This window comes from Halomonas terrestris, from assembly GCF_049166755.1.
Taxonomy (GTDB): Bacteria; Pseudomonadota; Gammaproteobacteria; order Pseudomonadales; family Halomonadaceae; genus Halomonas.
Genome location: NZ_JBMHFZ010000008.1, coordinates 54,869 through 109,773, shown reverse-complemented (window position 1 = coordinate 109,773; position 54,905 = coordinate 54,869). Strand labels below are relative to the sequence as shown.

The 54,905-nt window shown below is 67.8% G+C and carries 57 protein-coding genes, 1 tRNA gene and 1 riboswitch (2 of these 59 running past the window's edge); of the genes, 23 read left to right on the top strand and 35 right to left on the bottom strand.

Annotation, left to right across the window (positions count from 1 at the left end; translation table 11 throughout):
• From ACOMD9_RS10095 to cobT, 14 genes are all read right to left on the bottom strand, one after another.
• A protein-coding gene (locus tag ACOMD9_RS10095) for a xanthine/uracil/vitamin C permease (RefSeq protein WP_421414346.1) crosses the window boundary here: on the bottom strand, window positions 1-106 show its beginning. The gene continues 1,307 nt to the left of window position 1, outside the view; the window shows 106 of its 1,413 coding nt (coding positions 1-106); the start codon lies at window positions 104-106; its stop codon lies beyond the left edge, outside the window.
• A 350-nt stretch (window positions 107-456) separates the two neighbouring features.
• A complete protein-coding gene (locus tag ACOMD9_RS10090) occupies window positions 457-1,908 on the bottom strand; it encodes a cobyric acid synthase (protein WP_421414453.1) in 1,452 nt (483 codons plus the stop codon).
• Window positions 1,909-1,919: 11 nt separating this feature from the next.
• Window positions 1,920-2,531: a cob(I)yrinic acid a,c-diamide adenosyltransferase gene (cobO, locus tag ACOMD9_RS10085; RefSeq protein WP_421414344.1), complete on the bottom strand. Its 612-nt coding sequence runs from the start codon at window positions 2,529-2,531 to the stop codon at window positions 1,920-1,922.
• A gap of 64 nt (window positions 2,532-2,595) precedes the next feature.
• The gene (locus tag ACOMD9_RS10080; protein WP_421414342.1) at window positions 2,596-3,363 is read right to left on the bottom strand and encodes an ABC transporter ATP-binding protein; all 768 of its coding nucleotides are present in this window, start codon (window positions 3,361-3,363) and stop codon (window positions 2,596-2,598) included.
• Window positions 3,363-4,331 (bottom strand): FecCD family ABC transporter permease, encoded by a 969-nt coding sequence (locus ACOMD9_RS10075; protein ID WP_421414339.1) that lies wholly within the window; start codon window positions 4,329-4,331, stop codon window positions 3,363-3,365. Before ACOMD9_RS10075 ends, ACOMD9_RS10080 begins: the two co-directional genes overlap by 1 nt.
• 9 nt (window positions 4,332-4,340) lie before the next feature.
• On the bottom strand, window positions 4,341-5,276 hold the full coding sequence (locus tag ACOMD9_RS10070) for a cobalamin-binding protein (RefSeq protein WP_421414337.1): 936 nt from the start codon (window positions 5,274-5,276) through the stop codon (window positions 4,341-4,343).
• A complete protein-coding gene (locus ACOMD9_RS10065) occupies window positions 5,257-7,086 on the bottom strand; it encodes a TonB-dependent receptor domain-containing protein (protein ID WP_421414335.1) in 1,830 nt (609 codons plus the stop codon). Before ACOMD9_RS10065 ends, ACOMD9_RS10070 begins: the two co-directional genes overlap by 20 nt.
• A gap of 133 nt (window positions 7,087-7,219) precedes the next feature.
• Window positions 7,220-7,440: riboswitch (cobalamin riboswitch) on the bottom strand.
• A gap of 52 nt (window positions 7,441-7,492) precedes the next feature.
• Window positions 7,493-7,921 carry a bifunctional adenosylcobinamide kinase/adenosylcobinamide-phosphate guanylyltransferase gene (locus tag ACOMD9_RS10060; RefSeq protein WP_421414332.1) on the bottom strand — a complete coding sequence of 143 codons (429 nt, stop codon included), beginning with the start codon at window positions 7,919-7,921 and terminating at the stop codon, window positions 7,493-7,495.
• Window positions 7,873-8,514: a histidine phosphatase family protein gene (locus tag ACOMD9_RS10055; RefSeq protein ID WP_421414330.1), complete on the bottom strand. Its 642-nt coding sequence runs from the start codon at window positions 8,512-8,514 to the stop codon at window positions 7,873-7,875. Before ACOMD9_RS10055 ends, ACOMD9_RS10060 begins: the two co-directional genes overlap by 49 nt.
• Window positions 8,466-9,236, bottom strand: coding sequence for an adenosylcobinamide-GDP ribazoletransferase (gene cobS, locus ACOMD9_RS10050; RefSeq protein ID WP_421414327.1), 771 nt, complete (start codon window positions 9,234-9,236; stop codon window positions 8,466-8,468). Before cobS ends, ACOMD9_RS10055 begins: the two co-directional genes overlap by 49 nt.
• A complete protein-coding gene (locus tag ACOMD9_RS10045) occupies window positions 9,233-9,766 on the bottom strand; it encodes a bifunctional adenosylcobinamide kinase/adenosylcobinamide-phosphate guanylyltransferase (RefSeq protein ID WP_421414325.1) in 534 nt (177 codons plus the stop codon). Before ACOMD9_RS10045 ends, cobS begins: the two co-directional genes overlap by 4 nt.
• Window positions 9,763-11,109, bottom strand: a complete 1,347-nt coding sequence (locus ACOMD9_RS10040; protein WP_421414323.1) for a pyridoxal phosphate-dependent aminotransferase — start codon at window positions 11,107-11,109, stop codon at window positions 9,763-9,765. The genes ACOMD9_RS10045 and ACOMD9_RS10040 overlap by 4 nt, the downstream gene beginning before the upstream one ends.
• Window positions 11,106-12,086, bottom strand: coding sequence for an adenosylcobinamide-phosphate synthase CbiB (gene cbiB / locus ACOMD9_RS10035; protein ID WP_421414320.1), 981 nt, complete (start codon window positions 12,084-12,086; stop codon window positions 11,106-11,108). The genes ACOMD9_RS10040 and cbiB overlap by 4 nt, the downstream gene beginning before the upstream one ends.
• Window positions 12,083-13,123: a nicotinate-nucleotide--dimethylbenzimidazole phosphoribosyltransferase gene (gene cobT, locus ACOMD9_RS10030; protein WP_421414451.1), complete on the bottom strand. Its 1,041-nt coding sequence runs from the start codon at window positions 13,121-13,123 to the stop codon at window positions 12,083-12,085. Before cobT ends, cbiB begins: the two co-directional genes overlap by 4 nt.
• A gap of 148 nt (window positions 13,124-13,271) precedes the next feature.
• On the opposite strand from cobT, the gene ACOMD9_RS10025 reads away from it, so the two are divergent.
• The 3 genes from ACOMD9_RS10025 (at window position 13,272) to ACOMD9_RS10015 (ending at window position 16,229) form a co-directional block, all read left to right on the top strand.
• Entirely contained in the window at window positions 13,272-14,354 is a 1,083-nt protein-coding gene (locus ACOMD9_RS10025; protein WP_421414319.1) for a PA0069 family radical SAM protein, read from the top strand.
• Window positions 14,355-14,507: 153 nt separating this feature from the next.
• Complete coding sequence (locus ACOMD9_RS10020) at window positions 14,508-15,839, top strand: sulfite oxidase (protein ID WP_421414317.1); 1,332 nt, start codon at window positions 14,508-14,510, stop codon at window positions 15,837-15,839.
• A gap of 9 nt (window positions 15,840-15,848) precedes the next feature.
• Window positions 15,849-16,229 (top strand): hypothetical protein, encoded by a 381-nt coding sequence (locus ACOMD9_RS10015; RefSeq protein WP_421414315.1) that lies wholly within the window; start codon window positions 15,849-15,851, stop codon window positions 16,227-16,229.
• Between the two features lie 69 nt (window positions 16,230-16,298).
• Here ACOMD9_RS10015 and ACOMD9_RS10010 read toward each other — a convergent pair whose 3' ends face one another.
• The 8 genes from ACOMD9_RS10010 to ACOMD9_RS09975 all read right to left on the bottom strand — a co-directional run bounded on the left by ACOMD9_RS10010 (window position 16,299) and on the right by ACOMD9_RS09975 (window position 22,967).
• A complete protein-coding gene (locus ACOMD9_RS10010; protein WP_421414313.1) occupies window positions 16,299-17,297 on the bottom strand; it encodes a zinc-dependent alcohol dehydrogenase family protein in 999 nt (332 codons plus the stop codon).
• Window positions 17,298-17,352: 55 nt separating this feature from the next.
• The gene (locus ACOMD9_RS10005) at window positions 17,353-18,153 is read right to left on the bottom strand and encodes a DUF2797 domain-containing protein (RefSeq protein WP_421414449.1); all 801 of its coding nucleotides are present in this window, start codon (window positions 18,151-18,153) and stop codon (window positions 17,353-17,355) included.
• Between the two features lie 49 nt (window positions 18,154-18,202).
• Window positions 18,203-18,487, bottom strand: a complete 285-nt coding sequence (locus ACOMD9_RS10000) for a YeaC family protein (protein WP_421414311.1) — start codon at window positions 18,485-18,487, stop codon at window positions 18,203-18,205.
• Between the two features lie 11 nt (window positions 18,488-18,498).
• The gene (locus ACOMD9_RS09995) at window positions 18,499-19,350 is read right to left on the bottom strand and encodes a rhomboid family intramembrane serine protease (RefSeq protein ID WP_421414309.1); all 852 of its coding nucleotides are present in this window, start codon (window positions 19,348-19,350) and stop codon (window positions 18,499-18,501) included.
• Window positions 19,351-19,528: 178 nt separating this feature from the next.
• Window positions 19,529-20,515 carry a metallophosphoesterase gene (locus ACOMD9_RS09990; protein WP_421414447.1) on the bottom strand — a complete coding sequence of 329 codons (987 nt, stop codon included), beginning with the start codon at window positions 20,513-20,515 and terminating at the stop codon, window positions 19,529-19,531.
• A 19-nt stretch (window positions 20,516-20,534) separates the two neighbouring features.
• Window positions 20,535-21,452, bottom strand: coding sequence for an NAD(+) kinase (locus ACOMD9_RS09985; protein WP_421414307.1), 918 nt, complete (start codon window positions 21,450-21,452; stop codon window positions 20,535-20,537).
• 63 nt (window positions 21,453-21,515) lie between these two features.
• Entirely contained in the window at window positions 21,516-22,385 is an 870-nt protein-coding gene (locus ACOMD9_RS09980) for a carboxylate/amino acid/amine transporter (RefSeq protein WP_421414306.1), read from the bottom strand.
• Between the two features lie 57 nt (window positions 22,386-22,442).
• Entirely contained in the window at window positions 22,443-22,967 is a 525-nt protein-coding gene (locus ACOMD9_RS09975; RefSeq protein WP_421414305.1) for a YqaE/Pmp3 family membrane protein, read from the bottom strand.
• Window positions 22,968-23,295: 328 nt separating this feature from the next.
• On the opposite strand from ACOMD9_RS09975, the gene ACOMD9_RS09970 reads away from it, so the two are divergent.
• From ACOMD9_RS09970 to putP, 6 genes are all read left to right on the top strand, one after another.
• A complete protein-coding gene (locus tag ACOMD9_RS09970) occupies window positions 23,296-23,703 on the top strand; it encodes a CBS domain-containing protein (protein ID WP_421414304.1) in 408 nt (135 codons plus the stop codon).
• A 331-nt stretch (window positions 23,704-24,034) separates the two neighbouring features.
• Window positions 24,035-24,108, top strand: a tRNA-Gly gene (locus tag ACOMD9_RS09965).
• A gap of 71 nt (window positions 24,109-24,179) precedes the next feature.
• Complete coding sequence (locus tag ACOMD9_RS09960; RefSeq protein ID WP_421414302.1) at window positions 24,180-24,554, top strand: hypothetical protein; 375 nt, start codon at window positions 24,180-24,182, stop codon at window positions 24,552-24,554.
• A 120-nt stretch (window positions 24,555-24,674) separates the two neighbouring features.
• Window positions 24,675-25,469, top strand: a complete 795-nt coding sequence (locus ACOMD9_RS09955) for a helix-turn-helix transcriptional regulator (RefSeq protein WP_421414300.1) — start codon at window positions 24,675-24,677, stop codon at window positions 25,467-25,469.
• A gap of 222 nt (window positions 25,470-25,691) precedes the next feature.
• Entirely contained in the window at window positions 25,692-28,883 is a 3,192-nt protein-coding gene (gene putA / locus ACOMD9_RS09950) for a bifunctional proline dehydrogenase/L-glutamate gamma-semialdehyde dehydrogenase PutA (RefSeq protein ID WP_421414298.1), read from the top strand.
• A gap of 43 nt (window positions 28,884-28,926) precedes the next feature.
• A complete protein-coding gene (gene putP / locus ACOMD9_RS09945; RefSeq protein WP_421414297.1) occupies window positions 28,927-30,405 on the top strand; it encodes a sodium/proline symporter PutP in 1,479 nt (492 codons plus the stop codon).
• Between the two features lie 101 nt (window positions 30,406-30,506).
• Here the strand turns inward: putP and ACOMD9_RS09940 are convergent, their stop codons facing one another.
• Complete coding sequence (locus ACOMD9_RS09940; RefSeq protein ID WP_421414295.1) at window positions 30,507-30,800, bottom strand: hypothetical protein; 294 nt, start codon at window positions 30,798-30,800, stop codon at window positions 30,507-30,509.
• Between the two features lie 315 nt (window positions 30,801-31,115).
• Between ACOMD9_RS09940 and ACOMD9_RS09935 the strand changes: the two genes are divergently transcribed.
• Window positions 31,116-31,724, top strand: a complete 609-nt coding sequence (locus ACOMD9_RS09935) for an OmpW/AlkL family protein (protein ID WP_421414293.1) — start codon at window positions 31,116-31,118, stop codon at window positions 31,722-31,724.
• A 194-nt stretch (window positions 31,725-31,918) separates the two neighbouring features.
• Window positions 31,919-32,551 (top strand): OmpW/AlkL family protein, encoded by a 633-nt coding sequence (locus ACOMD9_RS09930; protein WP_421414292.1) that lies wholly within the window; start codon window positions 31,919-31,921, stop codon window positions 32,549-32,551.
• Window positions 32,552-32,617: 66 nt separating this feature from the next.
• Here the strand turns inward: ACOMD9_RS09930 and ACOMD9_RS09925 are convergent, their stop codons facing one another.
• The 3 genes from ACOMD9_RS09925 to ACOMD9_RS09915 all read right to left on the bottom strand — a co-directional run bounded on the left by ACOMD9_RS09925 (window position 32,618) and on the right by ACOMD9_RS09915 (window position 36,734).
• Window positions 32,618-34,591, bottom strand: a complete 1,974-nt coding sequence (locus tag ACOMD9_RS09925) for a tripartite tricarboxylate transporter permease (protein ID WP_421414290.1) — start codon at window positions 34,589-34,591, stop codon at window positions 32,618-32,620.
• Window positions 34,592-34,663: 72 nt separating this feature from the next.
• On the bottom strand, window positions 34,664-35,758 hold the full coding sequence (locus tag ACOMD9_RS09920) for a Bug family tripartite tricarboxylate transporter substrate binding protein (RefSeq protein ID WP_421414288.1): 1,095 nt from the start codon (window positions 35,756-35,758) through the stop codon (window positions 34,664-34,666).
• Window positions 35,759-35,849: 91 nt separating this feature from the next.
• Window positions 35,850-36,734 carry a fumarylacetoacetate hydrolase family protein gene (locus ACOMD9_RS09915; RefSeq protein WP_421414287.1) on the bottom strand — a complete coding sequence of 295 codons (885 nt, stop codon included), beginning with the start codon at window positions 36,732-36,734 and terminating at the stop codon, window positions 35,850-35,852.
• 161 nt (window positions 36,735-36,895) lie between these two features.
• On the opposite strand from ACOMD9_RS09915, the gene ACOMD9_RS09910 reads away from it, so the two are divergent.
• Window positions 36,896-37,603, top strand: a complete 708-nt coding sequence (locus ACOMD9_RS09910; protein ID WP_421414286.1) for a FadR/GntR family transcriptional regulator — start codon at window positions 36,896-36,898, stop codon at window positions 37,601-37,603.
• Here ACOMD9_RS09910 and ACOMD9_RS09905 read toward each other — a convergent pair.
• Together ACOMD9_RS09905 and ACOMD9_RS09900 are read right to left on the bottom strand one after the other, a co-directional pair.
• Window positions 37,600-38,100: a gamma-glutamylcyclotransferase family protein gene (locus ACOMD9_RS09905; protein WP_421414284.1), complete on the bottom strand. Its 501-nt coding sequence runs from the start codon at window positions 38,098-38,100 to the stop codon at window positions 37,600-37,602. The genes ACOMD9_RS09910 and ACOMD9_RS09905 overlap by 4 nt on opposite strands.
• Before the next feature lie 21 nt (window positions 38,101-38,121).
• Window positions 38,122-38,454, bottom strand: coding sequence for a YqcC family protein (locus tag ACOMD9_RS09900; protein ID WP_421414283.1), 333 nt, complete (start codon window positions 38,452-38,454; stop codon window positions 38,122-38,124).
• 280 nt (window positions 38,455-38,734) lie between these two features.
• On the opposite strand from ACOMD9_RS09900, the gene ACOMD9_RS09895 reads away from it, so the two are divergent.
• The 4 genes from ACOMD9_RS09895 to ACOMD9_RS09880 all read left to right on the top strand — a co-directional run bounded on the left by ACOMD9_RS09895 (window position 38,735) and on the right by ACOMD9_RS09880 (window position 41,720).
• The gene (locus ACOMD9_RS09895; RefSeq protein WP_421414282.1) at window positions 38,735-39,760 is read left to right on the top strand and encodes a DUF3549 family protein; all 1,026 of its coding nucleotides are present in this window, start codon (window positions 38,735-38,737) and stop codon (window positions 39,758-39,760) included.
• Window positions 39,761-39,784: 24 nt separating this feature from the next.
• Entirely contained in the window at window positions 39,785-40,222 is a 438-nt protein-coding gene (locus tag ACOMD9_RS09890; protein ID WP_421414280.1) for an ATP-dependent zinc protease family protein, read from the top strand.
• Between the two features lie 32 nt (window positions 40,223-40,254).
• Entirely contained in the window at window positions 40,255-41,163 is a 909-nt protein-coding gene (gene rimK / locus ACOMD9_RS09885) for a 30S ribosomal protein S6--L-glutamate ligase (RefSeq protein ID WP_421414278.1), read from the top strand.
• 110 nt (window positions 41,164-41,273) lie between these two features.
• Window positions 41,274-41,720, top strand: a complete 447-nt coding sequence (locus tag ACOMD9_RS09880; protein WP_421414277.1) for a hypothetical protein — start codon at window positions 41,274-41,276, stop codon at window positions 41,718-41,720.
• A gap of 21 nt (window positions 41,721-41,741) precedes the next feature.
• Here ACOMD9_RS09880 and ACOMD9_RS09875 read toward each other — a convergent pair whose 3' ends face one another.
• The 7 genes from ACOMD9_RS09875 to ACOMD9_RS09845 form a co-directional block, all read right to left on the bottom strand.
• Window positions 41,742-42,455: a SanA/YdcF family protein gene (locus ACOMD9_RS09875; RefSeq protein WP_421414275.1), complete on the bottom strand. Its 714-nt coding sequence runs from the start codon at window positions 42,453-42,455 to the stop codon at window positions 41,742-41,744.
• A gap of 20 nt (window positions 42,456-42,475) precedes the next feature.
• Window positions 42,476-43,048 carry a putative Fe-S cluster assembly protein SufT gene (sufT, locus tag ACOMD9_RS09870; protein ID WP_421414273.1) on the bottom strand — a complete coding sequence of 191 codons (573 nt, stop codon included), beginning with the start codon at window positions 43,046-43,048 and terminating at the stop codon, window positions 42,476-42,478.
• 8 nt (window positions 43,049-43,056) lie between these two features.
• A complete protein-coding gene (locus ACOMD9_RS09865; RefSeq protein ID WP_421414271.1) occupies window positions 43,057-44,316 on the bottom strand; it encodes a SufS family cysteine desulfurase in 1,260 nt (419 codons plus the stop codon).
• A 13-nt stretch (window positions 44,317-44,329) separates the two neighbouring features.
• On the bottom strand, window positions 44,330-45,688 hold the full coding sequence (gene sufD / locus ACOMD9_RS09860; protein ID WP_421414269.1) for a Fe-S cluster assembly protein SufD: 1,359 nt from the start codon (window positions 45,686-45,688) through the stop codon (window positions 44,330-44,332).
• On the bottom strand, window positions 45,685-46,437 hold the full coding sequence (gene sufC, locus ACOMD9_RS09855; protein WP_421414267.1) for a Fe-S cluster assembly ATPase SufC: 753 nt from the start codon (window positions 46,435-46,437) through the stop codon (window positions 45,685-45,687). Before sufC ends, sufD begins: the two co-directional genes overlap by 4 nt.
• A 72-nt stretch (window positions 46,438-46,509) precedes the next feature.
• On the bottom strand, window positions 46,510-47,952 hold the full coding sequence (gene sufB, locus ACOMD9_RS09850) for a Fe-S cluster assembly protein SufB (protein WP_421414265.1): 1,443 nt from the start codon (window positions 47,950-47,952) through the stop codon (window positions 46,510-46,512).
• Between the two features lie 71 nt (window positions 47,953-48,023).
• Entirely contained in the window at window positions 48,024-48,488 is a 465-nt protein-coding gene (locus ACOMD9_RS09845) for an SUF system Fe-S cluster assembly regulator (protein ID WP_421414263.1), read from the bottom strand.
• 466 nt (window positions 48,489-48,954) lie between these two features.
• On the opposite strand from ACOMD9_RS09845, the gene ACOMD9_RS09840 reads away from it, so the two are divergent.
• The 7 genes from ACOMD9_RS09840 to ACOMD9_RS09810 form a co-directional block, all read left to right on the top strand.
• Window positions 48,955-49,620: an ABC transporter permease gene (locus tag ACOMD9_RS09840; RefSeq protein WP_421414262.1), complete on the top strand. Its 666-nt coding sequence runs from the start codon at window positions 48,955-48,957 to the stop codon at window positions 49,618-49,620.
• A 48-nt stretch (window positions 49,621-49,668) separates the two neighbouring features.
• On the top strand, window positions 49,669-50,829 hold the full coding sequence (locus ACOMD9_RS09835) for an ABC transporter ATP-binding protein (protein ID WP_421414260.1): 1,161 nt from the start codon (window positions 49,669-49,671) through the stop codon (window positions 50,827-50,829).
• A 4-nt stretch (window positions 50,830-50,833) separates the two neighbouring features.
• A complete protein-coding gene (locus ACOMD9_RS09830; protein ID WP_421414259.1) occupies window positions 50,834-51,565 on the top strand; it encodes an ABC transporter permease in 732 nt (243 codons plus the stop codon).
• A gap of 83 nt (window positions 51,566-51,648) precedes the next feature.
• Window positions 51,649-52,530 carry a glycine betaine ABC transporter substrate-binding protein gene (locus ACOMD9_RS09825; protein ID WP_421414257.1) on the top strand — a complete coding sequence of 294 codons (882 nt, stop codon included), beginning with the start codon at window positions 51,649-51,651 and terminating at the stop codon, window positions 52,528-52,530.
• 126 nt (window positions 52,531-52,656) lie between these two features.
• The gene (locus ACOMD9_RS09820; RefSeq protein WP_421414254.1) at window positions 52,657-53,499 is read left to right on the top strand and encodes a nitrilase-related carbon-nitrogen hydrolase; all 843 of its coding nucleotides are present in this window, start codon (window positions 52,657-52,659) and stop codon (window positions 53,497-53,499) included.
• Window positions 53,500-53,549: 50 nt separating this feature from the next.
• Window positions 53,550-54,317: a class I SAM-dependent methyltransferase gene (locus ACOMD9_RS09815; RefSeq protein ID WP_421414252.1), complete on the top strand. Its 768-nt coding sequence runs from the start codon at window positions 53,550-53,552 to the stop codon at window positions 54,315-54,317.
• 14 nt (window positions 54,318-54,331) lie between these two features.
• Window positions 54,332-54,905, top strand: partial view of a complex I NDUFA9 subunit family protein gene (locus ACOMD9_RS09810; protein ID WP_421414250.1) — the 5' portion only. 329 nt of this gene lie beyond the right edge of the window; 574 of the gene's 903 nt are visible here — the first part of the coding sequence; the start codon lies at window positions 54,332-54,334; its stop codon lies beyond the right edge, outside the window.

The following is a 54,905-nucleotide window of genomic DNA, read 5'->3' as shown; positions in this document are numbered from 1 at the left end:
CGGTCTCGGGAATTTCCCAGCGGAAGTGGATGAAGGGCAGGCGAAGCTTGAAGGGGCCGAGTGGCCAGTAGGGGTGCTCTTCCCCGTGTTCACGTTTTAGCAGCACGTCGATAACCTCAGCGGTTCTGGTTGTTCATGGCAATCCTCTGTCTGTTGTTGTTGTTGGCTGAAGCCGTTCTTACGCGGGTGCAGCAAAGGCGAACATTCGACCTTGTACCAAGCCATGAGCAGGAGAACGCCACTACCGCTGTCGACAATCCGGCGCATTCTGGTCGACGGCAAGCCCTGCCACCCCCTCCCCGATGCGAGGAATCGCGCAAGTTGTCGACAAGATAGCGCCGGTATCGCCACCAGTTGACGCTCACGTCAACCATGGCCATCCACCATCGAGGGGTGGGTCAGGGACGTGAAGGGTGGGCGACCGCCGACGACGGGCATGCCACTAAAGTTCCAGGCTCAAGGAGAAGTCCGCAGGCCCAGCAGGTGCTCGATGGCCGTCATCTGAAGATGGGCGTCGAGGGTGACTGCCAGCCGGTCGAGTTCGGCGAGCCGGTGGGCGTCGTGGTCCACCGCCCCGCCCTCGGCGACCAGGCCGCAGCGGGCCAGCAGGGCGGCGCACGCCTCGGGACGCTCGAACAGGCCATGCAGATAGGTGCCCATGACCTGGCCGTCGTCGCTCACCGCGCCGTCGTCGCGCTCCTCGAGTGCGACCAGTGGTCGTGCCAGCGCGGCACCCTCACTCACGCCGTTATGGATCTCGTAACCGGCGATGGGCTCTCCCGCCGGGAGCAGCCTGCCGTTGACGTTGCGCAACTGCTTGCCCGCCACCATGCGTGTCTCCAGGGCCAGCAGGCCCAGCCCCGACGTGGAGCCGGCCGGCCCCTCGAGCCCCTCGGGGTCGTGGATCGCCTTGCCCAGCATCTGGAAGCCGCCACAGATGCCCAGCACGTGGCCGCCATAGCGCAGGTGGCGCTGGATGACGGCCTCCCAGCCCTGGGCTCGCAGCCAGGCGAGGTCGGCCCGGCTACTCTTGCTGCCGGGCAGGATGATCAGGTCCGCCGGCGGAATGGGCCGGTTCGGCCCGACGAAGCTGAGCGCCACGCGGGGGTGCAGGCGCAGGGGATCGAAATCGTTGTGGTTGCTGATGCGCGGCAGCGCCGGCACCACCACGCGCAGCGCCGGCTCGCCCTCCTCTCGCCCCTCGCGGCCGATACTGTCCTCGGCGTCGAGCAGCAGGCCGTGCAGGTACGGCAGGGTGCCCAGCACCGGCTTGCCGGTACGCTCGGCGAGCCACTCGAGCCCCGGTTCGAGCAGGCCGATATCGCCGCGAAAGCGGTTGATGACAAGGCCCCGGGTACGCGAGCGCTCGCTCTCGCCGAGCAGCTCCAGGGTGCCCACCAGCTGGGCGAAGACCCCGCCACGGTCGATGTCGCCGACCAGCAGCACCGGGCAGTCGATCATCTCGGCGAAGCCCATGTTGGCGATGTCGTTGGCGCGCAGGTTGATCTCCGCCGGGCTGCCCGCCCCCTCGGCGATGATCACGTCGAAGCGTGACGACAGTGCCTGCCACGCCGCCAGCACGCTCTCTCGCGCGGTGTGCTTGTAGGCGTGATAGTCCAGCGCGTCCATGTGGCCGTGGACCCGCCCGCGCAGGATCACCTGGGCGCCGCGATCGCTCTCCGGCTTGAGCAGCACCGGATTCATGTCGCTGTGGGGCGGGATGCCGCAGGCCAGCGCCTGCAGCGCCGTGGAGCGCCCGATCTCGCCGCCGTCCTCGGTCACCGCGCTGTTGAGCGCCATGTTCTGCGGCTTGAACGGCGCCACCGACACCCCACGGCGCGCGAGCCAGCGACACAGCCCCGCCACCAAGGTGCTCTTTCCGGCATCCGAGGTGGTGCCCTGGATCATCAGGGTGCGACTCAAAGTTCGATGCCCTTCTGGGCCTTCACCCCCTGCTCCTTGAAGGCGTGCTTGACCACACGCATCTCGGTGACGGTGTCGGCCAGCTCGATCAGCTCGCGCGGCGCATGGCGGCCGGTGACCACCACGTGTTGCATCGACGGGCGCGCCTGGAGGTCGTCGAGCACCCGGTCGAGGTCGAGGTACTCGTGGCGCAGGGCGATATTCAGCTCGTCGAGCAGCACCAGGTCGTAGCTGGCGTCGGCCAGCATACGACTCGCCTGCGCCCAGGCCGCCTCGGCGGCCTGGATGTCGCGCTCCCGGTCCTGGGTATCCCAGGTGTAGCCCTCGCCCATCACGTGGTAGTCGACGCCCGCCAGCTGGCGGAAGAAGGCCTCCTCGCCTGTGGCAAACTTGCCCTTGATGAACTGCACCACCCCGACCTTCATGCCATGGCCCAGCGCCCGGGCCAGCATGCCGAAGCCGGAGCTGCTCTTGCCCTTGCCGGGGCCGGTGAGCACCAGCAGCACACCCTGCTCCCTGTCGGCGGCGGCGATACGCTCGTTCATGATCTTCTGCTTGTGGGCCATGCGCTTGGCATGGCGTTCGGGGTCCTTGGCGTTGTCACGCATGGGGTTCCTCCCGTGGCATGTCGGTGGATCGGAGTGCGAGGGCCTCGTCGAGCGTCATCGGGGATCACCTCACGGGCACGAAGACGGGGGCACCGTCGACCTCGGCGGTGGTCAGGCGCTGGCCGTAGAGGCGCTCCAGGGCGCGGGGCTCGAGCATGCTGTCGCGCGGCCCCCAGCATGCCTCGCCGTCGGGATAGAGCAGCAGCAGCTGGTCACACCAGCGTGCCGCCAGGTTGAGGTCGTGCAGGCACATCACCACCGTATTGCCGGCGGCGGCCTGCTCGGCGAGCAGTGCCATCACCGCGGTCTGGTGATGCAGGTCGAGATGGTTGGTCGGCTCGTCGGCGAGCCATATCCGCGGCGCCTGGGTCAGCACCGTGGCGATGGCCAGGCGCTGGCGTTCACCACCGGAGAGGGTGTTCACCAGGCGATCGGCCAGGTGGTCGACATCGAGCCGCTCCAGCGCCGCCTCGGCCAGGCGCAGGTCCTCGCCGCCCTCCATCTGCCAGGGCGACAGCCAGGGGTGGCGACCGATCAGCGCGGTCTCGCGCACCGTGGCGGGGAAGCCGTCCTGGCGCTCCTGGAACACCAGCCCCAGCAGGCGCGCCACCTGCCGACGGCCAAGCGCCGCCAGCGGCCGACCGTCGATCATTACCCGACCGCCGCGGGGTGCGCGCAGCCCGGCCAGGGTATGCAGCAGGGTGGTCTTGCCGGCGCCGTTGGGCCCCAGCACGCCCCATACCTGACCCGGCTCGATACTGAGCGACAGCGCTTCGCCGCTGCGCCGTCCCGGCACGTCGATGACGAGGTCACGGGTTTCGAGGCGGCTCATCAGCGGCTCCGGTAGAGCAGGTAGAGGAAGGTGGGGACGCCGAGCAGCGCGGTGATCACCCCTACCGGCAGCTGCTCCGGGGCGATGACGGTGCGCGCCAGGGTGTCGGCCAGTACCAGCAGTATTCCGCCGGCCAGGGCACAGGCCGGCAGGATCAGGCGCTGGTCGTTGCCCAGCACCAGGCGCAGCATGTGCGGCACCACCAGGCCGACGAAGCCGATGCTGCCGGCGGTGGTGACCGCCATGGCGGTGAGCAGGCTGGCGGCGACATAGATGACCCACTCCAGCGGGCGCACCGCCACGCCCAGGGCCGCGGCCTGCAGCGGCCCGCGAGCCAGCACGTTGAGGCTGCGCCCCAGCGGGATCACCAGCAGGCAGGCCACCCCCAGCAATGCCAGCGGCGGCAGGGGGGTGCGCGCATAGGAGAGATCGCCCATCAGCCAGTAGAGCATGCCGGGCAGGCGGTCGGCGGGGCTGGTCGCCAGCATCAGGGTGATCACCGCGCCCCAGCCGGCGGCCACCACCACCCCGGTGAGCAGCAGGCGGGAGGGTGTCCAGCTGCCGGTGCCGTGGGCCAGGCCGAACACCAGCAGGGTGGAGGCGAGCGCCCCGGCGAAGGCCGAGCCGGAAATCACCATGCCGCCCATCCCCGCCAGCATGGCGGCCAGCGCGCCCACCGAGGCGCCGCCGGAGAGTCCCAGCACATAGGGGTCGGCCAGGGGGTTGCGCAGCAGCACCTGCATCAGCGCCCCCGCCACCGCCAGCAGCCCGCCGGTGGCGAAGGCCGACAGCGAGCGCGGCACCCGCAGGTCGAGGACCAGGGTGCGCGCCAGGGCTTCGCCGTCGCCGCGCAGCACCGCCCACAGCTCGCCCCATGCCAGGTTGACGCTGCCGACACTGACCGACAGCGCCAGCGCCGCCAGCGACGCCGCCAGCAACATGCCCAGGGGCAGGCTCAGCCGACGCATGGGTCTCGACTACCGTCTGCCACGTGCCACCTCCAGCTTCTCGCAGAGTATCCGGCTGCCTTCCAGCAGGCGCGGGGTGGGCCGCTGGATCAGCGACGGCGGCACGAAGAAGAGATTGTCCCGTGCCACGGCGGTCAGGCCCGGATACTGCTCCCAGTGGGTCAGCCAGTGGCGATTCTCCTCGCCCATGCCGCCCGCGATGATCGCCTCCGGGTCGGCGGCCAGTACCGATTCGTCGTCGATACGCGGCACCAGCCGAGAGAGCCCGCCGAAGACATTGACGCCGCCGCACAGCGATACCACCTGGCCGATCAGGTGCTCGTCGTTGATGCTCATCAGCGGCTCGTCCCAGACCTGGTAGAAGACCGATACCGGCTCGGCCTCGGCATGGCGCTCGGCGAGCACCGCCATGCCCTCGCGGAAGCGCGCCGCCTCGAGGTCGCCGGCCGGCTCGCTGCCGGCCAGCCGTGCCAGGCGCTCGATGGCCGTGGCCACGCCGTCGATGCTGCGCGGCTCGATCATGAACACCGGCATGCCCAGCGCCTCGAGGGTCTCGAGCTGCTCGGCCGGATTGCCGGTGACCCAGCCGATCACCAGGTCCGGCGCGAGCGACACCAGGGTTTCCAGATCGATCCGGGTATGGCTGCCCACCGACTGTATTTCCCGCGCCTCGGGCGGATAGTCGCTGTAGGCCACCACCGCCACCACCTTCTCACCCGCCCCGGCGGCCCAGGTCAGCTCGGTGGCTCCCGGCGAGAGCGCGGCGATGCGCTCGGCCGGCGTCGCCAGGCAGACCTCGCGACCGCGGTCGTCGACGGCACAGGGCGAATCGGCGCGCGCCTCGCTCGTGCCCAGCCCCGACAGGGCCAGGCCGAGCGAGGCGAAGAAGACGGCAGCGGAGCCAAGGGCCCCGCTGAGCTGGCCGCTACTGGCCAAAGTGGACACTGACGAAGGCCGCACGGCCGGCGTTGATATAGTCACGCGAGGTCTCGTACTCCTTGTCCAGGGCATTCTCCACGGTCAGACGGGCCGACCACATCGGCGCAAATTCCCAGCCGGCACGCAGATTAACCAGACCGTAGCCGGCCAGACGCTGCTCGTTGGAAGCATCATCATAGCGGTAGCCCTGGGCGATCCAGGAGCCACCCAGGGACCAGTCGCCCAGCTCACGGTCGATGTCCAGGCGCAGACCCTGGGTGGAACGGCGGGGAATACGATTGCCAGTGGCACGGTCTTCCGGGTCGGTATAGGTCAGCGCGGCCTGAAGCATCCAATCGGCCACCTCCGTCCCGGCGGACAGCTCAATGCCCCGAATGCGTGCCTCGGAAACGTTTCTGGGTGTGTCGACCCAACCATCTCCGGTGGTATCGACGTTGATGATCAAGTCATCGATATCGCTCTGGTAGGCCGCCAGATCCCAGAAGAGGGTGCGGTACTGGCCGCGAATGCCCAGTTCATAGGTCGCCGAGGTCTCCGCATTGAGGTCCGGGCTGCCGAAGCCCGGGAAGTAGAGCTCGTTGAAGCTGGGGGCCCGGAAGGCGGTCCCATAGCTTGCCCTGAGCGTATGGTAGGCGTCGAGATCATAGCCCAGCGCCAGCCCACCGGTGACCTCCTCGCCGAAGGCTTCGTTGTCGTCATAGCGCAGAGAGGCCTGAACGGCGAAGGGGGTGAAGTCCAGCAGGCCCTGCGCAAAGACGGCGCGGTTATCGCGAGCTGTCTCGTCGTACTCAGCGGTGCTGCTGACACGGTCCTCGCTGTACTCGGCACCGGCCACCAGTTCATGCACGCCAAAACCAAGGGTGTTTTCCCAGCGCGCCGTTTGGGTCCGGGTATCGAAGACGGAAAAACCGAAGGCGTCGAGGGTATCGCTCTCGTCCCGCGCCTCGCTGAGGGTCAGGCGGCTGCGCACCTGGTCCGTGACCGGCAGCTCGCCATAAATGCCTGCCACCTGCTGGACGAAGTCGGTCTCGGCCGGCGCACCGAAGCTGTCGAACTCGGTATTGCCCCGGGCCCGCAGCGCCAGCAGGCCCACCTCGGCGTCACTGTCGAAGGTGTGGGAGAGCCGCACCAGGCCGGAGGTGTTGTCGTAGCCCTTGTCCTCGCCCCCGCGACGCACCGGCGTGCCATCGGTGTCGAAGCGGCTGCCGGCGACGTAGTAGCGGGTGCCGCCGCTGCCGCCTGCCAGGCTGGCGCTGTAGCGCTGGGTATTGAAGGAGCCGCCGCCCACGGACACCCGCGGCTGGGGCGCATCCTCCTCGCCTTCCGGGGTGAAGAGCTGCACCACGCCGCCCACGGCATCGGCGCCGTAGAGGCTGCCGCGGGGGCCGCGAACGATCTCGGCGCGCTCAAACATGCGCGGGTCAAGGAACTGCCAGGCGGGACCGCCGTCGGTGGCGGAGCGCAGGCGAATGCCGTCGATCATCAGCAGGCTCTGGTTATTCGAAGTGCCGCGAATCGAGACGCTGCTTGTCTTGCCGAAGCTGCCGTTGGAGGTCACGTCCACCCCCGGCTGGCCGCGGAAGAGATCGGTGAAGCTCACCGGATCCTGGCGACGCAGTGTCGCCTCGTCCAGCACGGTGACCGAGGCGAGGCTCTCGTCGGCGGTGCGCGGCGCCAGGGCCGCGGTGACCACCAGGGGGTTGAGGCGTATGACCTCGTCGGTATCGGGCGTGGCGTCCTGGGCCTGGATGGCCAGCGGAAGCGCGACGAGGCCGAAGGCGGCCAGGCCACGGGTGGCGTTGATTCTGGTGTTCATGGAGGTTCCCTTGCTCGCCGTGCCTACCCGCACGGCCTGTATTCTCGGTATGCACCGGGGCGGCAAGGGGGATCGAGGGGGAGGGAAAACGGGGTCGAGGACGTCTGCCCAGCCTCGTGGTCGCCCACCGCAACCCGGCATGATCTCTCGGGCCGGTCTCCGGGCTGACGAGCGGAAGCGGCGTGAAACACCGGCTTCCCGAACGGCCGCCTTCCCGTGCCGGAGCACAGTGGCATCATGGTCGTTCTTGTCTCGATCACCGTTGCGGGGGCAGCGTCGGAATGGCATGAGCGCACCGACTTCCCGTTTCACTGACGACAAGTTGCCGCCAGCACCTGAGAGTGGGCGTAAGCTAGCAACCTCACCCGAAGGCGTCAACGCACATCTGCTGCGGCCATGACCTGGCTCAGCCCAGCCGCTGCACCAGTCCATGGCGCACGTACCAGACCCGCTCGGCCCGGGCCGCGGCATCCTGGCACAGCCAGCCGGCCAGGTCGCGCAGCCGGCGGTCGCCGGGCGCCATGGGCACGATACCGCGGCCCACTTCCGGCAGGATCACTACCACCGGGGTGCCGAAGCGACGCTCGTCGACGCAGAGGGCATCGAGCTCGGCTGCGAGCTGCTGGCGCAGGGTTTCGTCGTCGGCACTCGCCTCGAGGGCGGCCTCCAGCCAGTCGAGCCAGCCGGTCACCACCCGCACCGCGCCGGGAGGCGCCTGGCGACGCCAATCGGCCAGCGGCCGGCCGGGCGCGAGCCGATGCCAGCTCGCCGCGGGAAAGCGCCGGTCTACCGCGTCACGCTTGCCGGCGCAGGCACCGCCGATGAAGAGCTGCATTGCCAGCCTCCCTCGTGATGGGTGAACACGAACTCGCGCCCCTCGGCCTGCCCGACGCTGCCCGCCCAGAAATCGATCGCCTCGAAGCGCCGGCGCAGTTCCCGGATCACCCCGCCGTGGGTCACCGTGAGCACGCGACGGCGAGCACGCCTGTCGACAGCGGCGAAGAGTTCGGACAGCCAGGCATCGAGGCGACTCCGCAGGGCGGCGGTCGACTCACCGCCCGGCGGCGCCTGTTCGCCGGCGCTGTCGATCCAGGCGCGGTAGGCAGGCAGTGCCTGGAGCTCTTCGTAGCACCGGCCCTCGTAATCGCCGAAATCGAGCTCGCGCAGGCGCGCATCGAAGCGCGGCTCGACGCCGACCCGCCGGCCGACCAGCACGTGTGCCAGGGTCTGGCGACAACGCATCAGGTCGCTGGCGTACACGGCATCGAAGTCCTGCCCCGCCAGCGCCTCGCGCAGCCGGTCCAGACCGGGCCGTGCCTCGGGCAGCAGCAACGGAATGTCGCGCTGCCCCTGGTAGCGGCGCTCCCGGTTCCAGGCCGTCAGGCCATGACGAACGACCACCAGCTCCAGGCGATCAGCAGCAGCCATAGTTCTCCTCCCTCGATGGCGGCACCGACGATATCGCCGTTGATGCCCTTGAAGGCGCGCATCATCAGCGCTCCGTATATCAGCAGAAAGCTCGACAGCGCGACCAGCAGGCCGCCGAGCAGCAGCGACCCGTCCGGCAGCCACGGCAACGCCAGGGCCAGGGGTATCAGCGACAGCCAGAGGTCCCGGCGGCGCAGGTGCGCCTTCCAGGCCCAGGCCAGCCCCTCGGCTCGCGCCGCCGGGGCCAGCACCAGCAGCGCTACCGCGCCGAGGCGCCCCAGCGCCGGTATCAGGGCGATCAGCAGCGGGCTGGTCCGCGCCTCCAGCAGCGCCCACAGCAGCACGCCCTTCCAGGCCAGCAGGAAGACCAGCGCCAGGATGGCGAAACTGCCCACCTGCGGATCCTTCATGATCGCCCAGCGTCGTGCCAGGGGGGCATTGCTGCCCAGCGCATCGGCCACGTCCATCAGGCCATCCAGGTGCAGGCCGCCGGAGAGCGCCACCCACAGGCTGAGCAGCAGCAGCGCCAGCAACGGTGTGGGGAGCCGGTCATGCAGCACCACGCTCACCCCGGCCAGCAGCGCGCCGAGCAGCAGCCCCACCAGCGGGTAGCAGCGTACCGCCCAGCGGCTGGTGGCCGCATTCCAGGGACACTCGACCGGTACCGGCAGTCGGGTCAGGAACTGGATCGCCAGCAGCAGTCCGTAGCCCGCACGCTTCATGTCATGTCCTTCCAGTCGATGGGCAGGCCGGCGACCACCTCGACCACCCGGTCGGCCTCGCGGGCCAGTTGCCGGTGCAGCCGCTGCAGGAAGGCGAGATAGCGCCACGCCCCGGGATGACGCGGTGGCAGGTCCTCGTTGATGTCGTTGGAGACCACCACCAGGGCAATATCACGCGCCCGGGCCCTCTCGATCACCCGGGCCAGCAGCGCCTCTCCCTCTGCCTCGCTGCCGCCGCCGGCGAAGAGCCACTGACTCGCCCACAGGGTCAGGCAGTCGAGCAGCACGGTACTCCCGGCCTCGATCCCGGCCAGGGCCTCGTCGATCGCCAGCGGTGCCTCCAGGGTGATCCAGCCGTCGCCTCGCTCGTGACGATGCCGGAGGATGCGTGCCGCCATCTCGTCGTCGGAGGCCCGGGCGGTGGCCAGGTAGCAGCGCTGGCCACCGCGCTCGCGATGCCACTGCCGGGCCAGCCGCTCGGCGAAGGTGCTCTTGCCGGAGCGCGCCCCGCCGCCGACGAAGGCGATCATCCCGGCCTCCCGGCGGCCAGGGCCTGCAGCAGCCTGTCGTTGTCAGCGCGGCCGCGCAGCGCCAGGCGCAGCCAGCCGCCGTCGAGGCCGGGGAAATTGCGGGTGTGCCGGGCCAGGATGCCCGAGCGCAGCAGGTGCTCGAAGAGGGCCTCCGTTGTCGCCAGAGCTATTGCCGTTGGCATTATCGCCTGAATTGAGCCGTCAACAGGTCTTCGAGGAGGCGCCATGACCCCCTTCCCGGGCGCTACATTTGCCCTGCTTCGCTCTCGCATCCTGCTCCGCTTGCAGGACCGGGGTTGGCCATCCATGGCCAACCCGTTCGGCGGAGTCCGCCTCACCCATGGCAAATGCCCCCCTCTTCGACCCGTCCCCGGCTCTTGCGTCATGTGTATCGACGATTGCCCTGCCGTCGCTTCGGGCTCCGACGCCGGCCGTACCAGGAAGAAGTTGGCCCGACTCGGGATCACCTCGAGGCCCGCTGCGGACAGTCCGGCCTGCAGCCTCGGCTGCTCGGCCGCGAACCAGCGCCGGGTACGGTCGAGGAAGCCGTGATCGGCCAGCAACGGCGCCACCAGGCTGGCGGCGAGGTGGTTCACGCTCCAGGGCATCTGCCGCGCTCGGGCGCGCGCCACCGTCCCGGCGCTGCCGAGCAGGTAGCCCAGGCGCAGCCCGGGGATGGCGTAGAGCTTGGTCAGCGAGCGCAGCAGGATCAGGTTCGGCCAGGTCGCCAGCAGCGGTGTCAGGCGCTCGTCGGGCATCACGAAGTCGATGAACGCCTCGTCGACCACCAGGGTACACCCCTGCTCGAGGCCGGCCGCCAGCAAGCGCTCGAGAGCCTCGCGCGGGATCAGGGTGCCGGTGGGGTTGTTGGGCCTGCACAGGAACAGCACGTCGCAGCGTGCCAGGGCCGCTCGTGCGGCCGACTCGTCCAGCTCGAAGCGCTTCCCCTCCAGGCGAAGTGCATCCACCGGAAGTCCCTGGTGTCGACAGGCCCGGGCATACTCGGAGAAGGTCGGCTGAAGGATGGCCGCACGCCCCCCGGCGTGCAGTGCCGCGGCCAGGAAGACCGCCTCGACCCCGCCATTGGTCAGCAGCACCCGGTCGGGGGGGATGCCCTCGGACTCGGCGATGGCCGCGCATGCCTCACGGTAGAGGGGATCGGGGTACTCGACCGCGCCGGGAAGCGCCTCGCCCAGTCGCCGGGGTAGCCAGGCCGGTGGCCCCAGCGGGTTGATATTGGCACTGAAGTCGAGCACCGGATGATCGGGCGGCAGGCCGTAGCGTGCCAGCAGTGGTGCCGCCTGCCCGCCATGGTCCGGCCATGGTGTGTCGCGTCGCGTCATGCCAGCCACTCCCTCGCCAGCAACACCGGCAGCAGCATCGCCAGGAACGCCAGCCAGCCCCCGTGCATCAGGCGAATCGCCGCAGCGATATGGGCCACGCCCAGTGGCTCGCGAGGCTCGCCCAGGGTGGCACGGTGCGAGGCCTCGCCCCGATAGTGGTTGGTGCCGCCCAGCTGCACGCCCAGCAGCCGGGCCACCATCGCCTCGGGCCAGCCGGCGTTGGGGCTGGGATGACGCGGTGCCTCGCGGCAGGTGGCGGCCAGGGCACCACGGGCCGCCATGCCGGGCATGCCCCAGGCCACCAGCCAGATCGCCAGCGCGGTGAAGCGCGCCGGCAACCAGTTGGCCAGGTCGTCGAGCTTCGCCGACGCAAAGCCGAAGTCCGCGTAGCGCGGGTTGCGGTAGCCAACCATCGAGTCGAGGGTATTGACCGCCTTGTAGGCCAGTGCCAGCGGCGCCCCGCCGAGCAGCGCCCAGAACAGCGGCGCGGTGATGCCGTCGACGGTGTTCTCGGCCACGGTCTCCACGGCCCCCCGAGTGATCCCGTCCTCGCCCAGTTCCGCCGTGTCACGCCCGACGATCATCGACAGGGCCCGCCGGGCGCCCGGCAGGTCGCCGCGGCCGAGAGGTTCGGCTACCGCGCGGGCGGCATCGCCGAGGCCCTTGATGGCAAGGGTCGTGGCCAGCAGCCAGAGCTCAGCGACCAGGGCCAGCCAGGGGCTCAGTCGGCCCAGTGCCGCGAGCAGCCCCCAGGCGAGTGCGTAGACGCCGAGCACCACCACGGCCGTCATCAGCGCTCCCTTGAGGCGCCGTGCGCGGGGCGAGCCACCGTTCCAGGACCGTTCGAGCAGGCGGATCACCCGCCCCATGCCCACCACCGGATGGGGCAGGCGGCGAGGGTCACCGAGCAGAAGGTCCACGGCAATGGCCGCCAGCACCAGGCCCAGCAAGGGCAGGCTCAGGGGCGCCTGGCTCATGCCTGCTCGCCGCCGGCCACCCCGGCATCGGTGAAGGTGGCCATCTCCGCCAGCATGCGGCAGGCCGCCTCCAGCAGCGGGAAGGCCAGCGCCGCCCCGGTGCCCTCGCCCAGGCGCAACTCGAGATCGAGCAGCGGCTCGGCGTCGAGCACTGCCAGGGCCACGTCATGCCCCGGCTCCCGGGAGCGATGCCCGAAGATCAGGCCGTCGCGCACCCCCGGCGCGAGCCGGCAGGCCACCAGGGCCGCCAGGGTGGCGATGAAACCATCGACCAGCAGCGGCACCCGTCGCACCGCGGCCTCCAGGCAGGCGCCGGTCATGGCGGCGATCTCCAGGCCGCCGAGGCTCGCCAGCACCCCGAGGGGATCCCCGGGATCGGGGGCCCGGGCGGCGATCGCGTCCTCGATCACCATCCGCTTGTGGGCCAGGCGGGCGTCATCGATGCCGGTGCCGCGTCCCACCAGCCCAGCCACCGGCTCGCCGCTCAGTACCGCCAGCACGGCGCTGCTGGCGGTGGTGTTGGCGATGCCCATCTCGCCGATGATCAGGCAGCGGCAACCGGCGTCGACGGCACGCCCGGCGGCACGCCGGCCGGCCGCGATGGCCGCCTCGGCCTCGCGCCGGCTCATGGCGTCCTGGCGGGCGATATTCGCCGTGCCTGGCCGCACCTTCTCGTCGACGACGCCCTCGCCGGCAATCTCGCTGGCCACCCCGACATCGATCACTTCGAGTCGCGCCCCGAGCTGCCGGGCGAAGACGTTGATTGCCGCCCCACCGGCGACGAAGTTGGCCACCATCTGGGCCGTCACCTCGCGGGGAAAGGCCGAGACGCCCTCGTCGGCGACGCCATGGTCGGCGGCGAAGACCAGCACCCCGGGCGGGGTGACCCGGGGGAAGGCCTCACCGGTCATCACCGCCAGGTCCACCGCGAGTCGCTCCAGGCGGCCCAGGCTGCCGGGTGGCTTGGTGAGGGTGTCGAGGTAGGCGCCGACGCGCTCGCCGAGGCGGCGGTCGGGTGCGGGTCTGGGCAGGGGAATCTCGGTCACGGTGCCGCTCCAGGCAGGTCGTCCATGTCGGGGCGCTCATGTTACCAGAGTCATGGCCATCCTCCGCGTGACGGCTGACATCCCGCCGACACCCTCCTATACTGTCCATGCATACAGTATATCAAGGGCCGTCATGCACATGAACCACGCCCCCGATGCCAGGGTCCGCAAGGGACGAGGCGCCACCTTCTCCCCCCGCAACCGCTTCGCGCCGACCGCCAGCGAGCGTGAGAACGACGGCTGGTGGCAGGAGGAAGTGCCCGAACGGCTGGCCACCGAGGTCCGCGACGAGCGCACCCGCAGTGCCCTGTCGTGGAACACCTCGCCCGACCTGCCCTTCGACCGCTCGATCAACCCCTACCGCGGCTGCGAGCATGGCTGCATCTACTGCTATGCCCGCCCCAGCCACGCCTACTGGGACCTCTCGCCGGGGCTGGACTTCGAGACGAAGCTGATCGCCCGGACCGGCCTGGTCGAACGTCTGGAGGAAGCCCTGTGCAAGCCCGGCTATGTCTGCCGGCCGATCAACCTCTCGGGCAACACCGACTGCTACCAGCCGCTGGAGGCCGAGAGAAGAACCACGCGCGCGGTCCTGGAACTGCTGCTCGAGTACCGCCACCCCGTCACCCTGGTGACCAAGAGCGCCCTGGTGCTGCGCGACCGCGAGCTGCTCGCCGAGATGGCCGAACATCGCCTGGTACGGGTCCTCGTCAGCCTGACCAGCCTCGACCGCCACCTCAAGCGTTCCCTGGAGCCGCGTACCGCCTCGCCCCGGGCACGCCTGCGCGTGATACGCGAACTCGATGCCGCGGGCGTGCCGGTGGGCACCCTGGTGGCACCGGTGATTCCCGGCCTCACCGATCACGAACTGGAAGGCCTGCTCGAGGCGGCCCGGGAGGCCGGGGCCGCCACCGCGGGCTGGATGCTGCTGCGCCTGCCCCGCGAGGTCGCCCCGCTGTTCGAGGCGTGGCTCGAGGCCCATTATCCCGAGCGAGCGGGCAAGGTGATGAGCCTCATCCGCCAGTGCCGCGGCGGCGCGGACTACGACTCGCGTTTCGGCCACCGGATGCGTGGCGAGGGGGTATTCGCCGACCTGCTCGAACAACGCTTCCGCCAGGCCTGCCGGCGGCTCGGGTTCAACGACCCCACCACCAGCGAGGCCATGCAGCTGGACACCACGGCGTTTCGACCGCCCCGCGTCCAGGGCGACCTGTTCGAGTAAGGGGCGGGCTTGCGCCCCGCGATTCGCTGCTATGCTGGAATATCGTAAGACATGGAGTGATGGAGCACTTCGGCAAGACAATCACAACACCGGCCCGGCATGCGCACAGGACGACCTGCATCAGGCATGCCAGAGCCTGCCAGGAGTCCAGCCATGACAAGACAACCCCCCGATACCAGGACACGCGGCATCCATGAGCTCTACGCCGAGGATCCCGTGGCCGCGGATCGCAAGCTCTGGGGCCGCGAGGTCGACCCCGTCAGCCGCCGCGGCTTCCTGAAACGCTCCAGCCTGCTCGCCATGGCCGCCGCCGTGGGCGGCTCCATCCCCTTCGCCGACCGCATGCCGGGCGGGCTCATCCCCGCCGCCCTGGCCCAGAGCGACGAACCCTTCACCCTGGAAGGCAAGGAGGGACTGACCGTCCTCAACGACCGCCCGATCAACGCCGAGACGCCCCCTCACCTGCTCGACGACGACATCACCCCGGCGAAGCACATGTTCGTGCGCAACAACGGCATACCACCGGCGGTGGAGAACATCGATGTCGATGCCTGGCAGCTGGAGATCGGCGGGGAGTCCTGCGAGACCCCCCAGAGTTTCTCGATCGCCGACCTCAAGGAGCGATTCGAGCACCACACCTACCAGCTCCAGGTGGAGTGCGGCGGCAATGGCCGCAGCGAGTACGTGCCCTCGGCCAGCGGCAACCAGTGGACCACCGGCGCGGTGGCCTGCCCGACCTTCACCGGGGTGAGACTGCGCGACGTGCTCGAGGCCTGCGGGATCAAGGAGGACGCCGTCTACATCGGCTACTACGGCGCCGATACCCATGCCAGCGGCGACCCCAACAAGGACCCGATCTCCCGTGGCGTGCCCATGTCCAAGGCCCTCGAGGACGAGTCGCTGATCGCCTGGGCGATGAACGGCGAGGACATTCCCTACCTCAATGGCCACCCGCTGCGCGTGGTGTGTGGCGGCTGGCCGGGGTCGGTATCCGGCAAGTGGCTGCAGCGCATCGTGATCCGCAACCAGAAGCATGACGGCACCAAGATGGCCGCCCCCTCCTACAGCGTGCCCAAGCACCCGGTGGCGCCGGGCAGCAATGTACCCGAGGAAGACTTCGTCACCATCGAGTCGATGCCGGTGAAGTCGCTGGTCACCTTCCCGAAGTCCGGCATCGACCATGCCCTCGGCGAGACCATGACGGTTCGCGGCCATGCCTGGGCCGGCGACCTTGCCGTGGAGGAGGTGCACGTCTCCATCGATTTCGGCGCCACCTGGCAGAAGGCCGACCTGAAGGCACCGCCCAACCGTCTGGCCTGGCAGCGCTGGACCACCACGGTGGAGTTCCCCGAGCCCGGCTACTACGAGGTGTGGGCCAGGGCCACCGACGAGGATGGCCGCGCTCAGCCCATGGTCGTCCCGGGCTGGAACCCCAAGGGTTACCTCAACAACGCCTGCCACCGCATCGCGGTCCAGGTGGCCTAGGAGGTAACCATGAAGCCTTTACACGCACTCACCGTGCCCGCGCTGGGGATGACCCTGCTTTGCCTTCCCCTGGGGGCAGGCGCCCAGGAAACGGACCCGGACACCGGCCTGGTCAAGGCCGAGGGCTGGGAGACGGTGCGCGACAACTGCGTCGCCTGCCACTCGGCCAACCTGGTGACCCAGAACAGCGGCTCTCGCAACCACTGGGAGAAGCTGATCCGCTGGATGCAGGATACCCAGGGGCTCTGGGAGTTCCAGGCCGAGACAGAGGAGACCATCCTCGACTATCTCGCCGAGTACTACGGCCCCAAGGAGGGCGCGCGACGCCCGGCGCTGCCGCGCACGCTGATGCCGGACAACCCCTACCCCACCGTCGCCGACCCCGGTTGATCTCTGACGTTGCCACCCAAGACAGGCCCCTCGAGAGGGGCCCGTCGTGATTCGGCGGCGAGGATCGGCTCAGGGAATCAGCACCGCGGCGCCGGAGAGCCTCCCCTCGCGCAGGTCGTCCAGTGCCCGGTTGGCCTCCGCCAGCGGATAGGCGCGGGTCTCGGTGCGGATCGGCACCCCGGGGGCCAGCGCCAGGAACTCCTCGCCGTCGCGGCGAGTGAGGTTGGCCACCGACTTCACCGAACGCTCCTCCCACAGCAGGCGATAGGGGAAGCTCGGGATGTCGGACATGTGGATGCCGCCGGAGACCACCACGCCGCCGGGACGCACCTGGGAGAGCGCGGCGGGAACGAGATCGCCCACCGGGGCGAACAGCAGGGCGGCGTCCAGCGGCTCGGGCGGCGCCTCGTCGCTGCCGCCAGCCCACTCGGCACCGAGACGACGGGCGAAGGCCTGGGCCTCGTCGTCGCCGGGGCGGGTGAAGGCGAAGACCCGCTGGCCACGGGCCCGTGCCAGCTGGGCGAGGATATGCGCGGCGGCCCCGAAGCCATAGATACCGAGTTTCCGATTCTCCTCGCCGCCGGCCAGCCGCCAGGTGCGGTACCCGATCAGCCCCGCGCAGAGCAGCGGTGCGGTCGCCTGGGCATCCTCGTCATGCACGGGGAAGCAGTAGCGGGCGTCGGCCACGGCGTACTCCGCATAGCCACCGTCACGGGTGTAGCCGGTGAACTCGGCGTGTTCGCAGAGGTTCTCCTCGCCCCGGCGGCAGGGTTCGCACTCGCCGCAGGTCCAGCCCAGCCAGGGCACGCCCACCCGCTGGCCGACCGCCACCCCCGTGACGCCCTCGCCCAGTACCGTGACCTCGCCGACGATCTCGTGGCCGGGCACCAGCGGCAGGCGCGGGTCGGGCAGCTCACCGTCCACCACGTGCAGGTCGGTGCGACACACCCCGCAGGCCAGCACGCGCAGCTGTACCCCGCCGCGACCGGGTGCAGGGCGGGGAATCGCCTCCGGCACCAGGGACTGGCCCGAGGCGTGCAGGCGCATGGTGCGCATGGTATCGGTCATGAGGGCTCCCCTGTCGGCTGCCGGAAAAAGCACTGCCGTCAGGATAGCCGAGAGATCACGCGGCGACCCTGACCTCGTACCCGGTGTACTTGCGCAGGTTGATCACCCCGCTGTCGAGGATCAGGTACTGCCCCTTGAGGCCCAGCAGGGTGCCGGTCACCTCGGGGCTCTTGTCGAGGTTATGGGAGACCACCTTGGTGGGGAACTCGAGCACCGGGTAGTCGAAGGCCACCGGCGACGCGTCGAGCACGCGGATGGCTTCCGCACCGAAGCGCTCGCGCAGGTTGGCAAGGCCGCCTTCCAGGCGCGCCAGCAGACGGTCGCGCTCGGCGACCAGGTCCAGGGACTCGGTCCCTCCCTTGAGCATCGCACGCCAGTTGGTGCGATCCGAGACCTCCTCCTTGAACAGCACCTCGACGAAACCCGACTGCTGGCGGGTGTCCACCTCGAGGATCGGCAGCGCCTGCACCGCCCCCTGGTCGAGCCAGCGGGTGGGCACCTGGGTGCCGCGGGTGATACCCACCTTGAGCCCCGAGGCGTTGGCCAGGTAGACCACATGGGGCTGGAAGCAGTGGCGCTCGCCCCACTCCGGCTCGCGGCAGGTGCCGGCGAAGTAGTGGCAGAGTTCGGGCTTCATGATGCAGGTGTCGCACTGGGCGAGCGTCTTGAAGCAGGGGTAGCAGTAGCCCTGGGCGAAGCTCTTCTTCGTCGCCCGGCCGCAGTGGGTGCAGGCGATGGCGCCGGTCCACGCCAGCCTGAACGGCCGACCGAGGCGTTCGTTGAGCTCGAGGCGCTGTTCGCCGACCCGCAGGGTATAGCGCGCCGCCTCGCCCGCGGCACCGGGGGCGATGGCCATCTTGGTCAGGCAGCCCTGCAAGGGGGTGACGGCATCGATCCTGGTCGATTCAGTCACGGGTCGCATCCCGGGCCAGCCCCGCCAGCTCGGGCGGCACGTCGGTGCCACTGCTCGACCCGCCGCAGGTGCGCTGCTGGAGATAGCCGACCCGCTGCTCCTCGGGCACCCTGTTCTCCGCTTCGTAGCGGATGACCGCCTCCAGGCAGAGCTCGGTCTGCTCGGCGGTGAGCCGCCGCCCGTCCGGCCACTTGCGCAGGGCCACGGCCTGCTTGAGGCTCTCGTAGATGGCCGGGGTCATCTGCCGGATCATGTGCTCGAAGGTCATATCGCTCATCGAAGATTCTCTCAGTGGTAACGGCGCGCCTTGCCGGAATGATACCAGCCCAGTGCCAGGCCCACGACCAGCCCGCCCAGGTGCGCCTCGTTGGCCACGTTGCCGAAGCCCACCGCGGCCGCCATGTCGGTCATGGTGAAGAGCATCCAGCCGAGCATGAAGACCACCAGCATCTGCGGCACGAAGAAGCCGCTGCGGGGCGCCCGCCGCGACATCAGCCACACGTAGCCGAGCAGCGCGAAGTCGACGCCGGACATGCCGCCGAACAGCACCGTCCCGGTGGCATACTGGGCCAGGTTGGCGCCGATGCCCGCGGTGAGCAGGATGGTCAGCATGCGCCCGCTGCCCTGCAGCACCTCGACCTGCCGACCGAAGTACCACAGCCACAGCATGTTGAAGATCAGGTGCATCCAGCCGAAGTGCAGGAAGGCCGGCGACAGCAGGCGCCATACCTGCCCGGAGGCGAGCGCCTCGGGAAGGCTGCCGAAGGCCAGGCTCCCGTTGACCACGCCGAGCGGCACGATGGCCAGTGCCGCGATGACCAGGTCGCCGAGCACGCCCATCACGGCGAACACCAGCAGGCAGAGCGCCAGGGTGGTCGCGGTGACCGGTGCCTGGCGGAAGGGGGCCATCAGGCCAGCCCCCCCGGATGCCGCGGCCTGGCGGCGCTCCGGCATCACCGGCTCGCCGCGCTGCCAGCGCTCGAGCAGGCGCAGCATCGCCTCGTGCTGGGCGGGATCGACCAGCCACAGCACCTGCCCCTCCGCCTCCTCGGTCAGGCGATGGCCGATACGGTGGGCCCACAGCGCCCGCCGCAGCTCACGGGTATCGGCATCAGGCGGCAGCAGGATTACCCGGTACATGGCAGCTCCAGCAGTTCTCGTCCCCGGCGTGCCGTGACACCGGAGGGACACACAGAAAAAATCCGGCGGAGGGGGCCGCCGGACAAGAGCAAGGGATCATTCAAGGGAACACCTACTCTGATGGTCCTGGCGTCGAGGAGTTCACTCCATCGTCGAGATTTTCGAGTAAAGAATTGTATCAATCGAAATCGATCTCCCAGGGCTGCGGTCGGGCCTGCTCCTCGCGGGGTACCCGGATCCAGGCGAAGTGATTGGCATCCAGCCGGCGTTCGCCGCTCCAGCGATAGGCCACCAGGCGACCGAACTTGACCGCACTGTAGTCGAGGCAGGCCACATTGCCGGCGGGCAGCGCCGGAATGCCCTCGCACCAGTAGTGGCCGATGAACAGCGGGGGCTCATCGGGCCCGTAGTGGCTGAGCCTGGCGCGCTCCTCGGCAGTCAGCGCCCGCTGCTCCAGGTCGCCCGGCAGGTTGTCGGGCTGGAAGACCACATCGCCCCAGGTCTGCGGCTGTCGTGCCCAGAAGTGGGCACGAAAGCTGCGCCGGGTGAAACCGTCGCCGGAGTGGATCTCCACGCCCTCGGGAAGCGGGATATGGGTGCCTCGAGTGAGCCGGTCGAGGATGCGGAAGGCCCGGGTGCCGGGCGTCACCGACTCCACCAGGAAGTCCTCGTCGATACGGGCATCCGGCCGGTCGCGCCGCAGCGCATCGACCAAGGGAGCATCCCAGCAGGCGTGGACCACCCGCAGGCCATCGCGCTCCAGGCAGAGCGGGATGTCGAGAAACCAAGCCAGTGCCTCCTCCCACTCCTGGGGATGGTCGCGGAACTGCTCCAGGGTCTCCTTGATGATGCGGTTGTGGCGCGGCGTATGGCCACGCAGCCACTCCCGACCCAGCCCCGCCGGGGCCCGGTGGCAATAGGCCAGGGCGTTGTACTCGTGGTTGCCCATGACGATGAGGGCCTCGCCCTCCTCCACCATGCGCCGGGCGATGGTCACCGCCAGGCGGATGCGCGGGCCACGGTCGATCAGGTCGCCGAGGAAGATCACCCGGCGACGCGGATGCCGGTAGACCCCGCCGCGCTGGTGGTAGCCGAGCTTCTCGAGCAGGGCCGCCAGCGTGGCGCCGCAGCCATGCACGTCGCCGATCAGGTCGTAGCCCTCGATCCTGGCCTGTGTCTTCACGTCAGTCCCCCAGGCGATTGCTCCAGCCCAGCTTGCTGCGCAGGACCTCGTAGAAATTATGGCCCAGGGGGTGCACCAGCTGTACCCGCTGCGGCTTGCGACGGATCACCAGCACATCATCGGGCTTGGCCACCGCACGGGTCTGGCCGTCGCAGCTGATGTGGGGATAAGTCTGATTGGTCTCGCCGATGTGTACGCGGATCTCGCTGGCGGCATCGATGACGATGGGGCGACTCGACAGGGTGTGGGGGAACATCGGCACCAGGGTCACCACGTCGAGCCTGGGGTGCATGATGGGGCCACCCCCGGAGAGCGAGTAGGCGGTCGAGCCGGTGGGCGTGGCCACGATCAGGCCATCGCTGCGCTGGCTGTAGACGAACTGGCCATCGATGAACAGCTCGAACTCAATCATGCGCACGGCCTTGCCGGGGTGGATCACCACCTCGTTGAGCGCATCGCCGCTGCCCGACAGCACGCCGTCGCGATGCAGTTCGGCATCCAGCAGGAAGCGCTCCTCCACCTCGTAGCGTCCCTCGAGCACCTCACCGACCCTGGCCTCGAGCTCATCGGGCGAGATGTCGGTGAGAAACCCCAGGCGCCCGCGATTGACGCCCAGCACCAGGGTACCGCTGTGACAGAGGGTACGCGCCGCACCCAGAAGGCTGCCGTCGCCACCGACCACGATCACCAGGTCGCAGAGTTCGCCGAGCATGCGCCGGCTGGCCTCGGGATGGCCATGATCGAGCAGCACCGTGGCGGTGCGATCCTCGATGATGACGTGAAACCCGCCCTCGTCCAGGAAACGCATCAGGCGCTTGAGGGTCTCGACCACCTTGGCGCTGCCCAGGCGGCCGATCAGGCCGATGTTGCGAAAGGGCGCCTTGTCGCGCCCCGTCGGGGAACTCTGTTCGGATGGCATGGAGGGGCCTCTCGCATCGCAGCCGCTCATTATGGCGACTGGCCCGCCCCCCGGCAAACCGGGTCAGGCGGCCTGGAGGGCACGCCGCTTCAGCCACCACTCGTTGAGCACCAGCGATCCGACGATGATCGCCCCGCCCAGGGCCAGGCGCGGCAGGTCGGCATCACGGTTCCAGATCACCAGGTTGACCAGCAGCCCGGCGGGGATCAGGGCATTGTTCATGATCGCCAGCGCCCCGGCATCGACGCGGGTGGCACCCAGGTTCCAGAGGAAATAGCCCAGGCCCGATGCGACCAGCCCCAGCCAGGCGAGCACGCCCCACTGGAGACCGGTGGTCGGCAGCGCCGCGGTATTGCCGAGCAGGGCGAAGGCCGGCAGGGCCACGACCAGGGCCCCCAGGTAGAACCAGGCGAAGATGCTGTGCCGGGGCAGCGTCGTCGGCAGTTCCACCGACAGTCGGCGGTATCCCACCTGACCCAGGGCGAAGCAGAGATTGGCACCCTGCACCACCAGGAAGCCCAGCCAGAAACCGCTGTCGATGCCCTGGTAGCGGATCACCGCCGCCCCCGCCACGGCCAGGGCGGCAGTGACGAGATAGAAGGGCGTGAAGCGGCCGAACAGGGCGTCGTCGAGCAGGGTGACATAGAGCGGGGTGAAGATGGTGAAGAGCAGCACCTCGGGCACCGAGAGCAGCAGGAAGGACTGGTAGAAGAAGATGTACATCATGCCGAGCTGGACGGCACCCAGCCCCATCAGTGCCAGGCGCTGGCGGCCACGCAACAGTGACGGGCGCAGGAAGGGAAGAAACACCAGCGCCGCCAGGGCGATACGGGTGAGGACGGCGAAGTAGCTATCGACCTGGCCGGCCAGGTAGACGCCGATCAGCGAGAACGAGAAGGCCCACAGCACGGTGACGCCGACGAGATGGCCCACGGTCAACTCCTGGAACAATGAAAGTTGACCGGAATTATACGCGTATCGATGGCGGCATCAACGCACGCGGCCGGCTCCCTGCCGCCCCAGCCACCAGAGGGCATGGCCGACACCGGGCAACCAGCCGAGCAGGGTGAGCAACAGGTTGAGGGCAATACGCTGTCCGCCACCACGGGCGAGTCCGACGGCGAGGGGCGGCAGCAGCACCGCCAGCGCCTTCAGCGCGGCCCGTGGCTCGACGGGCGCAGGCCGGGGCGGCGACGCAGGCTCGTCGGCCGGCATGTCGACTCGAGCGCGGGGTCCCGCCGCCGGCGTGAAGTGCTGTACGGTTTCGTCCGCCCCATGCTCGATGGCCTGGCGATGAGCGTCATGGTCGATCTTCTGCTCGATCTCCCCGGCCCCCTCGGCCAGCTCGTCGTGGAAACGCTCCCAGTCTTCCCAGTCATGGGGCGTGCCGGCCCGGGGACGATGATCGCCAGCTTCCCGGGCCCTGGCCCAGGCCTTCTCCTCCAGTGTATTGGGCCGCTCCTCGTCCCACTCTCCGCTCAGGCCTTTCCTGGCGAGGTAATCACGGGCATCCATGGCGACCTCCGTCACTTGGTGGTAGTGGTCAAGGACCGAGGACACGCCCCGGCCGACATGAGCGTTGTACTATATTCGAGCCGATCCCGCCCGACGGGTTCCGATACCGCGTGACCCGCACGGGTCGCGGCGGTAGCCCACACCGTTGGCAGGGACGCTTGACGCTCGACCCTGGCCAACCCGCGAGTCGGCTATGCTGAGGTCGAGCCCCGACCACGGGCCCGGCGCCGGCGCGGCAGGAAGCCCGGTGCCTCCGGGAGGGAACGCCCCGGGTACCGACACCGCCCCGTGGTAACAGGCATTCATCGCCGGCACAAGGAGAAACGCCATGCCCAACAAGGCCCCCACCACCGTTCGCGAGATCATGTCCCGTGACTGCTACCGGGTTACCGGCAAGACCTCGGTATCCACCCTGGCCGAAGGCCTGGCACTGCACCGCCTGCCCGGGGTCCCGGTCGTCGACGAGCGCGACCACCTGATCGGCTTCATCTCGGAGCAGGACGTGATGGGCAAGGTGCTGGAGAGTTCCTACCTCAACGACGAGCCGCCGCTGGTCAGTGACCTGATGCGCAACGAGGTACTCTCCGTGACGCCGAACAAGAGCATCACCGACCTGGCCCAGGAAATGCTGGGCGCCAAGCCCAAGGTCTACCCCGTCGTCGAGCAGGGGCGCCTGGTCGGCATCGTCACCCGCCGCGACGTGCTCAGCGCGGTGTTGCGCATGCGCCACAACTGAACCGTCCCGCCCCCGTCACCGGCCGGCACCGTCATCCCGCCATCACCCCGCTCCGCGCACATATAAAAAAGCCGCCCCGTTCCCGGGGCGGCAAGAATCGATCGAAACTGCGAGCCAGAACAACAGTGTTAGCGACTGCTATCGCGCTGTTGCCTGTGCCACTTCTGACAGCAGCGAAGCGAAAAGTTCTCAACCGGGGCAAATTTTTCTTTCCTTCACGCCCGGCATCGCCGGCCCGACGGCAAAACAAGCACTTATCGAGCCGAAGCCGGGAAAAGCGCGAGACGGCTTGCAAAACATAAGCCGTTGGATTTACTATCGAAACCGCGTCGCGGGTGTAGCTCAATGGTAGAGCAGAAGCTTCCCAAGCTTAAGACGAGGGTTCGATTCCCTTCACCCGCTCCACGACGTCCCAGTTCTCCCGTGGAATGCCTCCCGCACCGGGAGCGCAGGGCGCCCGATGCGCGGGTCATGCCATGGCACTCTCACTGCTGGTCTTTGCCGTCTGCCTGCTGATCTTCGGTGGCATGATCGCCATCCTGCTGCTCTCCGGCACGCCCCGCTATCGCACCGAGCCCCACCATCTGCTCGCGCTCTTCGACAAGGCGCTGGAGGATCGTGTCGACGAGGGTGAATGGAATGCCATCATCGATTACCCGATTCGCCATGACGACTATCTGGACAGCATACGCCGGCGCGCCCGACAGCTGATGGAGGAGCACGGTCGCCACTGGCGCAAGGCCCAGGGCCGCCCGCTGCTCGACAGCACAGGGCGCGAGGAGCTCGCGGCCCTGCGCAGGCACCTGGCGGCCCATGCCGACCTGCAGGAGCGTAAGCGCAACGAGTCGTGAGCCCACCCGCTGCCGAATGCACCGGATGCCTCACCGCCCCTGACCGGCGGCGACAGGCTTCCCCTCCTCTTCAGCTAAACTGATACACTCATGCCGACACCGTCCGGGACGGGAACCGCCATGCCCAGCACCATTCGCCAGATCCCCCTCGATACCGCCACCCAGCACCACGACCACGACTTTCACCAGATCGTGATAGGGCTGCGTGGCCAGGCGGAATTCGAGATCGAGGGACTGGGCGGATCGATCTCGGCGCTGTCAGGCTGCATCGTGCCGGCCAACCATGTGCACTACTACGCCGGCACCGGCGACAACCGCCAGCTGATCCTCGACCTGTCCGCCCAGGCCCCCTCGCTGACCGGCTTTCACCACGAACTGGCCCGGCTCTTCGATGCCCCGCGCTTCTTCACCCTGGACGACCCCCTGAGGCGCTATCTCGACTTCCTGCTGCACGAGCTGGCCGTCTCCCCCGCCTCCGGGACCGCCACCCAGGGGGATCGCCTTGCCGCCACCCTGCTCGGCTGCCTGCATGCCCGCCTGGCCGACACAACCGAACCCGGCCATCGCCGCATCGACCTGCGTCGGCTCGACCGCTACATCGAGCGCCACCTCCCGAGCAAGCTGAGCGTGGGCGATCTGGCCCGTGAAGCCTGCCTGAGCGAAACGCACTTCCGCCACTGCTTCCGCCAGCAGACCGGCATGACGCCCTGGCAGTACGTGCGCCGCAAGCGCCTGGAGGCCGCACACCGCCTGCTGAGGGACAGCCGGCTGCCCCTCTCGGAAGTCGCCGCCCTGACCGGCTTCTCCAATCAGAGCGCGCTCTCCCACGCCTGCCGCGAAGCCTTCGGCCAGCCCCCCAGCAAGTTGCGCGGATCGAGCCGTCTCGCCACCGGCCACTCCCGGGCCCTCGCCTGACCCGTCCACGGGCTGGCGGTCGCAAGCATATACCTAGACCAAAGTCTAACCCTCGCGTCATCTTTTCCCCACCAGCGGCGAAATCGACAAGCATCCCCGCGGAATCGACAAGCAACCGCCGCCCCAGGCTCCTACAGTCAGGATAACGCCGTGTCCACGGAGCGGGCGCGCCTGCCGGCAATCCGGCGACCCTCCGTCCGACGACTCACCAGGGGACCTTTCATGCTGACTTCCAACGACATGCTGGACACCGCCACCTGGCAACAGGATCTCGACACCCTCTTCGCACGCATCAGCGATCATTACGCGGTCGATGAAGAGCCCTTCGTGGGTGAACTGGTCGATACCCTGAGTGCCAACCCCGATGATTTCCGTCGCATCGCCGGCAAGACAGCGGAACTGGTGCGGGAAGTCCGTGAGATGGATACCGCCGTCGACACCATCGACGAACTGCTGCAGCAGTACAGCCTCGATACCCACGAGGGGCTGATGCTGATGTGCCTCGCCGAGGCGATGCTGCGCATCCCCGACAAGGCCACCGCCGATGCCCTGATCGAGGACAAGCTGGGCCCGGCCGACTGGAAGGCCCATCTCGGCCAGAGCGAATCCTGGCTGGTCAACGCCTCCACCTGGGGCCTGCTGATGACCGGCCGCGTGGTGACCCTGGACAAGCCCAGGGAGGGCAAGCCCAGCGGCTTCATCAACAAGCTGGTCAACCGCATGGGCGAGCCGGTGATCCGACGCGCCATGCTCGAGGCCATGAAGGTGATGGGCAAGCAGTTCGTGCTGGGGCGCGATATCGACGAGGCGCTCAAGCGCTCCAGGCCGCTGTTCGACAAGGGCTACACCTACTCCTACGACATGCTCGGCGAGGCGGCGCGCACCCGCAACGACGCCCGCAAGTACTTCGACGACTACGCCCGCGCCATCGAGCGGGTGGGCAACACCAGCAAGGCGCTGGCGGCGAAGACCCCCGCCCCCTCGGTCTCCATCAAGCTCTCGGCCCTGCATCCACGCTACGAGTTCGGGCGCCGCGAGCAGGTACTGCACGAGCTGGTCGACAGCGTGAAGAAGCTCGCCGCCATGGCCCGCGAGCGTGACGTGGCGCTGACCGTCGACGCCGAGGAGGTCGACCGCCTGGAGCTGTCGCTGGAGGTGTTCCGCGCCGTCTACGAGAGCGATACCTGCCGTGGCTGGGGCCATTTCGGCCTGGTGGTGCAGGCCTACTCCAAGCGGGCCCTGCCGGTGCTGCACTATCTCAATCGCCTGGCCGATCGCCAGGGCGACGAGATCCCCCTGCGTCTGGTCAAGGGCGCCTACTGGGACACCGAGATCAAGGAGTCCCAGCAGCTCGGCGTCGAGGGCTACCCCGTCTATACCCGCAAGGCGAGCACCGACGTGGCCTACCTGGTCTGTGCCCGCTTCCTGCTCTCCGACGCCACCCGCGGCCGCATCTTCCCGCAGTTCGCCACCCACAATGCCCACACCATCAGCGCCATCCTCGAACAGGCCAACGATGTCTCCCGCCCCTTCGAGTTCCAGCGCCTGCACGGCATGGGCGAGGCCCTCTACGATGCCGCCCTGAAGCGGGCTCCCCGGGGGACCTACTGCCGCATCTATGCCCCGGTGGGGGCCCACAAGGACCTGCTCCCCTACCTGGTGCGCCGCCTGCTCGAGAATGGCGCCAACTCGTCCTTCGTCCACCAGCTGGTCGACCCCAAGGTCCCGGTCGAGTCCCTTTGCGAGCATCCGGTGCAGTCCCTGAAACAGCACCTGCACCTGGCCAACCCGCTCATTCCGCTGCCGGCGGACATCTATGGCGACAAGCGCCGCAACTCGAAGGGGGTGAACCTGAACATCCGTAGCCATTACCAGCCGCTGATGGACAGGATGTCCGGCTTCATGGACAGGACCTGGGAAGTCGGCCCGCTGCTCGCCTTCGACGTCGGTAGCGAGCCGGCCAGCACCCACACGGTCACCTGCCCCTTCGACCGCCACCGCCAGGTCGGCAGCGTGCAGTGGACCACCGCGGACCAGGCCACCAGGGCCCTGGACGCCGCCTGGGCCGCCTTCCCGCGCTGGGACGACACTCCCGTGGCCGAGCGGGCCGGCATCATCCGCCGATTCGGCGACCTGCTGGAGGAGAACCTCGCCGAGCTGATGACCCTCTGCTCCCTGGAGGGCGGCAAGCTGCTCACCGACGGCGTCGACGAGATCCGCGAGGCCGTGGACTTCTGTCGCTACTACGCCATGCGCGCCGAGCAGCTGTTCGGCGAGCCGACCGTGCTGCCCGGCCCCACCGGTGAGTCCAACGAGCTGATGCTGTCGGGCAAGGGCGTATTCGCCGCCATCAGCCCCTGGAACTTCCCGGTGGCGATCTTCTGCGGCCAGGTGGTGGCCGCGGCCGTGGCCGGCAATACCGTGCTGGCCAAGCCCGCCGAGCAGACGTCCATCGTCGCCCACCGGGTGATCGAGCTGCTCCATGAAGCCGGCATGCCACGCGACGTGGTCCAGCTGCTGCCCGGCGACGGTCCCACCGTGGGCAGCGTGCTGACCTCCGACCCGCGCATCACCGGCGTGGTGTTCACTGGCGGCACCGACACCGCCCAGATCATCAACCGTGCGCTGGCGGCAAGGGAGCACGCCCCGCTGCCGACCCTGATCGCCGAGACCGGCGGCATGAACGCCATGATCGTCGACTCCACCGCACTGCCGGAGCAGGTGGTGGCCGACGTGATCCAGTCCGCCTTCCAGAGCGCCGGGCAACGCTGCTCGGCACTGCGGGTGCTCTACCTGCAGGACGACGTGGCCGACCGCGTCCTCGAGATCCTCGACGGGGCCATGGCCGAGCTGCACGTCGGTGACCCCCGCGACCTGGGTACCGACGTCGGCCCGGTGATCGACGAGGATGCCCGCAAGGGCCTGATGGCCCATATCGAGAGGCTCAAGAGCGAGGGCCGCCTGCTGGCCGAGACCCGGCTCGACCCGGCCCACACCTCCCGGGGCACCTTCGTCGCCCCCGTCGCCTTCGAGATCGACGGCATCGAGGCACTGGAGCGTGAACAGTTCGGCCCCGTGCTGCACATCGTGCGCTACAAGGCCAGCGAGATCGATCGGGTGATCGCGTCGATCAACGACCGTGGCTATGGCCTGACCTTCGGCGTCCATAGCCGCAATGAATCCTTTGCCGAGCTGATTGCTCAGAAGATTCGGGCAGGCAACGTCTACGTCAACCGCAATATCATCGGCGCCGTCGTGGGCGTACAGCCCTTCGGTGGCCAGGGCCTCTCGGGCACCGGGCCCAAGGCCGGCGGGCCGCACTACCTGCTGCGCTTCGCCACGGAAAAGACGGTGACCGTCAACACCGCCGCGCTGGGCGGCAATGCGTCACTGCTCGCGTTGGGAGACGAGTGAGACCCGCTCGTCGGTTACGACAATAAACTGAAGGAACCCCCTCATGGTTCAGAACAACATGGCCATCGGCTTCACCTTCGTGGTGTACCTGGCGCTGATGCTCGGCATCGGCATCGTCGCCTACAAGCGCACCACCAACCTCTCCGACTACATCCTCGGCGGCCGCTCGCTCGGCCCCTGGACCTCGGCGATCTCCGCCGGGGCCTCGGACATGTCCGGCTGGCTGCTGCTCGGCCTGCCGGGCGCGGCCTACGTCAGCGGTATCTCGGCGAGCTGGATCGCCGTGGGCCTGCTGATCGGCACCTGGCTGAACTGGCTGGTGGTGGCACGACGCCTGCGCCTCTACAGCTTCAAGGTCAGCGACGCCCTGACCCTGCCGGAGTACTTCGCCAACCGCTTCCAGGACAGGTCGCACCTGCTGCGGGTGATCTCGGCGATCTTCATCCTGATGTTCTTCCTCTTCTACACCAGTTCGGGCCTGGTGGCCGGCGGCCGGCTGTTCGAGACGGTGTTCGGCTTCGACTACCGCATCGCCGTCACCATCGGCACCCTGACCATCATCATGTACACCTTCATCGGCGGCTTCCTGGCGGTCTCCTGGACCGACCTGATCCAGGGCCTGATGATGGCCGCGGCGCTGGCCATCGTGCCGATCATCGCCTTCAGCGACCTGGGCGGGGCGAGCGGCGCCGGCGCGGCGCTCGCCGCCGAGAGCGACCACATGCTCGCCTGGTTCCGGGATGCCTCCACCGGCGAGGCGCTGTCGGTCATCGGCATCGTCAGTTCCCTGGCCTGGGGCCTGGGCTACTTCGGCCAGCCGCACATCCTCGCCCGCTTCGCCGCCATCCGCAGCGACCGCGACATCCCCGCCGCCCGTCGCATCGCCGTTTCCTGGACCGCCATCGCCCTGGTCAGCTCCGTCGCCGTGGGCCTGCTCGGCGTGGGCTTCGTGCAGCGCGACCTGGCCGACGGCGAGACCGTGTTCATGGTGATGGTCAACCTGATCTTCCACCCGGTGATCGCCGGCATCCTGCTGGCCGCCATCCTGGCCGCCATCATGTCCACCGCCGACTCCCAGTTGCTGGTCTCCTCCTCGGCGCTGACCGACGACTTCTACAAGGCCATCTTCCGCAAGGACGCCAGCCAGACCGAGCTGGTCTGGGTGGGCCGCTTCGCGGTGATCGGCATCGCCGTGCTGGCCTACCTGCTGGCGCTCAACCCCGATGCCACGGTGCTCGACCTGGTGGCCTACGCCTGGGCCGGCTTCGGCGCCGCCTTCGGCCCGGCGCTGATCATGTCGCTCTACTGGCGTCGCATGAACAAGTGGGGCGCCCTGGCCGGCATCGTGGTGGGCGGCGTCACCGTGGTGGTGTGGGCCGAGCTCTCCGGCGGGCTGTTCGACCTCTACGAGATCGTGCCGGGGGTCATCTTCGCCTACATCGCCATCGTGGTGGCGAGCCTGGCCACCGAGGAACCGACGGACGCCATCACGGCCGACTTCGACACCTTCGACCGGGCCTGATCGATCGGGCGGGGCCGCTTCGGCCCTGCCCCGACGCGCCAACCGCAGGAAGCCGCCCCCGGGGGCGGCTTCCTGCGGTTTCGGCGGGGTGGCAACCAGCCTCAGCCCGTCAGGGCCCGCAGCAGGAGCACCAGGGTGAACAGTGCCAGCGCCACCAGGCTCCAGGGCGGCGAGCAGGCCCGCCTCAGCCAGGGCCAGCGGGCCTGCACGCCGAGCGCCAGCATGAAGGCCGAGCCCAGCGCCCAGATGCCCAATGCCATCAGCGGCAATCGCAGCCACATCGGCAGGTCGCGCAGCAGCGTCGGCTGCAGCAGCAGCCACACCGCCAGGCCCGCAGCAAGCAGGATGGATCCCAGCGCCGTCCACGGCAGGCGCCGACGTGTCTCGCTCCTCATCACGGCTCTCCTTGTCGCCTGCTCCTATTCAAGACGATTCCGGGCGCTGACGCGAGCCGACACGCTGCAGCGCGACATTTTTTGTACAAACATTGCAAAACTTCATCACATGGCCCTATCCTCAATGGGAGAGCCGATCGATAAAGCGGCTGTATCAGCATCTCGGCGGCCATAACAATTTTTTACAAGACTTTTAGAAACGCTGTTTCCTATAATCATCCCATCGCTCATGCCGGATCAGCCGGCACGCTGTTGACGGATCAACAGTTCAGGTAACTGACGTTTCTGGAAAGAAACCCTAGGGAGGACCCCGTGATGACCAAGACCAAGATGCTTTCTGCCACCGTGATTGCCGCCAGCTTCGCCATGGCCGGCCAGGCCGCCCTGGCCTACAGCGCCGGCGACGTCTTCGTCCGCGGCGGCTTCGCCAAGAGCGATACCCGTTCCGACAACGGCGAGGTACTGGGCCAGGACCTCGGGATCAGCAGCGGCGAGACAGGCTTCACCCTGGGCGCCGGCTACCTGTTCCACGACAACATCGGCCTCGAGCTCAACACCTCCGAGAAGATCGAGCATGACCTTACCCTGGGCGGGGGCGACCTCGGCACCATCGACCGCATGCCGGTCAATCTGCTGGTCAACTACTATCCGCTCGGCGGCCTGGACTCGCGCGTCCAGCCCTATGTAGGGGCGGGCCTGAACTACACCCGCTTCTCCGGAGAGCCGGAAGGCATCGATGCCCGTCGCAGCTATGGCGCCGTGGGCCAGGTCGGCATCGACCTTGCCGTGACCGACAACATCATGCTCAACGGCTTCGCCAACTACGCCGACGTCGATTCGCGCATCTCCGTCGCCGGCGAGCGCCAGGGCACGGCCAAGGTGGACCCGATGACCATCGGTGGTGGCGTGACCTTCCGCTTCTGAGGCTTCCCCATCGACGATGCCACCTCGACGCCGGGCCCAGTGCCCGGCGTCGTCGTGATGGGCGAGAGGAGAAATGGCCGGCTTCAGAAACTATTGCCCTGGATCAAGAAAGCGTTATTACGCACTGAGTAGAATGGCGGTATTCGATCATTGCGAACGAAACCACCCCTCAGTCCCCGCCAAGGAGTCGATCCATGCGCAAGCCCTTCGCCCCCACCCTGCTGGCCGCCGGCCTGGCCGCCGCCGCCTTCACCACCAGCACCCAGGCCTTCGCCTACGGCGCCGGCGACTTCTTCACCCGCCTGGGCGTGGCCAAGGTGGCCCCCAAGAGCGACAACGGCAGCCTGGTCGACGGCGCCCTGGACGTCGACGTCCAGGACGACACCAACTTCGCCTTCACCCTGGGCTACCGCTTCCACGACAAGGTCGGCGTGGAACTGCTCGCCGCCCTGCCCTTCGAGCATGACATCAACCTGAACGGACAGAACCTGGCGTCCACCAAGCATCTGCCGCCGACCCTGACCGTGCAGTACTACCCGCTGGGTGGCACCGCGGCCCGGGTCCAGCCCTATGTCGGCGCCGGCATCAACTACACCCGCTTCTCCAGCGAGAAGCTGGATGTGGAAGGTGTGGACCTCGAACTCGACAGCTCCTGGGGCGCGGCCGGCCAGGTAGGCGTGGACCTGCTGATCGACGACAACTGGGCGCTCAACGCCGCCGCCTGGTACATCGATATCGACTCCGACGCCACCGTCGGTGGCGCCGATGCCGGCACCGTCAATATCGACCCCTGGGTGGTGATGGGCGGCATCAGCTACCGCTTCTGAGCCCCCCGCCCGACACGACGAGGCCCGCCGATGGCGGGCCTCGTTGCATTGCAGCTGCAGGGGCAGTTACCACGGCATCGGCAGGTTGATCAGGTTTCCCACCGGCGGCGTGATGCGCATCAACCAGAACATCAGCTGGGCCGTGGCATAGACCACCAGTCCATAGAGCAGACCGGTGAACAGCCGCATTCCGGCATGGCGCAGCAACAACCAGGCTAGCAGCAGCGGCGTCGCCAGGTTGAAGCCCACCAGCCAGATCCCGACGCCGTAGAGCAGGATCCCCCCCAGTACCGGCAACTCATTGCGGGAATCGAGGTTGACCACGCCGCCCACCCGACGCAGCCTCACCACCTGTCGTCCCAGGATGAACAGTGCGAGCGTAAGCCCCGGCACGATGGCCAGCGAGGGCATCAACCTAGCGCTGGAGCGAAAACCCAGCATCTCGAAGAAGGCGTAGGCGAATGCCACCACCATCAGGCCGGCAACCACCAGGGTCACGGCGGTGTCCCGGCGTACCTCATCGACACCGCCATGGGAGTGGGTGGCGTTCCCTTCTCCGCGTTCGGGCTCGGCCTGGCCCCGCCGACGCAGCCGCCGGTATCCCCCCAGCAGCATCGGGATGACGATCAGCGAGCCGATGGCCAGCACACCCGGACGAGTCAGCCAGGCGAAGCCATGGATCTGCGTGGTCAGCCAGAAGTACTGCTCCATCGGCGTGGCCAGCACGAAGCCCACCAGCACCGGCGCCCGCGGCCAGCCGGCATTCTTCATCAACCAGCCGATCACGCCCAGCAACAGCAGCATGGCAATGTCACCATAGGTACGCGTGGACTGGAAGGCACCGGCGATCATGATCAGCAGCAGTGGCGCGGCGATCAGGGCGAAGCGGATACGGGTCAGGCGGGCGATATAGGGGGTGACGGCGAAGCAGATGGCGGCACCGAGCACCGAGGCCAGGGCAACGCTCCAGACGATCATGTACATCAAGTCCGGATTCTCGCTGACCATCCGTGGCCCGGGATAGAACCCGAACGAGAACAGCGCACCGAGGAAGATCGCCGCCGCCGGCCCGCCGGGGACACTGAACAGCATGGTCGGCACCAGGTCGGAGATCACGGTGGCATTGTTGGCCCCTTCGGCACTGGCGACGCCGCGGATCTCGCCCTTGCCGAAGCGGCGCTTGTCCGGGGTGGAGCGCAAGGCATGACCGTAGGCGATCCAGGTCGAGGCACTGGCACCGACGGCCGGCACGAAGCCACCGAAGATGCCGATCACCGAGGAGCGCACCACCAGCCAACGGTGCTTCCAGAATTCCCTGAAGCTCTCGCCCCACCGGCCCAGCGGGGTACTGCGATTCGCGATCCCGCCACCGCTGGCGACCATGCCAATCAGTTCGGCCACGGCAAAGAGCCCCAGGGCCACGACCGGCAGCGACAGGCCATCCATCAGGTAGGACTGGCCGAAGATGAAGCGGTAGTTGGCGGCCGCCGGAGCCGCCCCGATCACCCCGAGCAGGATGCCGAAGCAGGCGGCGGCGAGCCCCACGGCGATGTCCTTGCCCACCATGCTGGCGGCGAAGCAGAGGCCCACCAGGGCGAACATGAAGAGTTCGGGTGTTCCCAGTGCCAACACGACAGGACCGGCGACAGGGATCGCGACCGACAGGATCAATGCCCCGAACAGCCCCCCGACCATGGAGGCGAGAAACCCCACGCCGAGCGCCAGCGAGGCCTTGCCCTGCTTGGCCAGGGCATGACCTTCGATGGCCGTGGGTGCCGAGGCCGGTGAGCCCGGCGCCCCCAGCAGCACCGAGGTGATGGTATCCGAGGTATAGATCACCGAGATTGCGCCGAGCAGCATGGCCAGTCCGGCGTAGCTGTCCAGCAGATAGATGAAGGGTAGCAGGATGGAGACGGCGGCCACGCCTCCGAGGCCCGGCAGCATGCCGAACACCATGCCGGCCAGCATGCCGACGAACAGGGCGGCCAGGCGGATGGGCTCGAACAGGATACCGATTGCCGAAGCGATATTGTCGATCACGAGGTCTTCCCTGAATGGATGGAAATGCCGGCTACCCTCGCCTCCCGGGACGCAAGGGCAGCCGGCCGTGGATCAGAGCGCCACGTCGTACTTGTCGGAAAGCAGGTCACGCAGGTAATCGCGCACCTCGTCGGAGGGCTGGAGTGCCGCGGCGAGCGAGTCGGTAATCTCCGAGGCGGGCAGCAACGAGTAGCCACCCACGGCTTCGGCTGCACGCCTCTGGTACTCGGGATCCTCGTTGATGGCCTGGATGGTCGCTTCGAAGACCTCGAGCACCTCGTCCGGGGTCCCTTCGGGCAGGTAGGCGGTCAGGCCGTAGTTGAAGGTGACGGAACCGATGGACTGATAGGCATCCCACACCACGCCGGAGGGGGCCTCGCCGTTCAGCTCCGCGTAGACCTCGTGGACCGAGGGGTAGTCGGGGAAGGCCGGATCACGAGCCGACAGCACCCCATCCTCGCCGACCGAGCCACCGGACATGATCGGCACCGCCGTGCCGGCCTCCACCATGTCCACGACCTGGGACATGTAGGCCGGGGTGAACTGGAAATCGATGTTCGTCTCGCCCCGCTCGAACGCCAGCCGGGCCGGACCACGCCCGTCGAAGCCGAGTACGGTGCGCAGGTCCAGCTCGAGCAGTTCGAAGGCCAGCAGCACCGGCAGGTCACTGGCGGCCGCCGCAATGCCGCCATAGATCAACGGTGTCCCGGCATCCCTGAGGTCGGCCGCACTCTCGATGCCGGTACTCGGCGAGACATAGATACCGGCACCGAAGGGCAGGCTATAGGCCGGGCGCATGGAGGCCAGGTCGTACTCCACCGCATCGAGCCCGAGTACATAGGGATTGGAGGTGGAAGAGGTGGTGAACAGCAGCGTCTCGCCATCGGGTTCGGCATTCTGCTCGAACCAGTTGGCGCCGAGAATCGAGCCACCGCCGGGACGGGTCTGGACATCCACACGAGGGTTGCCGGGCAGGTGTTTCTCGAAGAAGGGCTCGAGAAACTTGGCTGCCACATAGGTGGCACCGCCCTCCCCGAAGGGCACGACGACCTGCAGGGTCTTGCCTGCATAGAAATCGTCCTGGGCCATGGCCGGCGGGACCGCCAGCAGGCAGGCGGCAGCCATCATGGGTGTCGTGAAGCGAGCGCGGAAACGCTTGTTGATCATGGTGCAACTCCTTGTCTGTCTTGTTGTTGCTGTCGCGGACGTGATCTCGTGCTTGCCCGGCGCCGCACCGGGCCCATCCGGGCGGGGGGCATCACTTGCCGACGGCGTTCTCCAGCACCCCCATGCCATCCACCTCGATGCGTACCACATCCCCCGTATCCAGGAAGCGCGGGGGATCGAAGCCGATGCCGACCCCGACCGGTGTCCCCGTGAGGATGACGTCGCCGGGCTTGAGCTCGATACCTGCCGACAGCGTCTCGATCAGCGTGGGGATGTCGAAGATCAGCAGGCCGGTGTTCGACTCCTGGCGCAACTCGCCGTTGACCCAGCAGCGAATGGTGGCATTGCCCGGATCGATGGCATCGGCGGTGGTAATCCAGGGACCCAGGGGGCAAAGTCCGTCCAGCGACTTGCCGAGATGCCACTGCCGATGCTTCTTCTGCAGGTCACGAGCGGTGACGTCATTGGCGATGGTATAACCCCAGACGTGCTGGAAGGCATCGGCCTTCTTGATCCCACGCCCCCCCTTGCCGATGATGACGGCGAACTCGGCCTCGTAGTCGAGCTGGGAGGTCACCCCGGCATGCCGGGGAATCTCGTCACCATCGGCAATCAGGGTGGAATAGGCCTTGGTGAAGACGATCGGATGCTCGGGGACGACCTCTCCGGCCTGGGCACTACTGTCGAACCCCGAGTTGCTGAACTCGGTGGCATGCTCGTAGTAATTCTTGCCGACGCAGAACATGTTGCGATGGGGGTGTATCGGCGCCTCCAGCCGGGCATCCGTCAGCGGATACCCCTCCCCGCGGGGTTGCAGTTGCGGGGCGAGGGATTCCCACGCCCGGATCAACTCGACCATGTCTCCGTCGAAGCCGTCGACGAGGTCGGTAATGGGCCAGTAGCGCCCCCGGTCGCTGTCAAGCAGGGCAACGAAGGAGCGCTGCCCCTGGCCTGACGATAGGGTGGCGATTTGCATGCTATTGGTTCTCCATAGGTTCTTTTTTGGTCCTGCATCACTCGAGAATAGGAACATAAAAGTACCAATTCAAGGGTTTTTTTGCCCAATAAACCCAGATAGGTTAAATTGGTCATTGCTGGAGACCGAATGGTTCCGGCCTGACACTGGATGTGAGAGCGATGTCGACGCACCGAATGGTACGGGCTGGCGGTGCCATGTCACTGGCCAGCTATTTGCAGGAACAGATCGAGAACGGCAGTTTCCCAGCGGGGCATCGGCTACCGACGGAACGGGAACTGAGCGACTCCTTCCAGGTCTCGAGGGGGGCCGTGCGTCGCGTGCTGGCCAACTTCAAGGAGCAGGGGTTGATCACCCAGGTGGTGGGGAGCGGAACCTTCGTCGCCGATGGAGCCATGGGGAAACTGCCCGCCACGGTCCAGCAGCGCCAGGCCGGGGCCTCGGTCGCCACCCAGACGAGCCCGGCACAGCTGATGGAGGCCAGGGTGCTGATCGAGCCGCAGATGGTCTCGCTCATCGTGCGCTATGCCACCCCTCCCGACTTCGAACGCATGGAGGAGTGCCTCGTGCGTTCCGAGGCGGCCAGCTCTGTCGAGGAGTTCGAGCACTGGGATGGTGCCCTTCACCAGGCCTTCGCCGAGGCCACCCACAACAGCTTCTTCCTGCGCATCCTCGAGCTGACCAATGTCGTCCGCGAGGAGGGCGAGTGGGGACGGCTCAAGCGTGTCTCGCTGACGGCCGAACGGCGGCGACGCTACGAGATGCAGCATCGCGCCATCGTGGCCGCGCTGCGTGACCGCGACGAGAAGACGTCGCGCTCACTCCTCGAGGAGCACCTGCGCGAGGTGCAGGGCAACCTGTTCGGCTAGCGCGGCGTATGCCGCGAGAGCCCCAGTTGCCCCAGGGCATGGTCATCCAGGCCGGCCACGGCCTCCACCGCCGCCAGGCGTCGATGATAGTCGGGGCTGAGGAAGGCCTCGCCCGCCAGCAGATGCATCAGGTACTCCCGGGCGGGCTTGAGGGCCATGGCCGTGCTGCCGGGCGCGGCGATGTAGACCCAGGCCTCGATGACCCCCTCTGAGGTGGCCACCGGCAGGCGGTGGCGATCGTACTCGCGGGGATAGCCCTCGAAGGGATCCATCAACCGGATCTGTTCCGGATGCTCGAGTTCGAACAGGGCGCCCTCGACCCGAGCCCCTGTCTCAGGCGCCACGTTGGCGTGGGCGATGCCCGCCACCTTCGAGACCTTGTCGAAACGCAGCGCATGGTCGTGCAGGACCCCGGCGAGCACGCGGCGCGTGTCGCCAATGCGTGCCGCGACCCGGGCCGGATTCATGTTGCTGCCGTAGGCAAAGTAGTAAGGCATGTCGGATCGGGTTCCCTGGTCCTAGTTCTCGGTGACCAGGCGATCGATCTCCTCGACGACCTTGCGCATCAGCAATCGCTCGCTGTTGCTGGCCCCGTGCTGGATCATGTAGGCATCCACCGCCGGGGCCACCTCGCACTTCTCCGGCAGGGGCGCCCGTTCCTCCACCAGGGTGTCCAGGCGAGCGATGAACACGAAGCGCAGCCACTGCGGCAGCGCCATGGTGTCCACGCAGAACGGCTGCACACTGTCGAAGGCCTCGGGTACGGGCCTTGCCATGCGCCACAGGTTGGCGACCTTCATGGTGGCCTCGAGTTCGCGCAGGGCGGCGTCGAGTTCCTCGTGAGCAGTCATGTCGAACCCTCTATGGCATGTCCCCCCATTATCCCTGCTCGGTCCCGTCGCTGGCCACCCCGGTCGCCCCTTCCCGCCTGCGGAGCTCCGTTGTGCACCGTTCACAGATTCCCTGAACGTCCCTGTGGATAATCTCTGGAAAGTCGGCGCTCGCCCAGGCGCCATGGGCGATCCCCGCCATCGGTCATTTTCTGACCAGGGCTTCGCACGTCAGCGTCGCCGGCCGCTGCTGACAGCGCCCGATCCCCGCGGTAGAGTGCACGGTCCGAGAGGAGGTAGCATGCAACCGATTCATAGCCTTCACGACTTCTTCGCGCGCAGTGGCGCAGAGGTCCATCTCTACCACCTGGGGCGCCGGGTGGAATCCTGCGACCTGGCGACCCTGGCCGCCTTCGAGGCCGGCGAACTGGCCTGGCCGGCTCCCTGGCGTGGCCAGGCACGCCTCGGCCTGGTGTTTCGCCTCGGCGAGGTACGCGATCCGCTGATCTGGTTCCTCGCCCTGCCCCTCGACGAACAGGGCCACCTGGTCCCCGCGCCGCGGGACGCCTTCGTCCACCGCCTGCTCGAGACCCTGGGCCGCAGTGTCTCCGCCGTGGGTCGCGAGCACGGCGACGCGGTGGACAACCTGATGAAGGACAATCCGCTGGCCTTCACCCCCGCCCTGCCCTTCCAGGCCATCCTGCACGCCCGGGCCAGCCGGGACCTGGGCCTGCCGGCCAGCCAGCACCTGGAGCCGGCAGAGGCCTATCTCAGCGGCCAGCAGGAGGTCGACTGGCGCGCCCTGGGCCTGCAGGGGCTCGCCGACTTCGCCGTGCGCATGGACGACGGGGCGAGCCGTGCCCTGGCCGCACGCCTGCCCGACCTGCCCGACGAAGTGCTCGCCTCGCTGTGCTACTGTCTTGAACATGTGGCCATCGATGACGACCTCGCCCGGGCACTCCGCCAGCGCGGGGAAGCCGCCGCTGATGCAGGCGACATCGAGGGCTTCTGTGCCTGCGTGCGGGCCATGGGCGGTGCCTCGGCAGCGATCGCCGGCCCCTGGTTCGATGCGCTGCTCGATGATCCCGGCGCCTCTGGCCCCGACCTGCTCGCGGCCATCGCCGGCCGTGGCTGGACCCATCTCGAGCACGGCGAACGCCTGCCGCGCTTCCTCACGCGCCTGGCGGAGCAACCGGAGGTCGACTTCACCGCCCTGGTCCGCGACCTGGCCCTGGTGCCGCGGCTGCGCCTGCCGGTGCTGATGACGCTGCGCGAAGCCACCGAGGACAGCGCCATCGGCCGTCGCCTGGCCGAGCTGTCACGCTGAGTGCCGAGACCCGGGAGCGAGACGATGAAAGAACTACCCTACACGCCCAAGGCGGTGATCGGCCGTCGCGAGATGGTCACCCTGCCGGAACTGCACCTGACCCTGTGCGCCAAGGCCGACACCGGCGCTCGCACCTCGGCGCTGCATGCCGAGGACATCGAGTCCTTCGAGGAGGATGGCCACCTCTGGGTCAGCTTCACCACCCGCGGAGGCGGCCCCGGCACCCCGGCGCACGTGCATCGCCTGCACCTGCACGATCGCCGCCGCGTGACCAGTTCCAACGGCCAGGCCGAGTGGCGCTACGTGATCCGTACGCCGATGCGCCTGGGCGAGCTCGAGTACCCGGTGGAACTGAGCCTGACCGATCGCCGCGACATGCGTCACCCCATGCTGCTGGGACGCCGCGCCCTGCGTCGCCTGCTGGTGGCGCCCGGTGCCGCCTTCCTCCACGGCGAACCCTGACGGCCTCCCCGGCCATCGACCCGGAGTCCTGCATGCATATCGCGCTGCTGTCACGCAATCGCAACCTCTACTCCACCCGCCGCCTGGTGGAGGCGGCCGAGCAACGGGGCCATACCGCCCGGGTGGTCGACACCCTGCGCTGCTACATGAACATCGCCTCGCACCGCCCCTCGATCCACTACAAGGGCCAGGAGATCGAGCCGTTCGGCGCGGTGATCCCGCGCATCGGCTCCTCGGTCACCTTCTACGGCTGTGCGGTGCTGCGCCAGTTCGAGATGATGGGCACCTATGTGCTCAACGACTCGGTCGCCATCACCCGCTCCCGTGACAAGCTGCGCTCGCTGCAGCTGCTGTCGCGCAAGGGGCTGGGGCTGCCGATCACCGGTTTCGCCCACTCCCCGGACGATATTCCCGACCTGATCACCATGGTCAAGGGGGCCCCCCTGGTGATCAAGCTGCTCGAGGGCACCCAGGGCATCGGCGTGGTACTGGCCGAAACGAATCAGGCGGCCGAGAGCGTGATCCAGGCCTTCATGGGCATGAAGGCCAACATCATGGTCCAGGAGTACATCAAGGAGGCCCGGGGGGCCGATATCCGCTGCTTCGTGATCGGCGACAAGGTGGTGGCATCGATGAAGCGCCAGGCCGCCGATGGCGAGTTTCGCTCCAACCTGCATCGCGGCGGCACCGCCACCTCAATTCGCATCACCCCGGAGGAGCGCTCCACGGCCATCCGCGCCGCCAAGGCGATGGGCCTGAGGGTGGCCGGCGTCGACCTGCTGCGCTCCAACCACGGCCCGGTGATCATGGAAGTGAACTCCTCGCCCGGCCTGCAGGGTATCGAGGCCACCACCGGCAAGGACATCGCCGGCCTGATCATCGAACACATCGAGAAGAATGCCGTCACGCAGCGCAAGCCCCCCCCTAAACCCAAGGGGTAATTGCGAGAAAAGCACCCGGACTTGTAAAAAGGGGAAATTAATTCCCCGCAGGGGTAGTAAAACAGTGTTTCCCCCGCCACAATCGCCGTCACCGGAGGAGGTGACCGCTCATGTTTCTCGATAATCGCCAGGTGGCGATGGACAGCGTCCTCGAGGCGCTGGCCGACAGCATCGACTATTTTCAGGACAATCTGGAGCGCCTGCGCCCGTCCCTGCGCGACGCCCTCAAGCCCCACTACGAAGCCAGGGCGAAGTCGATGCACGAGTTGCAGGAGCTGGCCCGCAAGCACCTCGACCTCCTGCCCCGCGATGCCGATGTCGAGCGAGACGACTACATGTGGCTGTGGAGTCGGCTGAAGAGCTTCGTCGGCAACGACAGCCAGGTGCTGATCGGCGAGCTGCTCGAGCAGGAGCGGGTGCTGATGCAGGCACTCTCCACCCTCTTCACCCACCCCCTGCCGGACCCCATCGAGCCGATCATCGAGGAGTGCTGGAAGGGCTGCCGGGCACTGATACGCGAGCTCTACGCCCTGCAGAAGCAGCGCCAGCGCCGCTGAGCCGGCGCTTGCCGGCGCCGGCTACTCGACCGGAGGCGCCTCCTCCAGCACCCATGCCTCCCAGGTGCGGGGGGCGATCTCCAGCGGCTCCAGCGGTCCCAGGAAGTAGGGCTCCCGGCCCCAGACGTGGAGATCCCCCAGGGTCGCCACCCGCGCCACCCACTCCCTCGCCTGCAGCCGCCATACCCCCGCCACCGGCCGTGACGGCACCGCACAGCCGGTCGCCTCGAGCCCCAGGGTCTCGGCGATGTACAGCGCCCGCGGCAGATGCCACGACTGGGTGATCAGCAGCGCACGCTCCACGCCGAACACCTCGCGGGCCCGGGTCAGGGTATCGAAGGTACTGAAGCCCGCGTAGTCCAGGGTCATGTCCTCGTCGCGGACATGGCGGCCACGCAGGTCCCGCCACATGGTCACGGGCTCGTTGTAGAAGCGCGTGCGGTTGTCGCCGGAGAGCAGCAGGTGGTCGATCCGGCCGAGGCGGATCAGGCGTGCCGAGGCGCTCATGCGGGCATCGAAGTGGGGGTTGCGTACCCCGCTGCGGGTCCAGTGCGAGGTGCCGAAGACGATCCCCACCCGCTCGGCCCCGCACAACGGCAGTTCGTGCTCGATGCGCGCCTGGGTCTTGCCGAGCACCCAGAGGTTGCCTCCCACGAACAGCAGCGCCGCCAGGAGCAGCAGCGCCCCCAGCGACATCAGCAACACCTTGAAGAACCTCAACAGCAGCGCGTGCATCGATCTCCCCGGCCGCGGGGTTAGAACATGCCCAGTTCCAGCTTGGCTTCGTCGCTCATCATCTCACGGCTCCAGGGCGGATCGAAGACGATCTCGGTGTGCACCTTGCTGATCTGCGGGGCCCCCAGGATCTTGTTGCGGGCGTCGGCGGCGATCACGTCGCCCATGCCGCAGCCCGGTGCGGTCAGGGTCATGCGGATGGTGACGATGCGCTCGCCACTGATCAGTCGCTCGATACGACAGCCGTAGACCAGGCCCAGGTCAACGATGTTGACCGGAATCTCCGGGTCGAAGCAGGTACGCAGCTGGTCCCAGACGAACTGCTCGATCTCCTCGTCCGTGGCGTCCTCGGACAGGGTCGGCCGGGGCAGCGCCTCGAGCCCCAGGGCATCCAGGTTCGCTCCCTCGATCAGGTAGAGTCGCCCCTCGAAGCCCACGCTGACCGAGCTGCCCTTGGCCTGCATCACGCTGACCAGGCTGTCCTCGGCCAGTGTCACGGTCTTGCCGAAGGGGATGGAGATCGCCTCCACATCGCGCTGCAGTGGCAGCGTCTGGCCCTTCACGAGGCCGTCAATCTGCTCGATAGTGCTCATGGGGCTCCTCAGCGCACCATGCCGATGACGCGTTCGAGCGCCTCGGCGAAGACATCGACTTCTTCCAGGGTGTTGTAGGCGGCAAACGACGCCCGGCAGGTGGCATCCACACCGAAGTGCGTCAGCAACGGCTGGGCACAGTGGTGGCCGGTACGGATCGCCACGCCGAGCTGGTCGATCAGCAGGCCGATGTCCTGGGAATGAGCCCCGTCGACCACGAACGACAGCACGCCGGCCTTGCCCGGCGCCGTGCCCAGGATACGCAGGCCGTCGATGCGCGAGACACGCGCGGTGGCATGCGCCAGCAGGCGTTGCTCCCAGGTGCCGATGGCGTCGAGCCCCACGCCCTCGACCCACTCCAGCGCCGCCCCCAGGGCGATCACCTCGGCAATGGCCGGGGTCCCGGCCTCGAACTTGTGGGGAATCCCGGCGAAGGTGGTGGGCGTCTCGAAGGAGACGGTCCGGATCATCTCGCCACCGCCCTGCCAGGGCGGCATGGCCTCGAGCAGCTCGGCCTTGCCGTAGAGCACGCCCGCGCCGGTCGGCCCGTAGACCTTGTGACCCGAGAAGGCATAGAAATCGGCGTCGATGTCGCGCACGTCCACCGCCTGGTGGGGCGTGGCCTGGGCGCCGTCGACCAGGATCAGGGCGCCATGCGCATGGGCGATGGCGGCCATCTCGCGCACCGGGTTGACGGTGCCGAAGGCGTTGGAGACATGATTCACCGCCACCAGCCGGGTACGCTCGCTGAACAGCGCACGGTAGGCATCGAGATCCAGCACGCCACGCTCGTCCACCGGGATCACCTTGATCACGATGCCGAGCTCACCCGCCAGCAACTGCCAGGGCACGATATTGGAGTGGTGCTCGAGCAACGATACCAGCACCTCGTCGCCCGGCTTCAGGTTGGCACGTCCCCAGGCATTGGCCACCAGGTTGATCGCCTCGGTGGTGCCGCGGGTGAAGATGATCTCGCGGCTCTCGGCGGCGTGGAGAAAGGCCCTCACCGTCTCGCGGGTGCCCTCGAAGGCCGCCGTGGCCTCGTCGGCGAGGGTGTGCAGCCCGCGATGGATGTTGGCGTTGTAGCGGCCGTAGTAGTCGTCGAACACCTCGATCACCTGCCGCGGGGTCTGGCTGGTGGCGGCGTTGTCGAGATAGACCAACGGCCTGCCATGCACCTGACGCGACAGGATCGGGAAGTCCGCACGGATCGCGGCCACGTCGAGGGACGGGACATCGAGCGGGGTTCTGGTGGCCAGGTCAGTCATGGCAGCTTCCTCTTCATTGCTCACCGAGAGCCACCGAGGCTTCCACCAGGCCGGCCAGGTTGAAGCGTTCGGGCAGCTTGCCGGCCACGGCCAGTTCGACGCGCTCGGACACGGCGTCGAGGTCCACCTGCTCCATCACCTCACCGGCGAAGGCCAGGGTCAGCAGGCCCCGGGCGGTCTGCGCGTCGATGCCGCGGGTGCGCAGGGCGTAGATGGCCTCCTCGTCGAGCTGACCGGTGGTGGCGCCGTGGGAGCACTTGACGTCGTCGGCGTAGATCTCGAGTTCGGGCTTGGTGTCGATTTCCGCCCGATCGGAGAGCAGCAGGTTGGCGTTGTTCTGGTAGGCCTCGATCTTCTGGCTGTCGCGCTTGACGATCACCTTGCCATTGAACACGCCATGGGCGCGGTCATCGAGGATGCCCTTGTAGTTCTCGTTGGAGAGGGTATGCGGCGCGTTGTGGTTGACCAGGGTATGGGTATCCACGTGCTGGCGACCCTGGCCGTAGAACAGGCCGTTGTAGTGGGTCTCCGCCCCCTGGCCGTTGAGGTCGGCCACCAGGTCGGTCCGCACCAGGCCGCCCCCCAGGTTCAGGTTGAACGAGGTGTAGCGACTGTCGCGCCCCTGCTCCACATGGATGCTGGCCACGTGCAGGTCGGCGAGCGGGGCCTCCTGCAGCTTGTAGTGGGTCAGGATGGCACCGCGATCCAGCATGATCTCCTCCACCAGATTGGTGAAGTTGGCGGCGCGCTCCTCGCCCACGTGATGCTCGATCAGGGTGGCCTGGCTGCGCCCCCCGGCCTCGACCAGGATGCGCGGATGGCTCATCACCGGCGCCTCGCCCTCCCGGGAGAGGAACTGCAGCACGATCGGCTTCTCGACCACGGTACCCGGCGCCAGGCGCAGCACGGCCCCCTCCTCCATGAAGGCGGTGTTGAGCGCCGAGAAGGACGAGAACTCGACCCCGGTCAGTCGGCCCAGTGGACCGCCCACGGCCTCGTGGTTCTCCTCGAGGGCGCGGGACAGCGGCAGCAGCTGCACGCCGGCGGGCAGGTCGTCGAGCTGCGACAGGGCGGCAGAGAAGCGCCCGTCGACGAAGGTCAGACGATGCGCCTCGATGGGCAGCGTCAGCGTGGCCGCCGTGGCCGGGGAAAAGTCGGCGTCGGTGGCCAGGGCGAAGTCGCCACGGGCGATGGCGCGCACGTCGGTGTACTTCCACTGCTCGACGCGCCGATGGGGAAAGCCCATGGCCTCGAAGCGGGCGGCACCGGCCTGGCGACGGGCGGCGATCCAGGTCGGTTCGGGACCTCGTGCAGCGGCACGTTCGGCCAGGCGCTCGAGGAAGCGCTTCACGTCATTTTGGACATCACTCATGCGGCAGTTTCCTCCAGCACCCATTCGTAACCGCGGGCTTCGAGTTGCTTGGCCAGCTCGGCGTCGCCGCTCTTGACGATGCGCCCATCGACCAGCACATGCACCTGGTCCGGCACGATGTAGTCGAGCAGGCGCTGGTAGTGGGTCACCAGCAGGATGCCGCGATCCTCGGCGCGCAGGGAGTTGACGCCATCGGCCACCACGCGCATGGCATCGATGTCGAGGCCGGAGTCGATCTCGTCGAGCATGGCGAGCCTGGGCTGCAGCACCAGCATCTGCAGGATCTCGTTGCGCTTCTTCTCGCCACCGGAGAAGCCCTCGTTGACGGCACGCTGCAGGAAGCTGGCATCCATCTTCATCTGGGCGAGCTTCTCCTTGACCAGCTTCATGAACTCCGGTGCCGGGATCTCGCCCTCGCCACGGGCCTGACGCTGGGCGTTGAGCGCCGCCTTGAGCAGGTAGATGTTCTTGACCCCGGGAATCTCCACCGGGTACTGGAAGCCCAGCAGCAGCCCGGCCTGGGCGCGCTCCTCGATCTCCATCTCCAGCACGTCCCGCCCCTCGAAGGTGATGGAGCCGGCGCTCACCTCGTAGCCGTCCTTGCCGGCGATCACCGCGGAGAGGGTCGACTTGCCGGCCCCGTTGGGCCCCATGATGGCGTGGACCTCCCCCGCCTTGACGGTCAGGTTGAGGCCCTTGAGGATTTCGGAACCCTCGACGGTGACGTGCAGGTCCTTGACTTCGAGCATCTTGAATACCTTTGATTCGGTTCGCGCCGCCCCCGGCGGCGTCGGAAAATTCATCGATTCGGCGGCCGGCGATCAGCCGACGGCGCCTTCCAGGGTCACGTTCAGCAGCGCCTCGGCCTCCACCGCGAACTCCATCGGCAGCTCCTGGAAGACGTCCTTGCAGAAGCCGTTGACGATCATGCTCACCGCGTCCTCCTCGGAGATGCCGCGGCTCTGGCAGTAGAACAGCTGGTCCTCGCCGATCTTCGAGGTGGTCGCTTCGTGCTCCACGGTGGCGCTGCTGTTGCCGATCTCCTGGTAGGGGAAGGTGTGGGCCCCGCACTGGTCGCCGATCAACAGGGAGTCGCACTGGGTGAAGTTGCGTGCGTTCTTCGCCCGCGGACCGACCTTGACCAGGCCGCGATAGGACTGGTTGCTCCTTCCGGCGGAGATGCCCTTGGAGACGATGTAGGAGCGCGTGCCCTCACCGATATGGATCATCTTGGTGCCGGTGTCGGCCTGCTGGCGGCCGTTGGTCACCGCCACGGAGTAGAACTCGCCGATGCTCTCCTTGCCGCGCAGCACGCAGGAGGGATACTTCCAGGTGATGGCGGAGCCGGTCTCGACCTGGGTCCAGCTGATGCGCGAGCGGTCGCCGCGGCAGTCGCCACGCTTGGTGACGAAGTTGTAGATGCCGCCCTTGCCGTCCTCGTCGCCGGGGTACCAGTTCTGCACCGTGGAGTACTTGATGTAGGCGTCTTCCAGGGCCACCAGCTCGACCACCGCGGCATGCAGCTGGTTCTCGTCGCGCATCGGCGCGGTGCAACCCTCCAGGTAGGAGACCTGGGCGCGGCTCTCGCAGATGATCAGGGTGCGCTCGAACTGGCCGGTGTTGGCGGCGTTGATGCGGAAGTAGGTCGAGAGCTCCATGGGACAGGTCACGCCTTCCGGCACGAAGACGAAGGAGCCGTCGGTGAACACCGCGGAATTGAGCGCCGCGAAGTAGTTGTCGCCCTGGGGCACCACAGTGCCGAGATACTGCCTGACCAGCTCCGGGTACTCGCGGATCGCCTCGGAGATCGAGCAGAAGATCACCCCCGCCTCGTGCAGCTTCTCCTTGAAGGTGGTGGTCACCGAGACGGAATCGAACACCGCGTCCACCGCCACGCCGGCCAGTGCCGCGCGCTCGTGCAGCGGGATGCCCAGCTTCTCGTAGGTCTCGAGCAGCTTGGGGTCCACCTCGTCGAGGCTCTGGGGACGGTCCTCCGGGCGCTTGGGCGCGCTGTAGTAGGAGATCGCCTGGTAGTCGATGGGCGGATAGTCCAGGTGCGCCCAGGAGGGCGGCGTCATCTTCAGCCACTGGTGATAGGCCTTCAGGCGCCACTCGAGCATCCACTCCGGCTCACCCTTCTTGTTGGAGATGAAGGCGATGGTGCTCTCGTCGAGACCCGGCGGTACCGTATCGCTCTCGATGTCGGTCACGAAGCCTTCCTTGTAGTCGCGACGGACGAGCTGTTCCATTTCCTGACTTGCCATGATGCTTCCCCTCCCGGGCGGTTGGGCCGGCGAGCGCTGCTCGCCTCGGGTAATGAATCCTGTGCGGTGGCTCAGGCCATGTCGGCGGCCAGGCTCACGCTCTGAATGGGTAGCTGCACCGGCAGCTTGATCGGTGTCGTATCGGCCAGGTGGGCCAGCGTCACGCTGTCGAGCAGGCTGCGCACCGCCAGCGACACGCGCTGCCAGTTGTCGGCCACCCCGCAGGTGGCGGCGAGATCACAGTCGCCCTCGGCATGGCTGCACTCGGTCATCGCCACCGGCCCCTCGATGGCGGTGATGATATCGATGGCGGTGATGCGCGATGCCGGCCGCGCCAGCGAGTAGCCCCCCAGGGCACCGCGCCGCGACTCGAGCAGCCCCGCCTTGACCAGCATCTTCAGGGTCTTGGAGACCGTGGGGTGCGGCAGCTGCACCGCCTCGGCGAGCTCCGCCGCCGCATGCGGCTGCTCCGGATGGCGAGCGATCTGGGCCATCACCACCGCGGCGTAGTCGGTCAACCGTGAAAGCTTGAGCATGCCTGCCTCCTCAGGGGCGCGGGCCCAGGAGAGCCCTCGCGATCAATTGGGGACCATTTTAGTCCTGTATGATTTCGATGTGAAGTCCCCCGACGATTTCTCGCCCGGAAATGGCAGGATGCCGGCACGATCAAGGCGGATACCATCAATAACGTCAATCATTCTCATTTCTGCGGGCTATCGTCCACCGATGCGCCCGGCATGAATCAGAACCATCAATTCCACTCATTGCACATCGTCATCCATTGCCAAAACAAATAGATAACCGGCTCTGCTAAGCTTGTGTCACTCGAGCGGGACAGGTTGTCGCACCCGCTACCCACCGCAGCCCCCTCAGCGTGGACACATCACCGCCGCGGTCCATGGCGTGGCGGCTAGACTCTGTCATGACAGCGGGCTGTGCCATGCCCCAGGGAAAGCTCACGGAATCCAGCTTCCGCGGAGCCGTGCCGAGAGGAGACTCGACTTGGAACTGATTCAGTACGCACTGGACAACCTCGACCTGCTGACCACGCGCACCATCGAGCATATCGCGCTGGTGGGCGTGGCCGTGGGTATCGCCACCCTCACCGGCGTACCCATCGGCATCGCCATCACCAAGAACGAGCGCCTGGCACGCTCCGTGCTCTACCTGGCCTCGATCATCGTCACCATCCCGTCGATCGCGCTGTTCGGCATCATGATCCCGGTGCTGTCGATCTTCGGTCACGGTATCGGCTACGTGCCGGCGGTGATCGCGGTGCTGCTCTATTCGCAGCTGCCGATCATCCGCAACACCTACACCGCCATCAACAACGTCAACCCCGCCCTGCGCGAGGCGGCCCGGGGCATCGGCATGAGCCCCAACCAGCGCTTGCGCCAGGTGGAGATTCCCCTGGCGGTGCCGGTGATCATGGCCGGGGTGCGCACCGCCGTGGTGCTCAACATCGGCGTGATGGCGATCGCCGCCTACATCGGTGCCGGGGGCCTGGGCACCTTCATCAGCCGCGGGATCTCCCAGTCCGATCCGCGCCAGCTGATCGTCGGCGCCGTGGCGGTGAGCCTGCTGGCCATCATCGTCGACTACGCACTGCTGGCGCTGCAGAAAGCCCTGACACCCAAGGGCATGGCACGCGAGGCCACCGCGACCTGATCCCGCCCCGGGCTCCCCGACGACCGAGACCATGACAAGGAAACCTGCATGATTCGACTCGATAACCTGACCAAGGTCTTCGACACGCCCAAGGGCGCCGTGGTCGCCGCCGACCACATCAGCATGGAAGTGCCCGCCGGCGAGATCAGCATCCTGCTCGGCCCCTCCGGCTGCGGCAAGACCACCACGCTGAAGATGATCAACCGCATCGTGAAGCCGACCTCCGGCAAGGTGTTCATCGACGGCGAAGACACCACCGGCATGGATACCCAGAGCCTGCGTCGCAACATCGGCTACGTGATCCAGCAGATCGGCCTGTTCCCCAACATGACGATCGAGGAGAACATCACCATCGTGCCGAGGCTGCTGGGCTGGGACAGGGCGAAGTATCGGGAGCGCGCCCGGGAGCTGATGGCGATGATCGCGCTGGAACCCAACGCCTTTCTCAAGCGCTATCCAAGCGAGCTCTCCGGCGGCCAGCAGCAGCGCATCGGCGTGGCCCGGGCGCTGGCCGCCGACCCGCCGGTGATGCTGATGGACGAGCCCTTCGGCGCCATCGACCCCATCAACCGTGCGGTGATCCAGGACGAGTTCCTCAAGATGCAGCAGGAACTCAACAAGACCATCATGTTCGTCAGCCACGACATCGACGAGGCGATCAAGATGGGGGATCGCGTGGCCGTGTTCCGCGAAGGCCGGCTGGTCCAGTACTCCACCCCTGATGACCTGCTGGCAGCACCGAAGGACGCCTTCGTCGAATCCTTCCTCGGCGAGGACCGGGCGCTGAAGCGCCTCAACCTGGTCAAGGTGCGCGAGATCGTCACCGACGAGATCGGTACCGTGACCCCCGGCGACACCCTCGAGACCGCCCTGGCGAAGATCGACGACTTCGGCTACCAGAACTCGATCCTGATGGTGAACGACCGGGGCCAGCCCGCCGGCATCATCAGCCGCTCGGTGGCACGTACCACCAAGGGCTACTGCCGCGACCACTTCCAGGGGGTGCCCGCGGTGATCGGCCTGGACGACGACCTGCGCAAGGCCGCCTCGCTGATGTTCGCCCATGACACCACCTGGCTGCCCTGCATCGACGAGGATGGCCGGGTCTGCGGCCAGATCACCCAGCGGGCGATGACCAGCCACCTGGGCGCGCGGTTCCGCCCCCGCCAGGGCGACACCCGGAATCCCGACGCCGCCATCAAGGAGTGAGCCGATGCCCATTCAGACCATGAAAGGGGCCCTGCGCGCACTGCTGCTGGTGGCGATCTTCTTCGCCGGTGTGTGGAGCCACTCGAGCGGGGTCATCGACGACTTCCTGTTCTACCTGCCCGATGTGCAGTACCTGGCGGGCGAGCACCTCTGGCTCACCGCGGTCTCCGGTGGCCTGGCGATCCTGACCGCCATCCCGTTGGGCATCGTGCTGTCGCGGCCGAGCATGGCGCGCTGGGCGGAGTCGCTGATGCAGGTGCTCAACGTGGGCACCACCATCCCCACCCTGGCGGTGCTGGCACTCTCCATGAGCTTTCTCGGCATCGGCACGGTACCGGCGATATTCGGCCTGTTCGTGGCCACCCTGCTGCCGATCACGCGCAACACCTACGCCGGGCTCAAGGGTGTCAACCCGGCGCTGATGGAGGCCGCCGCCGGCATCGGCATGTCACCGACCCAGCGCCTGTTCAAGGTGGAACTGCCCAATGCGCTCTACGTGATCTTCGCCGGCATGCGCACCGCCCTGACCATCAATGTCGGCACCGTGCCGCTGGCCTTCCTGATCGGGGCCGGTGGCCTCGGCGAGCTGATCTTCACCGGCATCGACCTCTACGACCCGGTGATGATGCTCGCCGGCGCCATTCCCACGGCGCTGCTGGCGATCGTCGTCGATGCCCTGATCGCCTTCATCGCCTTCGTCGTGGTGCCGCGCGGGGTCAACCCCTCCCGCGCCTAGACCCGGCGATCATCCGGCAGGGACGCCCCGGGTATCGCAGGACCCGTAACGCACTTCCCAACGCAACAAGAGGAATGACAACCATGAAACGCCTGATGACAACCCTCTCTGGCCTGGCCCTGGCAGGCGCCATGACCACCGCCCAGGCCGCCGATGTCGTGGTGGGCGGCAAGAACTTCACCGAGCAGCAGATCCTCGCCACCATGACCAGCCAGTACCTGGAGGGGCTCGGCTATGACGTGGACAGCCGCGCCGGCATGGGCTCGGCGGTGCTGCGCCAGGCCCAGGAGAACGGCCAGATCGACCTCTACTGGGAGTACACCGGCACCTCGCTGATCAACTACAACGATATCAGCGAGCGGCTCGACCCCGACGAGACCTATGAGCGCGTCAAGGAGCTCGACGCCGAGAAGGGCCTGGCATGGCTGGCTCCGTCGGCGGCCAACAACACCTATGCCCTGGCCATGCGCGCCGATGACGCCGAGGAGCGTGGGATCATGTCGCTCTCCGACCTGGCCGAGGCGATCAACGACGGCGTCGAGCTCGGCATCGGCCTGAACGCCGAGTTCTATGCCCGCGACGACGGCTGGCGCCCGCTGCAGGAGGCCTATGAATTCCAGGTCGGCCGTCGCGACGTCAACCGCATGGATTCCGGCCTGGTCTACCAGGCACTGCGCGACGGCCAGGTAGATGTCGGCCTGGTGTTCGCCACCGACGGCCGCATCCCGGCCTTCGACTTCCACGTGCTGGAAGACGACCGCGACTTCTTCCCGGCCTACGCCCTGACCCCGGTGGTGCGCCAGGACACCCTCGAGCAGTTCCCCGAGCTGGAAGAACAGATGAATGCCCTCTCCGAGCTGCTCGATGACGAGACCATGGCCAGCCTCAACGCCCGGGTCGACGTCGACCGCGAGACCATCGAGCGGGTCGCCGAGAGCTTCCTCGAGGAGCACGGCCTGCTGTGACTCCCCGCCACCGGCTGGCATAATGCCGACCATCGACGTACAGGAAGGCCGCCTCCGGGCGGCCTTCCGTGTTCACGGGGACTCGCTCATGGATCCTTCATGGGCGAAACGGAAAGGAGGGTCTGCATGCACTACCAGGACAAGCTGCGCGTGGGGGCTGCGCAGATCAATGCCGAGCCAGGCGCCGTGGACGGCAACCTGGCCGCACACCTCGAACGCATCGCCGAGGCGCGGGAGCAGGGGCTGGAACTGCTGGTCTTCCCCGAACTCTCCCTGACCGGCTACGGCCTGGGCAGCCAGGTGATGCAGGTCGCCATGCCCCTGGAGGACCCGCGCCTGGCCAGCCTGGCCCGGGCCTGCGGCGACATGCAGACGGTGGCGGGCTTCGTCGAGGAGGCGAGCCCGGGGGAATACTACAACGCCCTGGCCATCCTCCAGGACGGCGAGATCGTCGCCGTGCACCGCAAGCTCAACCTGCCCACCTACGGCGGGCTCGAGGAAGGCAAGTGGTTCACTCACGGCAGCGAGCTCACCCATACCCCGATACGCCCCGGCTGGTCGGCCACCCAGCTGATCTGCGCCGACCTGTGGAACCCGGCACTGGTGCACGCCGCCCTGCTGCCCCGCCCCACGGTGCTCTGCGCCCCGATCAACTCGGCCTCGGGCATCGTCAGCGACGACTTCTCCAACGAGCAGAACTGGGCGCTCAACGTGCGCTTCTACGCCATGACCTACGGCACCCCGGTGATCATGGCGAACCGTTTCGGTCCCGAAGGGCAGAGCCACTTCTGGGGCGGCTCGCGCATCCTCGGCCCGCGCGGCGAACTGCTCGCCGAGGCCGACGACCGCGAGACCCTGATCAGCGCCGAGCTGTCGCGTACCGCCATCGCTCGCGCCCGCTTCGAGCTGCCTACCCATCGCGATGCGGACACCCCACTGATCCGCGAGCTGATGGCCGGTTACCGGTAATGAGTTAACCTGAAGTCAGCAAGGCACCACCCCACGCCACGGAGCCGCCCATGACCGATGTCCCGCACAACGCCCCCGGCCAGCACTGGAATGCCAGCGGCTATGACCGCCATGCCGACTTCGTCCCGGCCCTGGGGGAGGCCGTCGCCGAACTGCTCGCACCACGGCCCGGCGAACGGATTCTCGACCTGGGCTGCGGCAACGGCACCCTGACCGAGGCCCTGGCCGACTCCGGTGCCACCCTGGTCGGCGTGGATGGCTCGGCCGACATGGTCGACGCGGCACGGGCCCGCGGCCTGGACGCTCGGCTGGTGGATGCCCACCACCTGCCCTTCGACCACGAGTTCGACGCCGTCTTCAGCAACGCCGCCCTGCACTGGATGCTCAACCACGAGGCCGTGGTCGCCGGGATCCGGCGGGCACTGAAGCCGGGTGGACGCTTCGTCGCCGAGTTCGGCGGCCACGGCAACGTCGCCGCCATCTGTACCGCCCTGATGGCGGCACTGCATGTGCGAGGCATCAGTGGCAAGGCCCGCTTCCCCTGGTACTTCCCCACCGCCGAGGAGTATCGCGACTGCCTGGAAGCCGCCGGCTTCACGGTCGATACCATCGAGCTGATCCCGCGCCCCACGCCGCTACCCACCGGCATGGCCGGCTGGCTGGCCACCTTTGCCAACCCCTTCCTGCACGGCCTGGATGACGAAGTGCGCGAGGCCGTGCTGGAGGATGCCCTCGCCTGGCTGGCCCCCAGCCTGTGCGACAGCCATGGCAACTGGACGGCCGACTACGTGCGGCTGCGGCTCGCGGCACACTGCTGACGGGAGGCACCGCCATGACCCGGGGCCCGATCACGGTCTTCGGCGGCACCGGCTTCCTGGGCCGCGCCATCGTTCGCGAGCTGGCGGATGCCGGCCAGCGGGTGCGCATCGCCGCACGCCGCCCGACACTGCCCGACTGGGCGGAGGACGGTGACCAACTGGAACTCGTCACCGCCGACATTCGCGATGAGGCCAGCCTGGAGGCCGCCCTCGCCGGCGCCAGCGCCGCCGTCAATGCGGTGAGTCTGTACGTGGCGTCCCGACGGGTGAGCTTCGCGGCCATCCACGTGGAGGGCGCCGGTCGACTGGCCCGCCTGGCCCGCCAGGCGGGTATCGAGCGCCTGGTGCAGATTTCCGGCATCGGGGCCACCGCCGATTCCAGCTCGGCCTATGTACGCGCCCGCGCCCGGGGCGAGGCCGCAGTGCTCGATGCCTTCCCCCGGGCGATCATCGTGCGCCCCGGGGTGCTGTTCGGCCCCCATGACGCTTTCCTCTCCACCCTCTCCGGCCTCACCCGGCTGCCGGTGATCCCGCTGTTCGGCCAGGGCGAGACCCGGCTGCAACCGGTGCACGTGGTGGACGTCGCCC

Bases quoted from the DNA above. Each gene is read 5' to 3' on its own strand.
- ACOMD9_RS10090 (WP_421414453.1), bottom strand. From the start codon at position 1,908: ATGATCCAGGGCACCACCTCGGATGCCGGAAAGAGCACCTTGGTGGCG.
- cobO (WP_421414344.1), bottom strand. From the start codon at position 2,531: ATGCGTGACAACGCCAAGGACCCCGAACGCCATGCCAAGCGCATGGCC.
- ACOMD9_RS10080 (WP_421414342.1), bottom strand. From the start codon at position 3,363: ATGAGCCGCCTCGAAACCCGTGACCTCGTCATCGACGTGCCGGGACGG.
- ACOMD9_RS10075 (WP_421414339.1), bottom strand. From the start codon at position 4,331: ATGCGTCGGCTGAGCCTGCCCCTGGGCATGTTGCTGGCGGCGTCGCTG.
- ACOMD9_RS10065 (WP_421414335.1), bottom strand. From the start codon at position 7,086: ATGAACACCAGAATCAACGCCACCCGTGGCCTGGCCGCCTTCGGCCTC.
- ACOMD9_RS10060 (WP_421414332.1), bottom strand. From the start codon at position 7,921: ATGCAGCTCTTCATCGGCGGTGCCTGCGCCGGCAAGCGTGACGCGGTA.
- ACOMD9_RS10055 (WP_421414330.1), bottom strand. From the start codon at position 8,514: ATGGCTGCTGCTGATCGCCTGGAGCTGGTGGTCGTTCGTCATGGCCTG.
- cobS (WP_421414327.1), bottom strand. From the start codon at position 9,236: ATGAAGCGTGCGGGCTACGGACTGCTGCTGGCGATCCAGTTCCTGACC.
- ACOMD9_RS10045 (WP_421414325.1), bottom strand. From the start codon at position 9,766: ATGATCGCCTTCGTCGGCGGCGGGGCGCGCTCCGGCAAGAGCACCTTC.
- ACOMD9_RS10040 (WP_421414323.1), bottom strand. From the start codon at position 11,109: ATGACGCGACGCGACACACCATGGCCGGACCATGGCGGGCAGGCGGCA.
- cbiB (WP_421414320.1), bottom strand. From the start codon at position 12,086: ATGAGCCAGGCGCCCCTGAGCCTGCCCTTGCTGGGCCTGGTGCTGGCG.
- ACOMD9_RS10025 (WP_421414319.1), top strand. From the start codon at position 13,272: ATGAACCACGCCCCCGATGCCAGGGTCCGCAAGGGACGAGGCGCCACC.
- ACOMD9_RS10020 (WP_421414317.1), top strand. From the start codon at position 14,508: ATGACAAGACAACCCCCCGATACCAGGACACGCGGCATCCATGAGCTC.
- ACOMD9_RS10015 (WP_421414315.1), top strand. From the start codon at position 15,849: ATGAAGCCTTTACACGCACTCACCGTGCCCGCGCTGGGGATGACCCTG.
- ACOMD9_RS10010 (WP_421414313.1), bottom strand. From the start codon at position 17,297: ATGACCGATACCATGCGCACCATGCGCCTGCACGCCTCGGGCCAGTCC.
- ACOMD9_RS10005 (WP_421414449.1), bottom strand. From the start codon at position 18,153: ATGGCCATCGCCCCCGGTGCCGCGGGCGAGGCGGCGCGCTATACCCTG.
- ACOMD9_RS10000 (WP_421414311.1), bottom strand. From the start codon at position 18,487: ATGAGCGATATGACCTTCGAGCACATGATCCGGCAGATGACCCCGGCC.
- ACOMD9_RS09995 (WP_421414309.1), bottom strand. From the start codon at position 19,350: ATGTACCGGGTAATCCTGCTGCCGCCTGATGCCGATACCCGTGAGCTG.
- ACOMD9_RS09985 (WP_421414307.1), bottom strand. From the start codon at position 21,452: ATGCCATCCGAACAGAGTTCCCCGACGGGGCGCGACAAGGCGCCCTTT.
- ACOMD9_RS09975 (WP_421414305.1), bottom strand. From the start codon at position 22,967: ATGGATGCCCGTGATTACCTCGCCAGGAAAGGCCTGAGCGGAGAGTGG.
- ACOMD9_RS09970 (WP_421414304.1), top strand. From the start codon at position 23,296: ATGCCCAACAAGGCCCCCACCACCGTTCGCGAGATCATGTCCCGTGAC.
- ACOMD9_RS09960 (WP_421414302.1), top strand. From the start codon at position 24,180: ATGGCACTCTCACTGCTGGTCTTTGCCGTCTGCCTGCTGATCTTCGGT.
- ACOMD9_RS09955 (WP_421414300.1), top strand. From the start codon at position 24,675: ATGCCCAGCACCATTCGCCAGATCCCCCTCGATACCGCCACCCAGCAC.
- putA (WP_421414298.1), top strand. From the start codon at position 25,692: ATGCTGACTTCCAACGACATGCTGGACACCGCCACCTGGCAACAGGAT.
- putP (WP_421414297.1), top strand. From the start codon at position 28,927: ATGGTTCAGAACAACATGGCCATCGGCTTCACCTTCGTGGTGTACCTG.
- ACOMD9_RS09940 (WP_421414295.1), bottom strand. From the start codon at position 30,800: ATGAGGAGCGAGACACGTCGGCGCCTGCCGTGGACGGCGCTGGGATCC.
- ACOMD9_RS09935 (WP_421414293.1), top strand. From the start codon at position 31,116: ATGACCAAGACCAAGATGCTTTCTGCCACCGTGATTGCCGCCAGCTTC.
- ACOMD9_RS09930 (WP_421414292.1), top strand. From the start codon at position 31,919: ATGCGCAAGCCCTTCGCCCCCACCCTGCTGGCCGCCGGCCTGGCCGCC.
- ACOMD9_RS09920 (WP_421414288.1), bottom strand. From the start codon at position 35,758: ATGATCAACAAGCGTTTCCGCGCTCGCTTCACGACACCCATGATGGCT.
- ACOMD9_RS09915 (WP_421414287.1), bottom strand. From the start codon at position 36,734: ATGCAAATCGCCACCCTATCGTCAGGCCAGGGGCAGCGCTCCTTCGTT.
- ACOMD9_RS09910 (WP_421414286.1), top strand. From the start codon at position 36,896: ATGTCGACGCACCGAATGGTACGGGCTGGCGGTGCCATGTCACTGGCC.
- ACOMD9_RS09905 (WP_421414284.1), bottom strand. From the start codon at position 38,100: ATGCCTTACTACTTTGCCTACGGCAGCAACATGAATCCGGCCCGGGTC.
- ACOMD9_RS09900 (WP_421414283.1), bottom strand. From the start codon at position 38,454: ATGACTGCTCACGAGGAACTCGACGCCGCCCTGCGCGAACTCGAGGCC.
- ACOMD9_RS09895 (WP_421414282.1), top strand. From the start codon at position 38,735: ATGCAACCGATTCATAGCCTTCACGACTTCTTCGCGCGCAGTGGCGCA.
- ACOMD9_RS09890 (WP_421414280.1), top strand. From the start codon at position 39,785: ATGAAAGAACTACCCTACACGCCCAAGGCGGTGATCGGCCGTCGCGAG.
- rimK (WP_421414278.1), top strand. From the start codon at position 40,255: ATGCATATCGCGCTGCTGTCACGCAATCGCAACCTCTACTCCACCCGC.
- ACOMD9_RS09880 (WP_421414277.1), top strand. From the start codon at position 41,274: ATGTTTCTCGATAATCGCCAGGTGGCGATGGACAGCGTCCTCGAGGCG.
- ACOMD9_RS09875 (WP_421414275.1), bottom strand. From the start codon at position 42,455: ATGCACGCGCTGCTGTTGAGGTTCTTCAAGGTGTTGCTGATGTCGCTG.
- sufT (WP_421414273.1), bottom strand. From the start codon at position 43,048: ATGAGCACTATCGAGCAGATTGACGGCCTCGTGAAGGGCCAGACGCTG.
- ACOMD9_RS09865 (WP_421414271.1), bottom strand. From the start codon at position 44,316: ATGACTGACCTGGCCACCAGAACCCCGCTCGATGTCCCGTCCCTCGAC.
- sufD (WP_421414269.1), bottom strand. From the start codon at position 45,688: ATGAGTGATGTCCAAAATGACGTGAAGCGCTTCCTCGAGCGCCTGGCC.
- sufC (WP_421414267.1), bottom strand. From the start codon at position 46,437: ATGCTCGAAGTCAAGGACCTGCACGTCACCGTCGAGGGTTCCGAAATC.
- sufB (WP_421414265.1), bottom strand. From the start codon at position 47,952: ATGGCAAGTCAGGAAATGGAACAGCTCGTCCGTCGCGACTACAAGGAA.
- ACOMD9_RS09845 (WP_421414263.1), bottom strand. From the start codon at position 48,488: ATGCTCAAGCTTTCACGGTTGACCGACTACGCCGCGGTGGTGATGGCC.
- ACOMD9_RS09835 (WP_421414260.1), top strand. From the start codon at position 49,669: ATGATTCGACTCGATAACCTGACCAAGGTCTTCGACACGCCCAAGGGC.
- ACOMD9_RS09830 (WP_421414259.1), top strand. From the start codon at position 50,834: ATGCCCATTCAGACCATGAAAGGGGCCCTGCGCGCACTGCTGCTGGTG.
- ACOMD9_RS09825 (WP_421414257.1), top strand. From the start codon at position 51,649: ATGAAACGCCTGATGACAACCCTCTCTGGCCTGGCCCTGGCAGGCGCC.
- ACOMD9_RS09820 (WP_421414254.1), top strand. From the start codon at position 52,657: ATGCACTACCAGGACAAGCTGCGCGTGGGGGCTGCGCAGATCAATGCC.
- ACOMD9_RS09815 (WP_421414252.1), top strand. From the start codon at position 53,550: ATGACCGATGTCCCGCACAACGCCCCCGGCCAGCACTGGAATGCCAGC.